General features: G+C 49.9%; 51 protein-coding genes and 1 tRNA gene (2 of these 52 cut by a window edge). 29 read left to right on the forward strand and 23 right to left on the reverse strand.

Annotated features, from left to right (window positions below):
* On the forward strand, positions 1–2,362 hold the 3' portion of the coding sequence (locus ACXIT9_RS05455) for a VPS10 domain-containing protein (protein WP_458055214.1). It extends 791 nt beyond the left edge of the window; 2,362 of the gene's 3,153 nt are visible here — the last part of the coding sequence; the start codon falls outside the window, past its left edge; it ends in the stop codon at positions 2,360–2,362.
* A gap of 139 nt (positions 2,363–2,501) precedes the next feature.
* Here the strand turns inward: ACXIT9_RS05455 and hflX are convergent, their stop codons facing one another.
* The gene (hflX, locus tag ACXIT9_RS05460; protein WP_458055215.1) at positions 2,502–3,767 is read right to left on the reverse strand and encodes a GTPase HflX; all 1,266 of its coding nucleotides are present in this window, start codon (positions 3,765–3,767) and stop codon (positions 2,502–2,504) included.
* Positions 3,768–4,002: 235 nt separating this feature from the next.
* Between hflX and rfbC the strand changes: the two genes are divergently transcribed.
* The 12 genes from rfbC (at position 4,003) to ACXIT9_RS05520 (ending at position 16,047) form a co-directional block, all read left to right on the forward strand.
* Positions 4,003–4,560 (forward strand): dTDP-4-dehydrorhamnose 3,5-epimerase, encoded by a 558-nt coding sequence (rfbC, locus tag ACXIT9_RS05465; RefSeq protein ID WP_458055216.1) that lies wholly within the window; start codon positions 4,003–4,005, stop codon positions 4,558–4,560.
* Entirely contained in the window at positions 4,557–5,315 is a 759-nt protein-coding gene (locus tag ACXIT9_RS05470; protein ID WP_458055217.1) for a tyrosine-protein phosphatase, read from the forward strand. Before rfbC ends, ACXIT9_RS05470 begins: the two co-directional genes overlap by 4 nt.
* Positions 5,312–6,289, forward strand: a complete 978-nt coding sequence (locus ACXIT9_RS05475; protein WP_458055218.1) for an NAD-dependent epimerase/dehydratase family protein — start codon at positions 5,312–5,314, stop codon at positions 6,287–6,289. The genes ACXIT9_RS05470 and ACXIT9_RS05475 overlap by 4 nt, the downstream gene beginning before the upstream one ends.
* Before the next feature lie 88 nt (positions 6,290–6,377).
* The gene (locus ACXIT9_RS05480; protein ID WP_458055219.1) at positions 6,378–7,784 is read left to right on the forward strand and encodes a tetratricopeptide repeat protein; all 1,407 of its coding nucleotides are present in this window, start codon (positions 6,378–6,380) and stop codon (positions 7,782–7,784) included.
* Positions 7,785–7,815: 31 nt separating this feature from the next.
* Positions 7,816–8,580, forward strand: a complete 765-nt coding sequence (locus ACXIT9_RS05485) for a phosphosulfolactate synthase (RefSeq protein WP_458055220.1) — start codon at positions 7,816–7,818, stop codon at positions 8,578–8,580.
* A gap of 55 nt (positions 8,581–8,635) precedes the next feature.
* Positions 8,636–9,574, forward strand: coding sequence for a DUF368 domain-containing protein (locus tag ACXIT9_RS05490; RefSeq protein WP_458055221.1), 939 nt, complete (start codon positions 8,636–8,638; stop codon positions 9,572–9,574).
* On the forward strand, positions 9,571–10,329 hold the full coding sequence (locus tag ACXIT9_RS05495) for a shikimate dehydrogenase family protein (protein WP_458055222.1): 759 nt from the start codon (positions 9,571–9,573) through the stop codon (positions 10,327–10,329). Before ACXIT9_RS05490 ends, ACXIT9_RS05495 begins: the two co-directional genes overlap by 4 nt.
* A 150-nt stretch (positions 10,330–10,479) precedes the next feature.
* Entirely contained in the window at positions 10,480–11,736 is a 1,257-nt protein-coding gene (locus ACXIT9_RS05500) for a pyridoxal-dependent decarboxylase (protein WP_458055223.1), read from the forward strand.
* A gap of 269 nt (positions 11,737–12,005) precedes the next feature.
* On the forward strand, positions 12,006–13,349 hold the full coding sequence (locus tag ACXIT9_RS05505; RefSeq protein ID WP_458055224.1) for a PhoH family protein: 1,344 nt from the start codon (positions 12,006–12,008) through the stop codon (positions 13,347–13,349).
* Positions 13,350–13,558: 209 nt separating this feature from the next.
* The gene (gene kdsB / locus ACXIT9_RS05510; RefSeq protein ID WP_458055225.1) at positions 13,559–14,287 is read left to right on the forward strand and encodes a 3-deoxy-manno-octulosonate cytidylyltransferase; all 729 of its coding nucleotides are present in this window, start codon (positions 13,559–13,561) and stop codon (positions 14,285–14,287) included.
* Positions 14,284–15,069: a 3-deoxy-8-phosphooctulonate synthase gene (kdsA, locus tag ACXIT9_RS05515; RefSeq protein WP_458055226.1), complete on the forward strand. Its 786-nt coding sequence runs from the start codon at positions 14,284–14,286 to the stop codon at positions 15,067–15,069. The genes kdsB and kdsA overlap by 4 nt, the downstream gene beginning before the upstream one ends.
* A gap of 21 nt (positions 15,070–15,090) precedes the next feature.
* Positions 15,091–16,047 carry a KpsF/GutQ family sugar-phosphate isomerase gene (locus tag ACXIT9_RS05520; RefSeq protein WP_458055227.1) on the forward strand — a complete coding sequence of 319 codons (957 nt, stop codon included), beginning with the start codon at positions 15,091–15,093 and terminating at the stop codon, positions 16,045–16,047.
* Positions 16,048–16,065: 18 nt separating this feature from the next.
* On the opposite strand, the gene ACXIT9_RS05525 is transcribed toward ACXIT9_RS05520, so the two are convergent.
* The 6 genes from ACXIT9_RS05525 to ACXIT9_RS05550 all read right to left on the reverse strand — a co-directional run bounded on the left by ACXIT9_RS05525 (position 16,066) and on the right by ACXIT9_RS05550 (position 23,382).
* A complete protein-coding gene (locus ACXIT9_RS05525; RefSeq protein ID WP_458055228.1) occupies positions 16,066–16,815 on the reverse strand; it encodes a LytR/AlgR family response regulator transcription factor in 750 nt (249 codons plus the stop codon).
* 66 nt (positions 16,816–16,881) lie between these two features.
* Positions 16,882–17,619, reverse strand: coding sequence for a LytR/AlgR family response regulator transcription factor (locus tag ACXIT9_RS05530; protein WP_458055229.1), 738 nt, complete (start codon positions 17,617–17,619; stop codon positions 16,882–16,884).
* Positions 17,620–17,639: 20 nt separating this feature from the next.
* Entirely contained in the window at positions 17,640–18,689 is a 1,050-nt protein-coding gene (locus ACXIT9_RS05535) for a sensor histidine kinase (RefSeq protein WP_458055230.1), read from the reverse strand.
* A gap of 79 nt (positions 18,690–18,768) precedes the next feature.
* Positions 18,769–21,594, reverse strand: a complete 2,826-nt coding sequence (gene uvrA / locus ACXIT9_RS05540) for an excinuclease ABC subunit UvrA (protein ID WP_458055231.1) — start codon at positions 21,592–21,594, stop codon at positions 18,769–18,771.
* A gap of 90 nt (positions 21,595–21,684) precedes the next feature.
* Positions 21,685–22,644 (reverse strand): lytic transglycosylase domain-containing protein, encoded by a 960-nt coding sequence (locus ACXIT9_RS05545; protein WP_458055232.1) that lies wholly within the window; start codon positions 22,642–22,644, stop codon positions 21,685–21,687.
* A gap of 3 nt (positions 22,645–22,647) precedes the next feature.
* Positions 22,648–23,382: an LOG family protein gene (locus tag ACXIT9_RS05550; RefSeq protein ID WP_458055233.1), complete on the reverse strand. Its 735-nt coding sequence runs from the start codon at positions 23,380–23,382 to the stop codon at positions 22,648–22,650.
* 207 nt (positions 23,383–23,589) lie between these two features.
* Here ACXIT9_RS05550 and ACXIT9_RS05555 point away from each other — a divergent pair, with 207 nt between their 5' ends.
* The 4 genes from ACXIT9_RS05555 to ACXIT9_RS05570 all read left to right on the forward strand — a co-directional run bounded on the left by ACXIT9_RS05555 (position 23,590) and on the right by ACXIT9_RS05570 (position 25,922).
* Entirely contained in the window at positions 23,590–24,204 is a 615-nt protein-coding gene (locus ACXIT9_RS05555; RefSeq protein ID WP_458055234.1) for a YkgJ family cysteine cluster protein, read from the forward strand.
* 59 nt (positions 24,205–24,263) lie between these two features.
* The gene (locus ACXIT9_RS05560; RefSeq protein ID WP_458055235.1) at positions 24,264–24,614 is read left to right on the forward strand and encodes a phage holin family protein; all 351 of its coding nucleotides are present in this window, start codon (positions 24,264–24,266) and stop codon (positions 24,612–24,614) included.
* Positions 24,611–24,961, forward strand: a complete 351-nt coding sequence (locus ACXIT9_RS05565) for a hypothetical protein (protein WP_458055236.1) — start codon at positions 24,611–24,613, stop codon at positions 24,959–24,961. The genes ACXIT9_RS05560 and ACXIT9_RS05565 overlap by 4 nt, the downstream gene beginning before the upstream one ends.
* A 73-nt stretch (positions 24,962–25,034) precedes the next feature.
* The gene (locus ACXIT9_RS05570; RefSeq protein WP_458055237.1) at positions 25,035–25,922 is read left to right on the forward strand and encodes a dienelactone hydrolase family protein; all 888 of its coding nucleotides are present in this window, start codon (positions 25,035–25,037) and stop codon (positions 25,920–25,922) included.
* 145 nt (positions 25,923–26,067) lie between these two features.
* Here ACXIT9_RS05570 and ACXIT9_RS05575 read toward each other — a convergent pair whose 3' ends face one another.
* Entirely contained in the window at positions 26,068–27,318 is a 1,251-nt protein-coding gene (locus ACXIT9_RS05575) for a cystathionine gamma-synthase family protein (RefSeq protein ID WP_458055238.1), read from the reverse strand.
* Positions 27,319–27,609: 291 nt separating this feature from the next.
* Between ACXIT9_RS05575 and ACXIT9_RS05580 the strand changes: the two genes are divergently transcribed.
* From ACXIT9_RS05580 to ACXIT9_RS05590, 3 genes are all read left to right on the forward strand, one after another.
* On the forward strand, positions 27,610–28,269 hold the full coding sequence (locus ACXIT9_RS05580; protein WP_458055239.1) for a Tll0287-like domain-containing protein: 660 nt from the start codon (positions 27,610–27,612) through the stop codon (positions 28,267–28,269).
* The gene (locus ACXIT9_RS05585; protein WP_458055240.1) at positions 28,266–28,925 is read left to right on the forward strand and encodes an NAD(P)H-dependent oxidoreductase; all 660 of its coding nucleotides are present in this window, start codon (positions 28,266–28,268) and stop codon (positions 28,923–28,925) included. The genes ACXIT9_RS05580 and ACXIT9_RS05585 overlap by 4 nt, the downstream gene beginning before the upstream one ends.
* Before the next feature lie 152 nt (positions 28,926–29,077).
* Positions 29,078–29,815 carry a 1-(5-phosphoribosyl)-5-[(5-phosphoribosylamino)methylideneamino]imidazole-4-carboxamide isomerase gene (locus tag ACXIT9_RS05590; protein WP_458055241.1) on the forward strand — a complete coding sequence of 246 codons (738 nt, stop codon included), beginning with the start codon at positions 29,078–29,080 and terminating at the stop codon, positions 29,813–29,815.
* A 73-nt stretch (positions 29,816–29,888) separates the two neighbouring features.
* Here the strand turns inward: ACXIT9_RS05590 and ACXIT9_RS05595 are convergent, their stop codons facing one another.
* The 6 genes from ACXIT9_RS05595 to thrA form a co-directional block, all read right to left on the reverse strand.
* Complete coding sequence (locus ACXIT9_RS05595) at positions 29,889–31,163, reverse strand: serine hydrolase (RefSeq protein ID WP_458055242.1); 1,275 nt, start codon at positions 31,161–31,163, stop codon at positions 29,889–29,891.
* Between the two features lie 61 nt (positions 31,164–31,224).
* Positions 31,225–32,316 carry an aminotransferase class I/II-fold pyridoxal phosphate-dependent enzyme gene (locus ACXIT9_RS05600; RefSeq protein ID WP_458055243.1) on the reverse strand — a complete coding sequence of 364 codons (1,092 nt, stop codon included), beginning with the start codon at positions 32,314–32,316 and terminating at the stop codon, positions 31,225–31,227.
* 12 nt (positions 32,317–32,328) lie between these two features.
* Entirely contained in the window at positions 32,329–33,567 is a 1,239-nt protein-coding gene (locus tag ACXIT9_RS05605) for a serpin family protein (protein WP_458055244.1), read from the reverse strand.
* A 71-nt stretch (positions 33,568–33,638) separates the two neighbouring features.
* The gene (thrC, locus tag ACXIT9_RS05610) at positions 33,639–34,955 is read right to left on the reverse strand and encodes a threonine synthase (RefSeq protein ID WP_458055245.1); all 1,317 of its coding nucleotides are present in this window, start codon (positions 34,953–34,955) and stop codon (positions 33,639–33,641) included.
* Between the two features lie 53 nt (positions 34,956–35,008).
* Positions 35,009–35,953 (reverse strand): homoserine kinase, encoded by a 945-nt coding sequence (locus ACXIT9_RS05615; protein ID WP_458055246.1) that lies wholly within the window; start codon positions 35,951–35,953, stop codon positions 35,009–35,011.
* Positions 35,950–38,406 (reverse strand): bifunctional aspartate kinase/homoserine dehydrogenase I, encoded by a 2,457-nt coding sequence (gene thrA, locus ACXIT9_RS05620; protein WP_458055247.1) that lies wholly within the window; start codon positions 38,404–38,406, stop codon positions 35,950–35,952. The genes ACXIT9_RS05615 and thrA overlap by 4 nt, the downstream gene beginning before the upstream one ends.
* Before the next feature lie 591 nt (positions 38,407–38,997).
* Between thrA and ACXIT9_RS05625 the strand changes: the two genes are divergently transcribed.
* Positions 38,998–40,053, forward strand: coding sequence for a cytochrome-c peroxidase (locus ACXIT9_RS05625; RefSeq protein ID WP_458055248.1), 1,056 nt, complete (start codon positions 38,998–39,000; stop codon positions 40,051–40,053).
* Positions 40,054–40,188: 135 nt separating this feature from the next.
* Here the strand turns inward: ACXIT9_RS05625 and ACXIT9_RS05630 are convergent.
* The 3 genes from ACXIT9_RS05630 to ACXIT9_RS05640 form a co-directional block, all read right to left on the reverse strand.
* Positions 40,189–40,262: transfer RNA gene (locus ACXIT9_RS05630), tRNA-Ala, on the reverse strand.
* Positions 40,263–40,312: 50 nt separating this feature from the next.
* Positions 40,313–40,927, reverse strand: coding sequence for a recombination mediator RecR (gene recR, locus ACXIT9_RS05635; RefSeq protein WP_458055249.1), 615 nt, complete (start codon positions 40,925–40,927; stop codon positions 40,313–40,315).
* Between the two features lie 9 nt (positions 40,928–40,936).
* Entirely contained in the window at positions 40,937–41,230 is a 294-nt protein-coding gene (locus ACXIT9_RS05640) for an ATP-dependent Clp protease adaptor ClpS (RefSeq protein WP_458055250.1), read from the reverse strand.
* A 59-nt stretch (positions 41,231–41,289) separates the two neighbouring features.
* On the opposite strand from ACXIT9_RS05640, the gene ACXIT9_RS05645 reads away from it, so the two are divergent.
* Positions 41,290–42,771, forward strand: a complete 1,482-nt coding sequence (locus ACXIT9_RS05645) for a sodium:solute symporter (RefSeq protein WP_458055251.1) — start codon at positions 41,290–41,292, stop codon at positions 42,769–42,771.
* On the opposite strand, the gene ACXIT9_RS05650 is transcribed toward ACXIT9_RS05645, so the two are convergent.
* Complete coding sequence (locus tag ACXIT9_RS05650; protein WP_458055252.1) at positions 42,766–43,101, reverse strand: MGMT family protein; 336 nt, start codon at positions 43,099–43,101, stop codon at positions 42,766–42,768. The two genes, ACXIT9_RS05645 and ACXIT9_RS05650, sit on opposite strands and share 6 nt — an antisense overlap.
* Before the next feature lie 253 nt (positions 43,102–43,354).
* Between ACXIT9_RS05650 and ACXIT9_RS05655 the strand changes: the two genes are divergently transcribed.
* The 3 genes from ACXIT9_RS05655 to ACXIT9_RS05665 are packed head-to-tail and all read left to right on the forward strand — an operon-like array spanning position 43,355 to position 45,270.
* Positions 43,355–44,032, forward strand: a complete 678-nt coding sequence (locus ACXIT9_RS05655) for an SDR family NAD(P)-dependent oxidoreductase (protein WP_458055253.1) — start codon at positions 43,355–43,357, stop codon at positions 44,030–44,032.
* Positions 44,033–44,081: 49 nt separating this feature from the next.
* On the forward strand, positions 44,082–44,771 hold the full coding sequence (locus tag ACXIT9_RS05660; RefSeq protein WP_458055254.1) for a head GIN domain-containing protein: 690 nt from the start codon (positions 44,082–44,084) through the stop codon (positions 44,769–44,771).
* Positions 44,764–45,270 (forward strand): YybH family protein, encoded by a 507-nt coding sequence (locus ACXIT9_RS05665; protein WP_458055255.1) that lies wholly within the window; start codon positions 44,764–44,766, stop codon positions 45,268–45,270. Before ACXIT9_RS05660 ends, ACXIT9_RS05665 begins: the two co-directional genes overlap by 8 nt.
* Positions 45,271–45,296: 26 nt before the next feature.
* Here ACXIT9_RS05665 and ACXIT9_RS05670 read toward each other — a convergent pair whose 3' ends face one another.
* From ACXIT9_RS05670 to ACXIT9_RS05685, 4 genes are all read right to left on the reverse strand, one after another.
* Complete coding sequence (locus tag ACXIT9_RS05670; protein ID WP_458055256.1) at positions 45,297–45,896, reverse strand: pyridoxamine 5'-phosphate oxidase family protein; 600 nt, start codon at positions 45,894–45,896, stop codon at positions 45,297–45,299.
* On the reverse strand, positions 45,871–46,056 hold the full coding sequence (locus ACXIT9_RS05675; RefSeq protein ID WP_458055257.1) for a CPXCG motif-containing cysteine-rich protein: 186 nt from the start codon (positions 46,054–46,056) through the stop codon (positions 45,871–45,873). Before ACXIT9_RS05675 ends, ACXIT9_RS05670 begins: the two co-directional genes overlap by 26 nt.
* Positions 46,057–46,162: 106 nt before the next feature.
* Positions 46,163–48,781: an ATP-dependent chaperone ClpB gene (gene clpB / locus ACXIT9_RS05680; protein WP_458055258.1), complete on the reverse strand. Its 2,619-nt coding sequence runs from the start codon at positions 48,779–48,781 to the stop codon at positions 46,163–46,165.
* Positions 48,782–49,036: 255 nt separating this feature from the next.
* A complete protein-coding gene (locus tag ACXIT9_RS05685; RefSeq protein WP_458055259.1) occupies positions 49,037–49,465 on the reverse strand; it encodes a hypothetical protein in 429 nt (142 codons plus the stop codon).
* Between the two features lie 191 nt (positions 49,466–49,656).
* Here ACXIT9_RS05685 and ACXIT9_RS05690 point away from each other — a divergent pair, with 191 nt between their 5' ends.
* Entirely contained in the window at positions 49,657–52,431 is a 2,775-nt protein-coding gene (locus tag ACXIT9_RS05690) for a histidine kinase N-terminal 7TM domain-containing protein (RefSeq protein WP_458055260.1), read from the forward strand.
* A 52-nt stretch (positions 52,432–52,483) separates the two neighbouring features.
* Here ACXIT9_RS05690 and ACXIT9_RS05695 read toward each other — a convergent pair whose 3' ends face one another.
* On the reverse strand, positions 52,484–53,734 hold the full coding sequence (locus tag ACXIT9_RS05695; protein ID WP_458055261.1) for a dipeptidase: 1,251 nt from the start codon (positions 53,732–53,734) through the stop codon (positions 52,484–52,486).
* A 249-nt stretch (positions 53,735–53,983) separates the two neighbouring features.
* Here ACXIT9_RS05695 and ACXIT9_RS05700 point away from each other — a divergent pair, with 249 nt between their 5' ends.
* From ACXIT9_RS05700 to ACXIT9_RS05710, 3 genes are all read left to right on the forward strand, one after another.
* On the forward strand, positions 53,984–55,720 hold the full coding sequence (locus tag ACXIT9_RS05700) for an alpha/beta hydrolase-fold protein (protein WP_458055262.1): 1,737 nt from the start codon (positions 53,984–53,986) through the stop codon (positions 55,718–55,720).
* Between the two features lie 172 nt (positions 55,721–55,892).
* A complete protein-coding gene (locus ACXIT9_RS05705) occupies positions 55,893–56,909 on the forward strand; it encodes an acyl-ACP desaturase (protein WP_458055263.1) in 1,017 nt (338 codons plus the stop codon).
* Between the two features lie 275 nt (positions 56,910–57,184).
* Positions 57,185–57,671, forward strand: partial view of a DcaP family trimeric outer membrane transporter gene (locus ACXIT9_RS05710; RefSeq protein WP_458055264.1) — the beginning only. 764 nt of this gene lie beyond the right edge of the window; only the first 487 of its 1,251 coding nucleotides appear in the window; it begins with the start codon at positions 57,185–57,187; its stop codon lies beyond the right edge, outside the window.

The following is a 57,671-nucleotide window of genomic DNA, read 5'->3' on the forward strand; positions in this document are numbered from 1 at the left end:
GAAATCTGCCGTGGCCGTTTCTCGCGCTAATGGTCGCCGCGTATATGCTGTCATCGAAGCTGCGGAAGGAAAGGGCGGCGTCTACCGCTCGGATAATAGCGGAGAATCTTGGACACAAGTGAATAAAGAGCGCCTAAACATCGCACGCTCCTGGTATTACATGAAGATTTTTGCAGACCCCCAGCAGGAAGATCGCGTCTATGTGCTGAATGCTCCCATGACGAAATCCATAGATGGTGGCAAGACCTGGACGACCGTTTCCACCCCGCATGGCGACAACCACCATCTCTGGATCAACCCCCAAAACCCCGCTGTCATGCTAAATACCAATGACGGCGGCGCAAATATCAGCATGAACGGTGGCGCTTCTTGGACCCAGCAAGAGCAGCAACCCACCGCACAATTCTACCGCGTGATCGCAGATAATCGTGTTCCTTATAATGTCTATACAGGACAGCAGGACAACTCTTCCATCCGCATTGCCAGCCGCACCGCTGGTCGTGGCATCACCTGGAAAGACTGGGTGGCCGTGGCAGGATGTGAAAGTGCCTACCTGGCTTTCGACCCCGATAATCCCGTAGAAGTGTACGGAGGCTGCTACCAGGGCATCATCGATCGCTGGCATGAAGTAACCGGCCAGGGCCAATCTATAAAGGCTTATCCCGAACTCTCCCTCGGTAATGTGCCACGGGATTTTGCCTATCGCTTTAATTGGAATGCCCCCATACTTACGAGCCGCTTTGACCGGCAGGTCATCTTTCACGCAGGCAATAAAGTGCTGAAATCGAGCGACAAGGGCATCACCTGGAAGGAAATTAGCCCTGATCTAACGCGTAATGACGCCGAAACACAAGGCCCCGGCGGGTATCCGATCACAAATGAAGCCGCCGGAGGAGAAAATTACCATACCCTCATGTATCTTGCCGAATCTCCACATCGTGAAGGAGAACTGTGGGCAGGTTCAGACGATGGCCTAGTTCATAAAACCACAGACGGCGGGAAGACTTGGCAAAATGTCACACCACGTGGCCTTCCAGAGGGTATTATCAATGCCATCGAGCTCTCCCCCCATGACCCGAATACAGCTTACATCGCCGTGATGCGGTATAAATTCGACGATAATGCCCCCTATGCCTTTAAAACCACTAATGGCGGCAGCAGCTGGACGCCGATCCACGAAGGAATCCCGACAGAAGCCTTCGTCCGGGTAGTGCGGGAGGACCCTGTGCGGCCAGACTTACTGTATGCCGGCACCGAGCGTGGTCTCTACCTTTCCACGAACGGTGGAGCCCAGTGGACACGCTTTCAGAGTAACTTGCCACTGGTAGCCATCACAGACCTGCTCATCCATGAAAATGACCTCATCGCCTCCACATCTGGACGCGCACTTTGGATTTTAGACGACCTGAGCGCACTTCAGCAGTCGGGTGGAAAGCTTCCGGAAGGCCTAGCCCTGTATCAGCCCAAGCCCGTCTACCGCCTATTTCATGGGAGCAGCAGCCAGTTTGTGCCCGGCCTAGGCCAAAACCCGGAACAGGGAACTACGCTGATCTACCACTTGCCTGAAAAGGCCGCCGCCGGAGAGCTCAGCCTTCAGATTTTCGATGCCAAGGGACAGCTTGTCCGCACGCTTCATAATGGAGATGCCGCTCACAAAACATGGGCGGGAGGACCCGCAAAGCCCGCTAGCCTAAAAGCTGAAAAAGGCTTGAATCGCTTCAACTGGGATTTCCGCCGCGACGAACTGCCGGCCGTGGAGCCGATCTTCGTGTATGGTAATTACAGCGGTGCCGCGGTACCTCCAGGAACTTATACAGCTCGGCTCAACTACAAAGGCCAAAGCCAAGAAACCGAAATTCAAATTTTGGCGGATCCCAGGATAGAGGCTAGCCCTGCCGACTATATGGCACAGTATGCGCTCATGCTCCAAGTGGAAGAACAGATCAGCTCGCTCCACCGGAATCTAAACGAAATGCGTGCCCTAAAAGACCAGTTACGGCAGCGGCTCACAGCCATGCGAGCGGCAGGCACAGAAGCCTCCTTGATCGAAAAACAAGAAGCCATGATTACCGCGATCGAAACTTGGGAAAGTAAATTGATCCAACCCAAGCAAGAAACCTTTCAGGATGTAATCAATTTTCATAATCAGCTAAATAGCGAGTGGATGGCGTTAAAGGCCTACTTAGATGGCCCCTACCCGGTCGTAACAGCAGGTGCGAAAAAGCGCTATCAGGACCTGGTCAATCGGATGAAGTCAGCCCTTTCTGATGAACTTAGCCAGCTAAAGAACCAGCTCGCCACCTTAGAAAAGGAGCAGCAGCAGGCAGGGCTCTCCCTTTTCTTAACGCCCGAAAGCAAGTAAGGAGCGGGAACTTTGGCCCAGAGGGCCCAAAAAAAGGCTGGCAAAACATCCGTTCTGCCAGCCTTTTACTAGCTGTAAAACCTGATCCACCGCAAGCGAGGCTCTCCGCAGGCCAAACCATGTAAACAGGCCATGCAACCTATTCCGTATCCTCCCACTCGCTAAAGTCGATCGTCTCATCCTCCAGATAATGAGGGTACATTCGCTTATGGAGCTTGCGCACCTCCTCGAGTAGCCGCTCCCGAAACTGATCCACGTGGGTAGCATGCTCGGCGGCCATAAAAACAGGCTGAATCCCCGTTTTCTTCTCGTAAAGCTCTTCTAGCCCCTTTAAATCCAAAAACTGATGTTCCTCCAGTTCCACAGGGCTCATTTCTTGCATTTCCTCCTCTGTAGGCACAGGGGAAATCAGGTCGATCTTATTAAAAACCAACAAAATGGGCTTATCGCCCGCACCGATTTCACGCAGCGTCTGCTCCACCACAGCGATATGATCTTCGAAGCCCGGATGCGCGATGTCCACTACATGTACAAGTAGGTCGGCCTCGCGAATCTCATCTAAGGTCGATTTAAAGGACTCGATCAGGTGCGTAGGGAGTTTCCGTATAAAGCCCACCGTATCGGAGAGCAAAAAGGGAATTTGCTCCAGCACCACCTTGCGCACAGTGGCATCCACAGTAGCAAAAAGCTTATTTTCGGCCAAGATATCGGTTTTGGTGATCAGATTCATCAGCGTACTTTTGCCCACATTCGTGTAGCCCACCAGCGACACGCGGACGATACCCTTCCTGCCTTTGCGCTGCGTGACTCCCTGCTTTTCGATTTCTTTCAGCTTAGCTTTCAGCAAAGAGATTTTACTGCGAATATCCCGCTTATCGGTCTCGATTTCCTTCTCCCCAGACCCCCCTCGTGTGGTGGTGCCCCCACGCTGGCGCTCCAAGTGTGTCCACATCCGTGTCAAACGCGGTAATATATACTGAAAACGCGCCAGCTCCACCTGAGTTTTCGCCTGGGCTGTCTGCGCACGATTCAGAAATATGTCTAAAATCAATAGCGAACGGTCGTACACCTTCACCTTTAACTCATTTTCTAAGTTACGCAACTGTGAAGGGGTCAAATCATCATCGAAGATCACCATATCCACCTGAAAGTGCTCAATGTAGGCCTGAATCTCCTCCAGCTTACCCGAACCTACAAAAGTCCGCACATCAGGATTTTCCATCCGCTGCGTGAACTGATAGACAGTCTTCGCCCCCAGGGTCTCGGTCAGGAAGGCCAGCTCATCCAGGTACTCCTGCACCTGCCGCTCGCTCTGCTGCTGCCGAATTATCGCCACTAAAACAGCCGTCTCCTGTCGCGGTGCCGTATCGTATAGTTTTTTTAACTTTCTGGTGTATTTACTCATATAAGCTATTTATCCACAAATTACGTGCCTTATCCCCACATCGGGTGGGAACTGACTTTTACGCTCGCCTGGCGGCAAAGGGAACGAGCCCTCAGCTGCCAGAATTTCCGAAAGTTCGGAATTATTGGTAACTTGCGGCATTCGGTCTGTAAAATTTAGATCCTTTTTCTAAATTTCTCTGAAAGGCACCCCGAAAGTATCACCCCAACATGCACAAACTTAGCAACCGGCAGCTATGGAAATCAAAAAAACCCCTTTAGAAGGTGTACTAGAACTTTATCCTCGCGTTTTTGAAGATGCGAGAGGCTATTTCTTCGAATCCTTCCGAAAGGAACACCTGCTGCACCATGGTATCACGGTAGACTGGGTGCAGGAAAATGAATCTTTTTCCCAAAAAGGCACGCTTCGTGGCCTGCACTTTCAGCAGCATCCCTATGCACAGGCCAAGCTGGTCCGCGTCGTAACGGGAAAAGTGCTCGATGTGATCGTGGACCTAAGAAAAAACTCTGCAACTTACGGGCAGCATCATGCCGTCATCCTAGATGCGGCCATGCATAACCTCATGTACATCCCTGCAGGCTTCGCACATGGTTTTTCTGTCTTAGAAGACGCGATTTTCATGTACAAGTGCTCTAATTATTATACGCCAAAAGCCGAGGGGGGCATCCTCTGGAATGACCCAGAACTGAAAATCGACTGGCAAGTGCAAACACCCATACTGTCCGAGCGTGATAAACTTTGGCCTGATTTACGTACATTTACAGCGAATAGTGAAGGAGGATTATACGTATGACCTTATTAGATTACTTAAGAAGAGTTGGGAAGAAGAAGAAGGAAGTGATTTACCCATTTACGCTTGACTGGATGCATGCCGATATGCACTCCCACCTGATCCCCGGCATCGATGATGGTGCTAAAACCATGGAGGAGAGCATCACCCTCATCAAACGCCTACATGGACACGGCTTGAAAAAAATCATCACCACGCCGCATATCATGTCCGAATACTATAAAAACACTCCCGAAATCATTCGTTCAGGCCTAGAACGCGTACGGGAAGCCTTAAAAGAGGAAGGAATAGCTATCGACATACATGCCGCAGCCGAATATTACATGGATGAAATCTTCCTCGAAAAAGTGAATAACGGAGAGGAGCTACTTTGCATCCATGATAACCTCGTCCTGGTGGAGACCGGCTTTATAAACAAGCCCCAGATGCTGCTGGAGACCTTTTTCGCCATGGAGCTTAAAGGCTATCGTCCGGTTTTCGCACATCCGGAACGCTACCACTACCTCATCCAGGACAAAACACTCCAAAACGAGCTGATGGACAGACAAATTCTCTTTCAGATCAACTTACTCTCGCTCACTGGATTTTACTCCAAGCAGGTCAAGCAGTTTGCAGAGTTTTTAATCGACCAAGAGAAAGTGGCTTTTTGGGGAACAGACTGCCATAACGAGCGTTATTTAGACATGCTGGAAACCTTAAACCGCTCCAGCTACTACGAAAAAATCATGAACGCTCCAGTGCGCAACCGCCTCCTATGAACCTATTAGTGATCGGTGCCACGGGCCTGGTCGGCAGACATCTCCTGCAGACACTTCAGGGCACCTGCACCTTATTTGCCTTAAAAAGGCCCCAAACTCCGATACCCGCAGGCTTCGAAAAGCTTGCCACCTGGGTAGAAGGTGACCTCCTGGACAGCTTTAGCATCGAAGAGGCGCTGGAAGATATGGACTTGGTGCTGAATGCCTCCGGCAAAGTCAGCTTCTCTGCACAAGACGCCCCTCGCCTAGAACAGGTAAACATCCGCGGTGTAGAAATTCTGGTTAACAGCCTGCTCGCCATGGAAAAGCCCGCTAAGCTCATACATATCAGCTCGGTGGCGGCATTGGGCGTCAGCCCGGGGCAGGAGTTTATAGATGAAACACAAAAATGGGACCATACCCAGCCGCATACTGCTTACGCGGACAGCAAATACCGCGGCGAGGTGGAAGTATGGAGAGGTGCGCAGGAAGGCCTAGAGGTGCTTGTCCTAAATCCTTCCCTGATTCTGGCCCCTTTCGGGGAGCCTGGCCCCAGTCAGGAGATTTACGAGCTGCCCCTTAAAAGCCCACGCTACTACCCAACAGGCAGCGTAAATGTGATCGACATCCGCGATCTCTGTGCCATAATCGCCCATTTTATAGCCGAACCCCAGTGGGGCGAGCGCTTTATTTTAAACGGAGGCCACTATGCTTATAAAGATTTTTTGGGAGCGCTCGCGCGCAAAAGGCAAGTCCCCGCACCGAAAAAGCCACTAGAAGGACTGCCCCTGCAGGCCGCTTTGGCCATGGCCAAACTCCTACGCCTTTTCCCCTTTATCCGCCTCTCCTGGGATGAAAACACCCTGCTGGGCGCCAAGAGAAAGGTGTGGATGAAAAATGATAAGCTGAAAAAAGCCTACCCACAGCCGCTACGAACACTCGAGGAAACCCTAGACTGGGCTTTCACAAACGATTCTGTAGGAAAAAACGTTTAGCGCATACGGACAAGGTAAATTCTCCGTTAATTCGCTACAAAAAAATGTTTTTGTATCAGGAAATATAGTAATTTAAGAAAAAAAACGCATGACAGGAGATTTTGATAACGATTGGGAAAATGATAAGGCCCTGGTTGCGCGTTTTGAAAGCTCGCTGAAAGCCAATTTGGACTTGTACTTCGAAGAAGAAGAGTTCGAGGATATCATTCGCTTTTATATCGACGAGCAAGTCTTTAAAAAAGCCTTAAAAGCTGCTAAACTGGGTTTAGACCGCTTTCCTTATAGCTTAGAGCTAAAAATTTTATATGCGCAGTGTCTTATTTTCACAGAAGACCTGGAAGAGGGGCTAGACCTCCTCGAGCAGCTAAATAACATATCGCCCTATAATGAGGACATCATCCTCTCTTTATCGAATGCACTGCTGCTAAGTGGGCAGATAAAGGAAGCGATCACCCTCTTGGAGGAATTTCTGCCCCTGGCAGAAGACCAGGCAGAAGTGCATTATCTTCTGGGTAATTTTTACCGGGCAAATGGCGAAAATGAAAAGGCCTTAGAGGCTTATAAAAACTGTGTAAAGTTGCGCATCAGCCATGAGGATGCGCTCTTTCAGCTGGCGATGCTGACCGAAGAGGAAGGCAACTTCGAGGAAATTCTGGACTTCTACCGAGAGTTTATCGATCAAGACCCCTACAGCTCGGGCGCTTGGTATAACTTAGGCGTCGTCTATAACCGCCTCGGGCGCTTCGAAGAGGCGATAGAGGCCTATGAATATGCCCTTCTCATCGATGATAGCTTCGCCTCAGCCTACTTTAACCTCGGAAATGCGTACATGAACCTCGAAAAGTTCGAGTTGGCACGCGAAGCTTACCAAAACACCATCAACTGTGAAGGTGCGAATGCAGAAAATTCCTGCTACCTGGGGGCTGCCTACGAAAAGTTAGGCGACATCGATATGGCCTTTAAATATTTTAAAAAGTCCGCCAAGCTAGACCCTGAGTATGAAGATGCCTTCTTCGGGCTGGGCATGTGTATGCTGCGAAGGGATAAATATTTCGAAGCCGTCCATTATTTTAAAAAGGCCATCAAACTGGCCGATGACAATGCGAATTTCTACGTGGGCCTCGCAGATGCAGAATATAAACTGGGCAACCTTGCCGCCAGCTCAGAAGCGTACGAAGAGGCGATAAACTTGGAGCCCGGTATCTTAGAAACCTATGTGAACCTATCCATTATTTATCTGGACCAAAATCGCTTCGAAGAGGCCATCGATGTTATAAATGAAGGAATAGAAGAGCTTCCTGAGACGGCCGAACTTTATTACCGGCTTGTCGTTTACCTCATTCGATTAGGGAAATACAAGGAAGCTTTCACAGTCTTGGAAAATGCGTTAACTTTGGATTTTGAAAAGCATAGCCTTTTATACGAGTACATGCCGGAGCTGGAGCATCAAAAAGCCATTTACAAGCTTATCAACCAGTTCAAGGAAGGCAAATAATCATTCATTTTAAGCCCGTTAAAAAATTTAAATGAATTACGTATTGAAAAATATACCCATACGTACCGAAAAACCGCGTACGAAAGGGTATACCATGGTCATGGATAAAGGCCTCAGCATCCGTGAAGTTGAGGATTTTGTGGACGCGAATGCGGATTTTGTGGACATCGTAAAACTAGGCTGGGCAACCTCCTACGTGACGAAAAACTTAGAAGAAAAAATAAAAGTCTACCGAGATGCCGGGATACCGGTCTACTTCGGAGGGACACTATTCGAGGCCTTCGTCGTCAGAGAGCAGTTCGAAGATTATATCCGAGTACTAGACAAGTACAAGCTGGAGCATGCAGAGGTTTCTGACGGCTCGATCAGCATGCCTCATGATGAAAAATGCGCCTACATCGAACGTCTCAGCAAACGCGTCACCGTACTTTCGGAAGTAGGAAGTAAAGATGCCGCTAAAATCATCCCTCCCTATCGCTGGATCGAACAGATGAGCGCTGAGCTTCAGGCCGGATCCTGGAAAGTAATCGGAGAAGCCCGTGAAGGTGGAACCGTGGGTCTTTTTCGTGACTCTGGAGAGGTGCGCCAAGGACTCGTAGAAGAAATCTTGACGAAAATTCCAGAAGATAAAATCATCTGGGAAGCGCCACAGAAAATGCAGCAAGTATGGTTCGTAAAGCTCCTCGGTGCGAACGTGAATCTGGGAAACATCGCTCCTCAAGAGCTTATACCCTTGGAAACCATCCGTCTTGGCCTTCGCGGCGACACTTTTGATCATTTTCTCGGAGTAAAATAAGTACTTGCCGCTGTGCCGCTACGCGAGCACAGCGGCCAATCGATTTCTAAATCGTATGCAAAATTCCATTCGCCCCGGTTTACTTCACTTTTTAAAAGGTGCCGCTATGGGCGCCGCAGACGTCGTTCCCGGTGTCTCAGGTGGTTCCATCGCACTTATAACGGGCATATACGAGCGCCTTCTTGGCGCCATCACCTCGCTAAACAAAGAGAGTCTCCGGTTTTTCTTCACAGGTGCCTTCGGGGCCTTTTGGAAAACCATCGACGGTACTTTTCTGCTTACTGTGCTGGCAGGAATAGGGCTAAGCATCATCAGCTTATCCCAGATTATCCCCACCTTACTGGCTGAGTATCCCATCGTCGTCTGGTCGTTTTTCAGTGGCCTGATCCTGATTTCAGGCATCATCATCCTACGCGACATCAAAAGCTGGAAAGTCGGCACCTTTCTGACCCTACTTACCGGAATCAGTATCGCCCTCCTGATCAGCGCCATCCCTCCCGGAGAAGGGAGTGAAAACCTCTTTTTCCTCTTTGGCGCAGGCGCCATCGCCATCTGTGCCATGATCCTGCCTGGCGTGAGTGGCAGCTTTCTGCTTATCGTCATGGGACAGTACGAATATGTGCTGCAGGCCGTAAATAACCGCGACCTACTGCGCATCGCCGTTTTCGGTGCTGGTTGCCTAATCGGCATTCTCAGCTTTAGCCGGCTTATCAAGTGGCTACTGGAAACGTATTTCAACCTTACCCTCGCACTGCTGTCTGGCTTCATGCTGGGCTCACTCTGGAAAATCTGGCCTTGGAAAAAGATCTTGAGCTACCGCCTCAGCTCCTCCGGCGAACAAAAACCCTTCCTCACCGAAAACATTTGGCCTACCGCCTACTTTGAAAGCACCGGAATGGAGCCTTTAGTTGTTCAGGCTTTGATCGCATTCGCTTTTGGGATAATTTTGGTGCTCGGCATCGAACGCAGTGCCTACTACTTAAAACGAGCATGAAACAGTACGGACTCATCGGCAAAACCCTCTCCCACTCCTTTTCCAAACGGTACTTCACCGAAAAATTTGCAAAAGAAGGCTTGAGCGCGCATGCCTATGCCCTGTACGAGCTAAAAACCATAGAAGAAGTCCGAGACCTCCTTCAGCAGCCCCTCGCGGGCTTAAATGTCACCATCCCCTATAAAGAGGTCATCATCCCTTACCTGGATCGACTGGATCCGGCCTGCGCCAGCATCGGAGCGGTAAATTGTATCGCCTTCGAAAAGGGTGAAACGGTAGGCTACAACACAGATTACCTGGGCTTCAAGCAGTCCCTGCAGCAGTGGCTAGAGGAAAATAGGGAGCCTGCAGTCACCGCTGCACCCCTGAAGGCACTGGTGCTAGGTAGCGGCGGAGCCGCAAAGGCCGTTTTAAAAGCCCTAGAAGACCTGCACATCCCGGCTCTCACCGTCAGCCGCAAGGCTAAAGGCCCCACACAAATTAGCTACGACACCCTCAAGCAGGAGCCCAATCTCTACCAAACGCATACCCTGCTCATCAATACCACCCCACTCGGCATGTATCCGCACACCGAAAGCATGCCTCCCATAGACCCCTCCTTTATCAGTACACGCCATAAAGTGTACGACCTGGTCTACAATCCCGAAAAAACATTTCTCATGCGTTCCCTGGAAGCGCGCGGCGCTGTCGTCAAAAATGGCTTGGAAATGCTCCATCTCCAGGCTGAAGCCGCATGGAGTATCTGGAACCCTTAAATCCACCCCCTCGAAACTTCGGGCATGCCCTGCACATCCTCCCTACACCCATCAGTAGAGTGGGTGTACGTACCTGCATGCACCAGAGAGGGAATTTGGGGCTACCGCCCCAAAGAGAACCATTTCGCCAAATCATAAAAACTAGACAGCATGTACTGGAAAAAAAAGACCCACGAACAGATTAAGCAACATATTTTTAGCGCCCTAGAAGCCAATTTAGACTACCGCGGAGATCGCCCCATTCTGGGCATTCCCGGCACCTACCTGGATACCACCGAGTTTTATCCCGATGCGCCTTTCCTAAAGGATGCACCCTACATGTCAGCCATGGTCCGTAACCCGAACCACATCGGAGTACACACGCTGAGTGAGACCTCCGTGTTACCCGTTTTTGCAGGAACCCAAGACGTAGAAAAAGACCTCATCCGCCTCTGTGCAGAAGAAATCTTTCAAGCCGAACCCGGCACGGTAGATGGCTACGTGGCCACAGGGGGCACTGAGGCAAACTTGGAAGCGATGTGGGTGTATCGCAATTATTTTATGCGAGAAAAAGAGGCTAAGCTAGAAGAAATCGGTCTGGTCTACTCCTCAGACTCCCATTATTCCATGCCGAAGGGCGCTAATATCCTACAGCTCCAAAATATCATCGTGCCGGTAACCGAAGATACGCGAGAAGTCACAGAAGAAGCCCTCGAACAGGCCATCGAGGCCGCCCATAGCCTAGGAGTCCGCTACTTTATCGTCATCGCGAACCTTTCCACGACGATGTTTGGCTCAGTAGACGACATCGACCGATACGGAGACTTCTTTAGCAGCCGTGAGCTCCCTTTTATGCTACATGTGGATGCTGCCTATGGAGGCTTTATCTACCCCTTCACCCACGCAGAAAGCCGCTTCAACTTCCAAAACAAGTACATGAATTCCATTACTGCGGACGGCCATAAAATGCTCCAAACGCCCTATGGAACAGGCTTGTTCCTCATTCGGAAGGGATTCTTCGACTATGTAAAAACAGATGAGGCGCAGTATATCCCAGGAAAAGATTACACCATAAGCGGCAGCCGCTCTGGCGCTAATGCCATTTCGATGTGGATGATTTTACAGATTCATGGTTCAGAAGGCTGGCGGTATAAGATGGAAATGCTCTGCGACCGCACCGAACGGATCTGCAAGAAACTGAAGGATGCGGGCATCCCCTTCTTCCGAAACCCTTACCTGAACATCATTGCCATCCGCGCAGCCTACGTTCCTGCTGCTCTGGCCGAAAAGTACCAGCTAGTGGCCGATAGCTACGAGCACCAGCCGAAATGGTATAAGATCGTGGTGATGCCCCATGTGCGCCCCGGCGTCCTCGACCAGTTTGTGCTGGAGCTAGTCTCTCCGAAGCAGCAGCAGCCTGCTGGGTAAATCTACCGGAGGATTTTGGCCTTCGGCCAAAAAATACCATCCGGGGTAAGGAAGCTACTCTAGCCGACTCTTAACTACATGAAAAACAGGTCATAAGCCCGCAACTATGGCCTGTTTTTTCTATTTGTACCGACTTTAAGTTGAATTTTTTAGCTATTTATGAGAAGTTTTTGGAGAAATCATGAAGTGAAAACGCGCTTTTTCTTTAAATTAAGGCAAGAAATTTTCGGTTACACCACTTTAGTCTCCTAAAACCATTCCATCCGCCTATGCCAAAGTCCACCACCAAAACCCAGAAAATTTTTGTCTTGGACACCTCTGTCATCCTATATGCACATAATGCCATCATGAATTTTGCGGAGCATGACGTCGTCATCCCGATCACAGTATTAGAAGAGCTCGATCAGTTTAAAAAAGGGAATGACACGAAAAACTACGAAGCGCGCGAGTTTATTCGTCTACTGGACAAGCTCTCCGAGGAGCACATGATCCACGAGTGGACCCCGCTAAACGGAAAAAATAAAGGCCATTTTAAAGTCCTCATGAACCCGGATAATCGCTTGAATGCAAATGAAATTTTCGGGGAGGAGAAAAATGACCATAAGATTTTAAATGCAGCCCTACATCTGAAACAGAAGGAGAAGGAGCGCAAAGTGATTTTGGTTAGCAAAGACATCAACCTCCGCCTGAAAGCAAAATCTCTGGACATTCATGCGGAAGATTACGAAACGGGCAAGATTAAAAACATTAGCGAGCTAGAAAATACCGGAAAGTACCTGCTGGAAGGCTTGGAATCAGAAAAAATCAACCTTCTTTACGATACGCCAGAAGTGGAAGCCAAGCATATTTTAGGCACCCGTAAACGGAAGGCAAATGCTTTTTACATCCTGAAAAGCAATAAAAACTCTGTTTTGGCGCATTATAATGCAGAAAACAATAGCATGGAGCGCGTGGATAAGGCGACCGCCTATCAGATTAAACCGCGCAATGCAGAGCAGGCCTTTGCGCTTCATGCCATCCTAAACCCACGCATCAAGTTAGTGACCATACAGGGCGTGGCAGGAACAGGAAAAACCCTTTTGGCGCTAGCCGGCGCACTGGAGCAGCGGCAGGATTACAAGCAGATTTTTCTCGCCCGGCCCATCGTGCCGCTTTCGAATAAAGATATCGGCTACCTGCCGGGTGACATCAAGTCCAAACTGAATCCGTACATGGAGCCGCTTTGGGATAATCTGAAATTTATCCAGCATCAGTTTAAGGAAAGTGATAAGGAATTTCAGCGGATAAATGACATGGTGACACAGGAAAAGCTCCTCATCCAGCCGCTAGCTTACATCCGAGGACGCTCCTTATCGAACATCTTTTTCATCATCGACGAAGCCCAGAACTTGACCCCTCACGAGATCAAGACCATCATTAGCCGTGCGGGAGAAAACACGAAAATCGTCTTCACGGGAGATGTCCATCAGATCGATACCCCTTACCTCGATTCACAGAGTAATGGCCTTTCTTACCTAATCGATCGTGTGAAAGACCACCCCCTTTATGCCCATATCAAGCTGGAAAAAGGCGAACGTTCAGAGCTGGCGAACCTTGCGAACGAGCTACTTTAGGAAAGCCGCATAGTCTAAAGGATCCTAGCTCAGCAGGCTGCTGCATCAGTAGCCTGCTTAGAAAGCATGTCCTATCAGGACTGCGCATGCGAATGAGTGGGAATTGACCTCAAAAGGAAAGCAGAAAGCGGATATAATTCCTTATTTTTGCGCTGCTTAAGGAAGCGTCGCCTACCACACAGGAGCTATCCGAGCAAAAGAAAAAAGCGATGAAAACTGCAATTATAATTCCTGCGCGCCTCCATTCCAGCCGGCTACCAGAAAAAGTACTAGCTGACCTAGGAGGAAAGCCCCTGATCCAGCGGGTATACGAAGCTTGTCTACGTGCTACTGAGGTGGATGAGGTATGGATTGCTTGTGACCATGAGCGTATAGAAGCAGCCTGCCGGGTATTTACCCAGAACGTTATACGTACAGGAGACCAGCATGAAAGTGGCACCGACCGCATCGCAGAAGCTGCCCGCAGTCTTGGTGTCGACTATGTTATTAATGTGCAGGGCGATGAGCCCTTTATCGACGCATCCACCATAGATGCTGTCGCTATAGCACTTCGTGAGGGAAGAGAAGATATGGTGAGTGTGTATGCCCTCGGGGAAGACCCAGCTGGCCTAGAAGACCCGAACACGGTAAAGGTCGTCTGCGATACCGCAGGCTATGCGCTCTATTTTTCTCGCGCCCCGATACCTTTTCCACGTGATGGAAAGCCAGCAGAAGGCCCCCTCTTTCAAAAGCACATCGGCCTATATGGTTATGCGAGCACCTTTTTACAGACCTTTGCAGGCCTGCCTGCCACTTATCTCGAACAAACCGAAAAACTCGAACAGCTGCGTGCACTAGCTCACGGCTATAAAATAAAAATGCTGGAGGTGTCCCATCCGGAAAAAGGCATCGACACCCCCGAAGACCTGGAACAGGCTCGAAAAAAATTCAACGTATGACGCTCTACGACTCCTTAAAAACTGGCCCCTTCTTCCTTTTGGGCCCCTGTGTTATCGAAAGCCAAAGTCTTCTCGAGGAAGTGGCCGAAAAACTCGTGCTGTTACGCGAAAAGCTGAAGCGCCCCATCGTCTTCAAGGCCTCCTTCGATAAGGCGAACAGAACGTCTGCAGGCGCCTACCGCGGGCAGGGAATGGAACGAGGCTTAGAGCTCCTTGACCTAATCAAGACCCGCTACGCCCTGCCGATTATCACAGATATCCATGAAAGCTACCAGGCGCAGCCCGTAGCGGAAGTGGCAGATATCCTACAAATCCCCGCTTTTCTATGTCGACAGACAGACCTACTGGTCGCAGCGGCTGAGACGGGTAAAATTGTTAACATCAAAAAGGCACAATTTTTATCCGGCGAAGACATGGCCTACCCCGTGCGGAAGGTAGAGGAGGCGGGCAATACCCAAATTCTGCTGACTGAGCGCGGAAATATGTATGGCTATAATAACCTGGTCGTCGATTTCCGTAATATCCCCGACATGAAACGGTACGGATACCCGATCGTCATGGACTGCACCCACGCTGTGCAGCGGCCAGGGGGAGCTGGCGGGAAGACAGGCGGAAACCGAGAGTTTGTTCCTGCTATGGCCTTGGCGGCCAAAGCCTTTGGCGCTGATGGTTACTTTTTAGAGACCCACCCAAATCCCGATGAAGCGCTTAGCGATGGGCCGAATATGCTTTTCCTTCATGATTTAGAAGGGCTACTCGAGCGCTTGACTCTTACTACATGAACATCTAGCCTCTACTAAACTATGTCTGCTACTTCCTCTATCATACAAACGGCCAAAGAGACCCTCCAAAACGAGGCACATGCGCTTCTAGAGCAAATCGACCTGCTATCCGATGGCTTTGAACAAGCGGTAAAGGCGATTCTTGCCACCTCGGGAAAGGTAGTGGTCTCTGGCATGGGAAAATCGGGAATCATCGGAAAAAAAATTGCCGCTACGCTGGCTAGCACAGGCACTCCCAGCTTTTTTTTACATCCTGCAGAAGCATTTCATGGTGATTTAGGCATGGTGGCACCACAAGACCTGGTATTGCTGCTAAGTAATTCAGGAGAAACTGACGAGGTATTAAAAATTCTCCCTTTCTTTAAAGAAAATGGAAATGTCATCCTGGCCATGAGTGCTAGGACCGAGTCTACCTTAGCGCTAAATGCACATCACCACATTTGGGTAAAAATCCATGAGGAAGCCTGCCCTTTAAAATTAGCCCCCACCACATCCACGACCGTGATGCTCGCCATGGGCGATGCTATGGCTGTGGCGCTGATGCGAGAAAAAGGATTCATGGAAGAAAACTATGCGCGTTTTCATCCCGGAGGAAGTCTCGGAAGGAAGTTATTAGCGAAAGTGGAACATAAAATGCGTACGGAAAACCTACCGCTTATTCAGCCTGAAAGTACACTCATCGAAGTCATTCAGGTCATTAGCGAGGGCCGTCTGGGTCTGGCACTGGTAAATGAAGGCAGACACACGCTGGGGATTATTACCGATGGTGACCTGAGGAGACTTCTGGAGCGGGAAGGTCCTGCAGCCTGGAACTTACATGCACGGCAGTTTATGACCCCAAATCCGAAGACCGTCACCCCCACACTTTCGCTACATGAAGCAGAGGAAGCACTCCGACAGAAAAAAATCACCTCACTTATCGTCGTGGATGCAGGAGGTGATACTTTAGGGATTATTCAAATTTATGATCTGCACTAAGCTGCCGCGGTGCATGGGCTAACTGTCGATAATAATATTCAGTTTCGAGAGTAGCACACTATAATACTGCCTGCCGATCAGCACGGACACACCGTTATCCATAAATATTTCCTTCGTGGTAAAGGATTCCACGCGCCGAAGGGATACCATAAAAGATTTCTGTACACGTAAAAATCCATGCGGACTCAGAATCTCTTCCATTTCGCGCAGTGACTTACGCACCATAAATTCCTTCTTTTCAGTGTGTACCGTCACGATATTTCCACTAGCGTGTACATAGATGATTTCATCATAGCCCACGCGTATATAGCGAATGCCAGAACGGATAAAAATCGCATCGGGAAGCGTTTCTACGGCCTGTGGCTGCACCACAGGTGATTCTACTTTCGGCTGATTACGCGAATTAAACATCGCTATCTCCGTAATCGCATGAATCTCATTCGTCGTGAACGGCTTCACGATAAAACCGACAGGGTGGACACGCTTGGCACGCTCGATAATCGTCGGATCACTGTAAGAAGTGACGTAGACCAAGGGAGCATCTACCATGTTTTTAACCATTTCCCCTAATTCGATTCCATCTTTATCGCCTTTTAACTTAATATCCATAAATATTAAGTCAGGCTTACTCCTCTTGATTAGCTTGACGGCTTGATTCGCTGAGTTCGCAATATCGATGTACTGATAGTCTAAAAGCCCTAAGATCTCCTGTATATTTTCAGCGATATCCGGCTCATCTTCTACGATTAAAATACGGTCCTCTTTCATGCCATTCCTTTGTAGCGGCAGTGCAACGCATATCCAGCTCTGAATAGCGTGCAAGCTGTCCTAAACTTATAAACTCATCATCTCTTTAAATCGAGATGCCTGTCGCCTGCTCACTTCGATACGGTCACCTCCTTTAAGTGTAACGACCAGACCTCCATTAAACCAAGGCTCTATGCCCTCTACCCAGCTGAGGTTAATGATATGCTTTCTACTCGCGCGGAAGAAACTTTTTTCATCCAAACGCTCATCCAAAGCATTTAAAGACTTGTGAATCATAGGCTTATTTGTGTCGAAATAAACCTTGATGTAATTGCCATCCGACTCAAAAAGACGCACATTCGAAAGCTTCACGAACCAGCAGCGGTCTCCATCTTTTACGAAAACTTGATCGTCTAGGCCTAACTTTTTCTCCGACTCTCGTGAAGCTGCCACAGCCAGCTCCTGCTTGCTAGATGCTATGGTCTGTGAAAGCTTGTTGATCGCCTCCTGCAAGCGAGCGGGCTCTATTGGCTTAAGGAGATAATCCAAAGCATTTACCTGAAAGGCTTTAATCGCATACTCATCATAGGCTGTAGTGAAAATGACATGCGGAACGGCTTCTAACTCTTCCAGAAGATCGAAACCCGTCTTCTCCGGCATTTGGATGTCTAAAAAAACCACATCGGGAGCTAATGCCTCGATTTTCTCCTTAGCATCATCGACATTATTGGCCTCAGCCAAAACCTCCACATGGTCAAATTGGGCTAACAAATTAATCAATTCCTTACGGGCTAAACGCTCGTCGTCAATTACAATCGCTCGCATAATCAGTCTTCTATCTTCTATTAAACTTTGATTCCATTCTTGGGGATGTTGATCTGGGTGACTACATCCTGAATCCCTGCATTATATATTTTAAAGGAAGCTTTATTTCCGTATATCAACTTTAGCCGCTGAATCGTATTGTTAATCCCATGACCTTCACCGGATTTACGTTTGGTCGCAGGCTTAGCCGTCAGCTGACCCGTATTCTTCACCATGATAATCAGCTCAGCATCCAGCCCCTCGTAACAGCTAATTTTAATCGTTCCGCCCTCTAATTTCGAACTGATGCCGTGCTTGATCGCATTTTCTACGATGGTCTGCAGCATCATGGGAGGCACTCGGTACTCGTAGGCGACAGGGTCGATATCATATTCTACACGAAGGCGCTCTTCGTATCTTACACTTTCTAAATTTAGATAATCTTTTACAGTATTCAGTTCTTTTTCGAAATCAATTGTCCTTTTTTTATCCATCATCAGCGAAAATCGCAAAATATTCGACAGCTGCGTAATCGCTACCTTGGCTTTGCCAGGGTCTTCATCTACCAATGCACGCACGCTGTTCAGCGCATTAAAAATAAAATGCGGATTTAACTGAGACTTCAGGTGATTAAGCTGTATCTCATTAATCTTGGCCTCATAGCGCAGCGTCTGATTGTAATTATCTAAAAAATGAAAAATCACATACACCATCGTCCATAAGGCATAGAAAATAAAACTCACGAATACATTGCCCAGCAGCACCACCTGACGAAAATCAAAACCGACATCCAGTAAGCCGAAAATCCAATTTATCACGATCTGCCCGATGGTATTCAGAACCGCCAGCAGCAAAAGCGATAAAATCGCCCGCACGATCAGCGCACTAATTTTCAGTTGCAACCACTGTCGCGACTTGATCACCAGACGAAATCCATGTGTGGTAAGCATATAAAGCAGCGAAAGGCTGAAAAATGCACCTACCTGTGTCCAGCTAATGGTCCGCTCCAGCGAGACCAAAAATAAATTGATCAGGCCAAAAAGTGTCCAGCCCAGAACCTGCAAGAGCCAATATAAATTTTTTCTATCCATAGTATAAAACCCAAATATAAAAAAGCCTTGCATCACAAGGCTCTATATTTTGATTAATGGGAAAATGAAGGTTTTGAGTTTAACGCAACTCTTTTTTAAGAAACTTAGCGGTATGGCTTTCCTTTACTTTTACCAGCTGCTCGGGCGTACCGGTAGCCACCACCTTACCCCCTCCGCGCCCACCTTCCGGGCCGATATCGATCAGATAATCACACACTTTTATAATGTCTAAGTCATGCTCGATGATAAGTACCGTATTCCCTTTGTCCACTAATTTATTCAGCACGGCCAGTAGATGTTCGATATCCTTAAAATGAAGTCCCGTGGTGGGCTCATCCAAAATATAAAAGGTCTGGCCCGTATCCTTTTTCGATAGCTCTGTGGCCAGCTTCACCCGCTGCGCCTCACCCCCCGAAAGGGTCGTCGCATGCTGCCCTAGGGTAATATACCCCAAACCAACCTCCAGCAAGGTTTGAATTTTACGCAAAATCTTCGGCTGGTTTTCGAAAAACTCCACCGCCTGCTCCACGGTCATATCCAGTACATCAGCGATGGATTTTCCCTTAAAGCGTACCTCCAGCGTCTCCCTATTATACCGTTTGCCTTTACAGGTCTCACAGGGGATATGTACGTCCGGAAGAAAATCCATTTCCACCAACTTCATACCTGCCCCTTCACATTCCTCACAGCGCCCCCCTTTTACATTAAAACTAAAACGACCCGGCTTGTAGCCCCTAATTTTTGCCTCCGGCAAATCCGTAAACAGGGCACGAATATCTGTAAAAACACCCGTGTACGTTGCAGGATTCGAGCGCGGCGTTCGCCCTATAGGAGACTGATCCACCTCGATTACCTTATCTAAATGCTCCAACCCACTTACTGACTGATAGGGCAGTGGACTCTTCTTGCTCTTATAAAAATGCTGGTTTAAAAGCGGGTAAAGTGTCTCATGGATCAGCGTACTCTTACCACTTCCCGACACGCCTGTCACACAGATCATCGTCCCCAGCGGAAATTCTACATGTACCTTTTGGAGGTTATGCCCACTAGCTCCTTTTATCCGCACAAACTCGCCAGAGCCTTTTCGCCGCTTCTCGGGAACAGGAATACTTCGCTTACCGCTAAGAAAAGAGGCCGTGACACTTCCCTGAGCTAAGACCTCCTGCGGCGTGCCGATCGCCACGATTTGCCCCCCGTGGCGCCCAGCTCCAGGCCCTATGTCCACCAGAAAATCAGAAGAAAGCATCATATCCTTATCATGCTCCACCACCAAGACCGAATTACCTAAATCCCGTAAATCCTGCAGGGCACGGATCAGCTTCGCATTATCCCGCTGATGTAGTCCGATGCTGGGCTCATCTAAAATATAGAGCACGCCGACGAGCTGCGTGCCAATCTGAGTTGCCAATCGTATCCGCTGCGCCTCTCCTCCAGAAAGCGTTCGTAAGGGACGATTTAGGGATAAATAATCCAGGCCGATGGCCAAAAGAAAGCCGATACGCTTCCGAATCTCCTTGAGGACCTCTTTCGCGATGGCGTTTTGGCGCTCATCCAAACGCTCCTCCAGGTCTGCAAACCACTCTCCTAAGCTACTGATATCCAGCATAGCCAGCTGCCCGATATGCTTGTCCGCGATCCGAAAATGCAGCGACTCCTTCTTCAGACGGTAGCCCTCGCAATCCGGACATACACGCGTGGTGGTAAACTCACTCACCCACTTCTGAATTTTATCAGAACCCCCTTCCTGTTGCTTTTGTAAAAATGGAATGATGCCCTCGAAGCTGGTCGTCCACTTGGTACCCGGATACTTGACGGAGTCCACCGCGACCTCCTCTCCATCACCATACAGTAAGACCTGCACGACATCCTCGCTAAGCTTGCCGACGGGCGTAGACATGCTTGCCTTAAAGCGCTTTAAAATGGCTTCGATCTTCTTAAATATCCAAATATCTCTGTATTCACCTAACGGTGCGATGCCCCCCATGGTGATCGATAGATTCGGATCCGGAAAAAGTGATTCCCGGGTAATCTCTTCGATAACGCCCAGCCCGTTACAGGTCGAACAGGCACCGTAGGGGCTGTTAAAAGAAAAATTATTCGGTGCAGGCTCATCATACGCCAAGCCTGTGGTCGGATCCATCAGAAACTTGGAAAAATGGTGAATTTCGCCTTGCGCATCACGCAGCATCAGCACGCCCTTTCCATGCTGCAAGGCTGTTTTTAGGGACTGCGTTATCCTATAGCGATCTTCTTCCTCTGCCACTACACGGTCCACCACGATTTCGATATCGTGAATTTTATACCGGTCCACTTGCATCTTCGGCTGCACCTCCAGCACCACGCCATCCACACGCACCTTCGCAAAACCCATTTTGCGGATCTGCTCGAAAAGTTCCCGATAATGCCCCTTACGCCCTTTAACCACGGGAGCTAAAATATACAATTTCTGCCCCTTAAAGTGGGTAAACAGTTGCTCGATGATCTGATCTTCGGTCTGGCGTATCATCGGCTGACCGCTGAGATAAGAGTAGGCTTTGCCCGCACGGGCAAAAAGCAGACGCATAAAATCGTAAATCTCCGTTACCGTACCCACCGTGGAACGCGGATTTTTAGACGTGGTCTTCTGCTCGATGGCGATGACCGGCGATAGACCATTTATTTTATCTACCTCCGGACGCTCCATGCCCCCTAAAAAGGAACGTGCATAGGCCGAAAAGGACTCCATGTAACGGCGCTGCCCTTCTGCATAAATCGTGTCGAAAGCCAGCGAGCTCTTTCCGCTCCCACTAAGCCCCGTGATCACTACCAGTTTATTCCTGGGAATCCGTAAATCGACGTTTTTTAAATTATGCTCACGGGCACCAAATATCTCTAAATGCTCTTCCGGCTCTTGTATCGTTTCCATAAATCCATTCTTGGTAAACATGCCCAACATTCTCACTGGGGAAAATGCCAACACATAGCATCACCCTAACCCATGAAAGGCGGGCAGGGTTTAGGCACTCCCCGCAGGGAGTTTGATTTCATAGGTTTTGCCCCGGGAAGGGGCGAGTTTTCTGCTGCGCAACCAGGGGTTAAGCCACTTTAAATCCCGATAGGTGCTCCCCTGCGCTTGGGCCCAAACGGCTAAATCCGGGATCGCTGTGTCCACATAAAGAAGCCGTGTCTCCGGATAGCGGTAGCGCTCCCCCTCGGGCACAAAGTATCCATACGTCTCGGGCTGCTCGAAAAGCAACTTAAACGCCAGCACGCGAAACAGATAGCGACTCGTCTCATCGTTTAGGTAGAGATCGAAATAAGTGTTTACACGCTGCTCCTGCATCCGATTAGCCAGCCCAGCCTGCCCCATATTATAACTGGCGGCTACTGCTGCCCAGGTGCCAAAGCGGGCATACGCTTTCTTCAAATACCGAGCCGCGGCCAGCGTGGATTTTTCCAGATGATAGCGCTCGTCGACATCACTACTCACCTCCAGTCCATATTCCTTCGCAGTCTTCGGCATAAATTGCCAAAAGCCACGTGCCCCCGCTGGAGAGGTAACATGGAGCAGGGCCGACTCTGCTATGGCGACATACTTAAAATCATCAGGCACGCCTGAATCGGCAAGTAGACGCTCGATCTCAGGAAGATACTTGGCCGAACGCTTTTTCAGCAGGATCAAGTTCGACTCCCAATACGCATTTACATAGAGCTCCCGCTCCATACGCTCGCGCACGTGCAAATCCTCCAGCGGCACGCGCTCCCCTGCGAAATCTAACTCCTCCGGAAGCGGCAGCAGCGCAAAAGGCGCACGCAAACCACCCGAATCCGCCAACTCAGCCCCAGCACGATCAGCATAGGGACCATCGGGCTGCTGTAAGGTGGCTTCCTCAGACCAAGGCGCGGGCCAAAACTGAAGCAGCAGCAGCCCGCCCACGGCTAAGTAGAGGAAGATAAGATGAAAATTAAACCGCATTCATTAATAGTTGGGCGACAGCAGATACTTGCTGTAAAATTCATCGATTACTTTTACTGCATCTGCAGGTTCATCTACGATGGAAAACAAGTCTAAATCTCCTTCGCTGACATAGCCGTGCTGCTCTAGCATCGTGCTTTTTAACCAGCCAAGGAGCCCTTCCCAATAGGCCTTACCCACTAGGACGATCGGAAAACGACCGATTTTTTTCGTCTGAATTAAGGTAAGCGCCTCGAACAGCTCATCTAAAGTCCCAAAACCTCCTGGAAGCACCACGAAACCCTGTGCGTACTTGGTAAACATCACCTTGCGGACGAAAAAGTAGTCGAAGTTGATGATCTTATCCGGGTCGATGTAGATGTTGTTAAACTGCTCGAAAGGCAGCTCGATATTTAGACCTACAGACTTGCCGTTTTGGGAATGTGCCCCTTTATTTCCTGCCTCCATGATGCCTGGCCCACCGCCAGTGATGACGCCATAGCCATGACGCACCAGCTTGGCTGCGATCTCCTCGGCACACTTATAATGGGGGTGATCCTGTGGAGTTCTGGCCGAGCCAAAAATAGAAACACAGGGGCCTATCTTCGCTAATTTCTCGAAGCCCTGCACAAATTCAGACATCACCTTAAAAATTACCCAGCTGTCCGCACTTTTAATCTCACTCCAATCGCGCTCCTTAAACGCTTTGCGGATCTTTTCTTCCTGTTTTTGGTCTAAATGGTTGGTTTTCTCTTCCATAATCAAATTCGTTTCGGCTATAAGGACGGCTTCCCGCCCGGTTTGGTGCTTGCCTGCGGCAAACTAACAAAAATAGTCAGCTTCTACGAATTAACCTAACTGCAGGTGGGAAGATGCGGAGGCCCAACTTTTTATTCTCCCATTCCATTTTCTTATTGTACCATTGGAAAACTCTTTCTACCTTCGCAAACTTTTATTTGACAAGTTATGAATCTAAAGGAGAAGTCCCTTGCAGTCAGTGAATTATATAAGGAGCTGGATGCAGAAATGCAGGCTTTCATCGGGCAAAGCGGGTTAAACTGCTTGCCAGGCTGTGGGTTTTGCTGTAGCAAGCCCACCGTTCAGGCTTCCATCCTTGAATTTTTACCTTTTGCTTTCCATATCGTCGATCAGGGAAAGGGGGAAGATGCCCTCCTGCTTTTAGTAGAGGCAGGCACTACGAAGCCCTGCATCTTGTATAAGAGCTTCAGCGAAGATGGAGAATCGGGCTTTTGCTCTGCCTATGCGCAGCGGGGGCTGATCTGCAGGGTCTTTGGCGCGAGCGCCAGAAAAAACAAGCTGGGACAACGTGAAATCATCACCTGTAAGAAAATCAAAAGCGAAAAGTCCAGCGCCTTTCACGCTGCCCAGGAGGCCATTCAGACCGGTAGCTTAGCCGTGAGCAGCAGCAGCGGCGCCTACTCCAGCCTCTATGGCATCGATTTTGAACTCGCCTCGAAAACATACCCCATAAACGAAGCCCTGCGCCTGGCCATCGAGCATGTCCTTACCTATCGCTACTACAGTGGAAGTGAAGAAGCAGCGCCCGAAAGCAGTTTTTAATTTCGGATAGAAGCGCGTATATTGGGAGTTTACATCCTCGAAAACTGAAAATCTGCGCTATGTTTAACATCGCTGAAATCGTACAGACCGTCAAGCAGCTGATCGAAGTTCGCCTCCAACTTCTTAAAAACGAAGTAGAAGATCAGGTCAGCAGCCTGATTGCACGCATATTTATCTTAATTACCATGGGGCTGGCGGGCCTTATGGTGCTTCTGTTTATGAGCCTCTGGCTGGCTTTTTACATCGGAGAGAAGTTATACTCACCCTCCATGGGTTTTCTTTACGTGGGCCTGATTTACGCCCTGCTTTTTATCTTACTTTATATTATCCGCGACTCAGAAGGCTTTATCCAGTCGTTTAAAGACTTCTTTAGAAGATTTTTGTTCCTCTTTCAAAAGAAAAAGCCATGAATGAAGAGCTGAAAAAACAAGCCGAGGCCCTCGAGCAGACCCTGCGGATGCAGCTTTCCGTAGCGAAAAACGAACAAGGAGACATCCTTAAACTCGGTGCCGCCGTCCTAGGTGGAGGCATTTTAGCCTTTTCTCTGGTGCGCCTCTTTAAGGGCAAAAAAAGAAAAAAGATCCAGCGTGTCCTAGACACCCTCGAACGGGAAGGACTCCTAGATGACGATATCCGTAAACGTCTACGCAGCTCCCAGTCGCCGGGGCTGCTCCAGCGAGCCGGCATGCTGCTGCTTCCTATCCTCATAAAAAAAGGTCGCGAACGCTTTTTAGAAGAAAACGAAGTCAGCGAATAGGCGCTCCGCAGGCATTCAGAGGGACTAAACACTTAAGCTCCTCCGCTGTTTTCTTCCTAAACCACACCGCCTTATGGAAAAAACACCAAAACCCTTACTCCCCCAAGAGGTCTATAACCTGTACGACTACTACGTCCATGGTCAGCTGAATCGCCGGCAGTTTATGGATAAACTCTCGCGCTACACGGTCGGCGGGCTTAGCATCGCCGCGCTAAGCAGCTACCTAATGCCGGACTACGCGGGTACGCAGCGCTTTCAGGAGGACGATCCTCGCATCGAAAGCCAGCGCATCACCTACAGCTCTCCCGATGGAGAAGGAGAAATCCAGGCCCTACTGGTGCTGCCAAAGGAACGTAGTGGCCCACTTCCTACCCTGCTGGTCGTGCACGAAAACCGAGGCCTAAATCCCTATATCGAGGACACCGCGAAGCAGGCAGCCCTCGATGGGTTTATCGCCCTGGCTCCCGACATGCTCAGCCCTTTCGGGGGCTATCCCGGTAATGATGATGAGGGGCGGCGCCTGCAGGCGCAAAGAAATCGTGAGGAAATGCTGACGGACTTTATCGCCGGCTATCAGCTCCTGGCCGAGCATGAAGCCGGAAATGGAAAAGTCGGCGTCATCGGCTTCTGCTTCGGTGCCTGGATCGCAAATAACATGGCCGTACAGCTACCGGAACTATCCGCAGCCGTGCCCTTTTACGGCGGACAGCCGGAAGAGGAAGATGTTACCGCCATACAAGCACCCCTGCAGCTGCACTATGCCGAGCTGGATACACGTGTAAATGCTGGTTGGCCCGCCTATGAAGCAGCTCTCAAGCGGGAAAATAAAAAGTTCGAGGTGTATTTTTACCCAGCGGCTAACCATGGCTTTCATAATCACTCCACGCCTCGCTATGACGAACCATCAGCCAAATTAGCCTGGCAGCGCAGCGTGGAGTTTTTGAAACAACACGTAAAATAGGCAGAAAAAGGAGGCCTACGACAGCGAAACAGCCCGCAAGCACATACCAAGTAGGCATGGACTTGCGGGCTTCTTCTTTTTTTGGCGCTAGCGCCAAAGCCTAAGTAGGCAGAAAACAAGCTCGTCGGCAGCTGAACAGCTCCTTTTAGACCTTTTCCAAGGCCTGCTGAATATCCCAAATGATATCTTTCGCATGCTCTACGCCCACAGAAATACGCACCAGAGAAGGGGATATTCCCAAGCGCTCACGATCTTCCAAGCTTACATCGCTATGCGTCATCGTGGCAGGATGCTCAGCTAGGGACTCTGTGCTACCCAGTGAAACAGCCAGCTTCATGAGCTTCAGGGCATTTAAAAATCGGAAAGCCTCGGCTTCACCTCCCACAATGTCAAAAGAAAGCATGGCACCGGCAGTCGTACACTGTCTGTTGAAAATTTCCTTTTGGGCGGAGCCCTCCGGCAAGTGGCCTAAATAGTAGGTTTTCTCCACTTTCGGGTGTGCCAAAAGAAAATCTGCTACCATTCGGGCGTTTAAAGCCTGCTGATCCATACGCACTTTCAGGGTTTCCAAGCTCCGCATGAGGAGCCAGCCCGTCCAGGGGCCTGCCATATTTCCTAAAAAGGTACGTAAAGCCCGGATACGCCCCATATAAACTTGACTGCCCAGCACAGCACCAGCGATAAGATCCGAATGTCCTCCGATGTACTTCGTAGCAGAATACACGACCAAGTCCGCGCCATGCGCGATGGGGCTTTGCCAAAGTGGGCCCATGTAGGTGTTATCCACACAGAAAACGGCACGCTCAGCTCCTCCGCACTGCTCGGCCACCGCCCGACAGAGTGCCAGGTCAAAGAGGGCATTCGTCGGATTCGCAGGTGTCTCCACATACACCAGTTTGACACGCTCCCGGCTGCCCATGGCAGCTATACGCGCTAAGATTTCCTCTTGTGTATCCTGTTCAGTAAATCCGATGCCCTGGATACCATACTGCGGGAGCACCTTATTGATAAAATGATCCGTACCCCCATAGACCGGTTTACTGTAAAGTAAATAATCCCCGGGACGTAAAAACTCCAGCATCACCGTGGAAATCGCCGACATGCCGCTCTCAAAGACAGCACAAGCATCGGCCTTATCCCACAGACAGAGACGCTCCTCTAAAATCTGTAAATCTGGATTGTTTAAACGGCTGTAAATGAGCCCAAGCTCCTCGTTCGGGTCCTGCTCCCGCTGACCGTAGGCCACCTGAAAAAAGGCCTTGCCCTCCTCTGCAGACTTAAATACAAAAGTCGAGGTTTGGAAAATGGGACACTTAATCGCCCCTTCCGAAAGTTCTGGTTTATAGCCGTGGCTCATCATTAAGCTCTCCGGCCGCATAAAGGTGTGCATATCCATGCTGTTTGGGTTTATAATCGAACTCAAAATTGAGTAAAATCTTTCCCATTTAAAAGCATGGATTCCGAATAATATTTTACTGAAACCAGCAACTAAAAATAAGCTTTTATAGATGCGCAATTAAATTTTGCTATAAGCTTTTTAACCTTTTTCTATTTTGTGTCTGCTATTTTTTATCTCCTTCGGAGCAATTTTCATTTGCGGTCGCCAATACAGGGACAGGAAAGAACAGGAGACAGTCGAAAAGCGTTTTAAAAAGAGTATATTTACCATTTAAAGACCCCCTAAGACATGAGACGTATTCTTCTAGTAGGCTACACCCTACTTTTCGGCTGGACCTGGAGCGCCTGTAGCACGAATGAACGTGTAGACCGCGAAGTTTTCGAGCAAGTAAATCGCAGCATGGAGGCCAAAAAGCTTTCCGAAGCCACCATCTTAAAGGGTGCCCTCGAGTGGGGCGAAGAGCTGGCAGATGAGGCCCAAGCGCAGCTGATCAATGCCCTCCGCGAAGCTATCGAGCGCGAGGGGGTGGTCGGCGCCATTGACTTTTGTCAGGTGAATGCCATCAGCCTAATCGAAGAGGTGGGGCCGAAAGGCATCGAAATTCGACGTGTTTCTCATGACTACCGGAACCCGGCTGACGCCCCACGCGAAGAAGAGGAGCCTTTTCTGGACATGTATGCTTACAATGTGGAAAACGGCCTGAAGTCCGAGCCGAATGTACAAAAAATAGAAGGAGGTGAGGTACTCTTATTTACCCGCGCCATCACCATTCCGGGGGAGTTTTGTCTGGCCTGTCACGGAAAAGAAGGGAGCGAAATCGCCGCCGAAACGTTAGCTAAACTCACAGAACTCTATCCGGAAGACAAAGCACGTAACCATGCAGTAGGAGATCTGCGCGGCATGTGGAGCATCCGCCTACCGAAAAGGGAAGTGGTGAAAAAACTATGAGCAAGCACTGGATACTCTTCCGCTTGGGTGTGCTGACGGCGTGCCTCTGCCTTTACGGACAGCGGCTACTGGCTCAGGAGGTACTCATTCTCTCCGGCCACCCGAGCGCACAGAGCCTAAACGCACACTTGGAAAGCATTTTAATCGATGCTTTAGAAGAAAAAGGCCTAACCGTACAGCTACGCGCCCTCCGCGAGATCGAAAGTATCGGATATTTAGATGCATCGCGCTGGTCAGATCGAGCAGGAGTCGCCGAGGAAGCACAGATCGCTGAAGAACAGACCTACTGGAGCCGAGCCGAGCATATCATCCTGCTCCATCCGGTCTGGTGGTGGAGTATGCCAGCGCCCATGAAGGCCTACCTTGATGTGGTCCTAAGCCCAGGATTCGCCTATCCAGTGGGAGATGCTGAAGGTCCCTTTGCCCTAAAGGGCAAAAACTTAAGCCTCATCCAAACCGCTGGGGCACCGGATGCCTACATCGAAGCGGAAGGCTTAAAAGAGGCCTACGAACGACTTATCCGTGTGGGAATCTGCGATTTCACCCAAATGGAGTTTCACAGCTACCTGCTTTTCGGCGGGGTAATGGAAAAAAGCCCTGCTGAAATAGCTTTGATAGAAAAAGAGATTCGCAACTGGGTATTGCGGCATTTTTAAGGCAATAGAGCGGGACCTAACGCGAAGAGAAGAAGAATTTTTTCAGAGGTTTTTCAATTTTACGTAAAAAAGTCAACCATTTTTTTTATATTTAGTACAATTAGGACCCGTCCGCCTAAAATAAGTTTTACACCTTTTAAATCAGAATCACCATGTTTGAGATCATCCCTTCCATTTGGCTTATAGAGGGCAAATGCGTCCGTTTAAAAAGGGGCGACTTTGCGAATCAAGAAATCATTTCTCATAATCCGCTAGAAATCGCCCAAGCTTTCGAGGATCACGGTATAAAACGCCTACACCTTGTCGATCTAGACGGTGCCCGTAAAGGGGAGCCTCAGAATTTTCATATTCTGGAAACCATCGCAGGCTACACCAATTTAAAAGTAGACTTCACTGGTGGTATTACCACAGACGGAGATGTGATGAAATGCTTTGAATACGGGGCCAAAACCATTACTGCGGCTTCTGTTACAGTGGCCTTCCCAGAACGCTTTGCGAATATGGTCATGTCTTATGGACGTGAAAAAATCAATTTGGCCATCGACGTGAACCCAGAAGATTTACTAATCAAGGTCAGAGGTCGCCTGAAAAAGACGGCGACGAACTTATACGATCACCTGGAGTTCTTTTATGATCGTGGACTGAAATACGTGAAAGTTTCGGATATCACCCGGGATGGGGTGATGGAAGGACCGAACTATGCACTTTACCAAGACATCATCACGCGCTTTCCGAACTTGGCCCTAGCGGCTTCAGGTGGTATTCGAGATATCGATGATTTCAGAAAACTTCGCGACATGGGACTGAATGCAGTGGTTTTCGGCAGAGCGTATTACGAAGGAAAATTAAGCTTAAAAGACATCGATCAGCTACTAAGCGAAACGGTCTAAGCTGATAGAGGACAAACAGCCTTAGTGATTTTGAGTATAAAAGGCGTCAACGATAAGGTTGACGCCTTTTTCTTTACTTTTGCGCCTGCTCCCAGGCCGATTCCCCTAGCCGCTTATAGGAAGTGAAGCGGCCTGCTTCCTGACGCTTCAGGAAATGCTGATAGACATACTCTCCTAGCTCCGCATAAAAAGGAAAGCCGATCTCATCGTATTCATAGGTATTATCGTTTAGCGTCTCATTTTCATTCACATAAATGACTGCTGCGATGAAATACGAGATTCCTTTTACATCATCCACGAAATATCCCCCATCTAAAAGATGCCCATAGGCCATGCCTGTCTTGTTATACAGACGAAATTGTTCAGGTATCGGCTCCTTAGAAGTGCCAAATTTAAAAAACTTACTGTAGCTGGGGTAAAACTCCTCCGGATCGTAGGCAGGAAACTGACTTTCATGCGGAAGCATACCCATGTAGGTGAGAAGAAAATTTCGATCCTCCTCTTGTAAAACAAACTGCTGCTCGGAAGAAAATGCCTCCGGAAACACCAGTCGCTCCAAGGTAGACATAAAATCACCTAAGGCATATTTATTCTTCGTCGTGAAATCCATCGGAGCGAAGACCAAACTGTCCCCGATATAATATTGCCTGGCTAGACTCGGAGCATCTTGGTTGATATACACTCCTTCCGCCTCCCGAGCAGGCAGCTCAAACAAGCTACTGCCATCGGCACGTAAAAAACGTATCGGATTCACATGACGGTTTTCTTCTGCGGGCAGAGGAATACTCAGTCGATGATTGATCACGGTATGGCGTAAGCCTTTTTCACCTAGTTTAGTATTGATATAATCTTGGCCTAAAAGCTCATATAGACGATTATACGCGTCATTATCGCTGACTAAGAGAATCTTCTTTGCATAGTGTGCGATACTCGGCAGTAAGGTAGCACTCGTACTATCAAAGCGGGCCTCGGTCTGACGCTCTCGGGCAGCCAAGGTGAGCATAGGCGTCTCCCGATTTAAACCAGGCAAGTTCTGTTCTGCCAGCCACTCATGCGCTAGAATCGCGATGGGAAGCTTGACTGTACTGGCAGGATAGTAATAGCGCGTATCGTCTAAACCGAAGCTACTGCGAGCAAATCCCTTCACCTGCCCCTCTTCATCCTGCTCGATTTCTGAAACGATAATTTGAACTTGATACTTTTCCGGATCTGCTAAAACCCGTTGCAAGACCGGGTACTCGTCGGGGATGTTTTCGAAAAGTGCATCGGAGCCAGGATCCGACTGACATGCAAAAAAGCTACCCGCCAGTAAGGTGAGGGCACCCAAAGAAAAACGAAAATGCTTCATGCTGCTGAGGATTTAGAATAGTCTAAGATAGGACATTCTCCTTAAAGAAAAAACTCCATGTCTATGCATCCTCTGGAAGCACCCTCCCTAAGGCCTCCACGAGACGATCGACATCTTCCTTTCGGTGCCAAGCAGACAGCACGATACGGTTTAAGGCCGGGGAATCTGCAGCAGGGTAAGGAAAGGAAGAGATCAAAATCCTCTCCTCTTCAAGTAGGTGGCTCGCGATGGGGCCGGTCGGCAGCCGCCAAACGGGCAGCTGAGGATGATGCTGCATCCGTTGGGCCAAACCAGCCTGCAGACAGCGAAGCTGCATGTAATGCAGGAGCTCCTGCAGCCGACCTTGCGCCTCTTCATACACCTGCCGCGCCTCTAAAAACGCTGCTGCATAGGCTGGCGGCATGGGCGAGGCACCTCGGAATGCAGGCGTAGCTTGCAGCTCTTTTAAAAGGGACTGCTCCCCTAAAATAATTCCCCCTGGAAGGCCAAGACCTTTCGCAAGAGAGCCACTTACCAGCACCTGACAAGTCCCCACGGGCAAGCTCGAATAGGTTCCGAAAAGCCCTGCCCCCAACAGCCCGAAGGCGTGGCTGTCATCCACCAAAAGATAGACACGATACCGGTCGACGAGTTCCTCCAACCAGTGAAAGTCATGCACCTTTAAACCTAATGGATCGCAAGCATTCGCCGCTACCAGAAGGGAGCTGCCTTTCGGCAAAGAGGCTCCACTGGTCAGCACTTCCTCCTGCCAGGCTTGAAAACTTGCTGTAAGACTCGGCTGTGCCGTGGACGGCAAAACGGCGGGATGGATATCTGGAGCATAAAAGGCACGCTGCACCTTCGGAAGCAAAAGTTCCAGGGCAAGCCGACCGGCTAAAAAACCACTGCTGCACAGTAGCGCCTTTTCCGCAGCGCCACCTTTGGCGAAAGCCTCCTCAAAAGCGGTGTAGACAGCCAGCTGCACATTATTGGCTCTGCTCAGGCCATGCACCAGTCCAAACTGCGCCAAACCTTCCCCTACGAGGCGGGAGAAATCCGTGTTGGCACTCATCCCCAAATAAGAAGTACCGCTAAAAAAAAGAACCGGCCCCACACTGCTGTGAATGAGCCGATCCAGTTTAGAATGAAGTTGTATAGTAGTGCTGCTGCTCATGTCAGCAGCAAGTTACGGGTTTACGAGATGACCCACAAATAAGATTGCGCCACTATGCGCTTCTGAGATCACGAACATAAAAGGCTTGTCGATCCGCAGCTCTGGGGGCGCGGCGGGCAGGGAGGTCATCACCACACCCACGGCCGTAGCTGCAGCTGCCTCAGTACCTTTTTCATCTACCTGAATAAAGGCTTCGTGGATGATATCGCTAATAGCAGTCGGGCCTGTAGGTCCCTCAAACATGCGACTAAAATTATCTGGGTGGGAGGAAAAAGCAGCCCCTAAACCCATCTTAGCCATATAGCTTACTAAATCATCCTCTCGAAAGCGCATCTCAAATTTCGGGAAAAATAGACGAAACCCTGTGGGATTAGCACGCGTTGCGGCGGCTTGTAAGGTTTCCAAATGTAAAAACTCATCTGCACGGGCGGGATCCTCCACCATGAGTACCTCTAGCTGAAACTGACCGCTACTGTAGGGTAATGCTACATAGGCATAATCTTCCGTCGCTGAAAACGGAAAATCTGCGGCTTCGGCTAACGCCATCATGGGAACCTCCCGAACACCCTTTATCCCCTGAAAAGGAGCGGGACGCGTAAGCGCCGCATCGAAGCGCGCCTTCCAGTCCGCCTTAAAATACACCGCATTCACCAGCATCATGAGGGTAGCTGGATCGATATCTTCCAAAAGCTCGGGTATCAGGCCATTCGTTTCCGCCTTCACCCAACCATTAATATCGCGTACTATCGCTGGATTTCCAAAATCAGCAGCTTCCAGTCTAGCTTGAAAATGCCGCTTCATAGCCTCCTGAAAAGGCGTATAGAGCTTGCCCCCTTCACGATACCAGATGCCATTTGCGGTCGTAAACGTCACCCTACTGTCTAGCTTTTTCAGAAAGCTAACCAATGTCTCCGCAGCCTCATTCGCGGCATCGATTTGCAGGGCATCATACCGTAAGACACGCAGAAAATCTTCGCGCAGCTCGTCTCCAGCGGCATTCATCACCATAGATAGCGCCAGCTGCACACTCAGAGGACTATAGAACTGATTGACACTAATATCCCGAAGGGTGGCGCTGAAGTCCTCAGCAAAGGCCCTATTGGAAAGTGCCAGCAGCTCCTCCGACTCACTTAACGGGCGCAAATTCGGAATCACCTCCCCATCTACATCTGGGCCGGGATTTTCCTGACAGGAAAAGGCAAGAAGTGCTACACTTCCTACGATACATGCGACGTTTTTCCACTTTTTCATAACAAGCTATTTCTTCCTCTACGACTATAAGCCTGCAAATGCGACAAGAAAGCCAAATAAAAATAGGGGGATCAGGACTCCTGTACGGTGTCCTGCTGCAGATAGGCCTTAAAAGAGGCGAAATCTTTGCCGAGAGGCGTCACCTTTTTTTCCCCAGAAAGGAAGGCCGCTAAACGTTCAGGTAGCTCCAGCTGCAAGCCAAGCGTTTCCTCCACGACATCGCGGAATTTACCCGGATGTGCCGTTTCTAAAAAGATTCCCCGGCAGGGATCCGAGAGGGTTTTGATAAAGTTTTTCACCCCCATGTAGCCGACCGCACCATGCGGATCCAGCATGTAGCCCCGCTCGCGATACACCTGCTGCATGGAACGGCGTGTCTCAGGGTCATCGAAATAGAAGCCTTTCACCTGTGCTCGCAGCGCCTTTTCATCCCCACCGTAGAGCGCCAGCAGACGGGAGAAATTACTGGGATTACCCACATCCATGCTGTTCGAGATCGTCTGAACAGAAGGGGACTGCCGAAAATCCGCTCCATTTAGGAAGTCGGGAACCACCTTATTCACATTGGTAGCTGCTACAAAATACCGAATAGGAAGCCCCATCCGCGCCGCTAAGATGCCAGCAGCTAGATTGCCAAAGTTACCGCTCGGCACGGAGAAAGCGATAGCGCCGGCGGGCTGTGGGAGCTGCGCAAAAGCCCTAAAATAATACAAGGCCTGTGGGATCCACCGCGCCACATTAATGGAATTTGCCGATGTCAGCAGCATTTGCTCGCGAAGTTCTGGATCTAAAAAAGCCTCCTTTACCAGGCGCTGACAGTCGTCGAACACACCGTCGACCTCCAGGGCTACGATATTTTCCCCTAAGGTAGTAAACTGCTTTTCCTGCAGCACGGAGACCTTGCCCTTCGGATACAGCACGACGACCTCCACCCCCGGAGTTCGGTAGAAGCCATTCGCCACGGCACTGCCCGTATCGCCTGAAGTAGCCACTAGCACCCGTACCTTCCGAGACTCTCCTGCCAGAAGCAGGGCCATCAACTTAGAACAAAAGCGCGCTCCGAAATCCTTAAACGCTAAAGTCGGCCCGTGAAAGAGCTCCAAGCTATAGACTCCTGGCTCCACCTCTACCAGTGGAGCATCAAACTGTAAAGTATGCGCTACCAGCGATGCGATCTCCGCATCGCTCAAGCTATCGCCAAATAGCGCTCCAATCACCTCGTGCCCGATTTCTGCAAAAGAAAGGCCTGGCAAGCGTTGGAAAAACTCTTCCGGCAAGGTCGGAATCTCCACCGGCATGTACAGCCCCTGATCAGGAGCAAGCCCTCGGATCACGGCTTCCTTCAGCCCCACCCGATGTGCTGGATTTTGTGTACTGTAAAACTGCATGCTATATAATGGTTAAAGTTACTAGAAAAGGCCGCAGCCCCGAAGGCATCGGCTCAAGCTGTTTCCAGCACATGTGCCCCTTGCCTATTGATGGCTGAATAATAGACATCTAAGCCCAGCCCAAGCTCCTGGTACAGTTTCTCCGCCACAGCACCCACTTGCTTGGCCTGCACCTCACTGGGGCTCATCACGAAAATCGTAGGCCCCGAGCCAGAGATCCCCGAGCCCAGCGCCCCCTCCTGCATGACCGCCGTCCGCAGCGCATAAAAGCCAGGAATCAAAAGCGCGCGGGAAGGCTCTGCGATCACATCTTTCAGGGAGCGGGAAACCAGCGATAAGTCGTTTTGGTAAAGCCCCGCCACCAACCCCGCGATGTTTCCGGACTGCACCGTGGCATCTTTTAACGAAACCTGTTGCTTCAGCACACTCCGCGCATCCTCCGTCCGCAGCTCTAAATGCGGATGTAGCAGCGTGCAGTACAGCCCCTCAGGCACCGGAAGCGGTATCAAGTCCAGCGGATGATAATCGCGTATCAACACGAAACCCCCCAGGATAGCGGGCGCCACATTATCGGCATGCGCAGCGCCACAGGCGACACGTTCCGCCTCCATGGCGAAAGGTACCAGCTGCGCCTTCGTAAAGGGCTCTCCGAGCAAAACATTCGCCGCCACAAGCGCTGCCGCCGCACTGGCAGCAGAAGATCCCATCCCTGAACCTAAGGGCAAGCCTTTTTCCAGCACGATGTCCATCCCTTGGCGCGAGCCGAGATGCAGGAGCATGGCATGGATGGCCACCGCGCAGGTGTTTTTCTCCGCCTCCAGCGGCAGCTTTCCACCATCCCCTTCGATGCGCAGCACGCGCAGACGGGCCTCATCATTAAAAGATACCGTCACCCGATCGCCCAGCGACTCGATGGCAAAGCCTAAAATATCAAAACCACAGGACACATTAGCCACCGTGGCCGGCGCGAATGCCTTTACCTTTTTTAAGGCTCTCATAAGCGGGTATAATTTCCGATGCGAATCACATCAGCGAAAACCCCTGCTGCCGTAACATCCGCTCCCGCTCCCGGGCCGCGCACGATCATCGGAAAGTCATGATAACGCTCGGTGGTAAATAAAATCATGTTATCACTCCCCTTCAAGCTATAAAAAGGATGGGTAGCCGGCAGTGCCTGAAGCCCCACACGTGCTTTTCCATGTTCCAGCGTTGCCATGAAGCGAAGCTTTTTGCCCTCCGCCTCTGCCGCCTCTAGGCGCTCACGGAAACTCGCATCGTGCTGCTCCAGCTGGCGTAAGAAAGCCTCCACATCGGCGATAGCTACACAGTCTTCCGGCACCATACTCTCGATGCTTACATCCGAAAACTCCAGATCCTGTTCTGCCTCACGGCCTAAAATCAAAATCTTCCGGCCCACATCCATACCACTCAAGTCATCCCGCGGATCAGGCTCCGTGTAGCCCAGCGCCTTCGCCTGGCGCACCACCTCAGAAAAAGGTGCCCCACGCTCCAGCTCACTGAAAATATAATTCATAGAACCGCTCAGCACCGCCTCGATTTTAAGCACGCGATCCCCACTGAGCATGAGATCCTGCAGCGTATTGATCACAGGAAGCCCCGCCGCTACGTTCGTTTCATATAAAAACTTCACCCCACGCTTTTTGGCCAGCCGCTTTAGCTCCCGATAGGCCGCTAAAGAAGCTGAATTCGCCTTTTTATTTGGTGTGACGATACCCACTTTGGCCTCCAGCACGCGTGTGTATACATCGGCCACCTCTTGAGACGCCGTGCAGTCCACAAACACCGCATTCGAAAAGTTCATCTCCTCCATCTGCCGAATAAAAGCCTCTAAATCCATAGGCAGCGCCCTCTCCGCCTCTTCCGGTAGCGGACAATGATGCAGATCGAAGCCATCCTCATGAAAAGCCATGTACCGACTATTCGCGATCCCGTGTATCTGAATGTCTAAGGCATGGTCACGGCCCAACTTCTCCCGCTGCGCAGCGATCATCTTCACCAGTGCTTTGCCGATCAGGCCCATCCCCACTAAAAACACGTGTAAGACCTTCTGATCCGAAAGGAAAAACGCCTCATGGAGCGCATTCAGCGCCTTCTGTAAGTCCGACTTGGCCACCACAGCGGAGATATTCAGCTCCGAACTCCCCTGCGCGATCGCATAAATATTGACATTGTTGCGCCCTAGCGCCTGAAACATCCTGCCCGCCGCACCGGGATTTTGTTTCATATTCTCGCCTACCGCCGCCAGCACAGACATATCCGACAGGATCTGCACTGGATCCATCTCGCCAGTTTGAATCTCATAGAGGAATTCTTGCTCGATCACCTGCTTGGCCATCATTACTTCCGGCTCCCGCACCGCGATGCAGATGCTATGCTCCGAAGAGGCCTGGGAAATGAGAATAATATTAATTTTGGCGTCCGCCAATGCCCCAAAGACCCGCCGACTTACTCCCACCACATGGATGAGGCCCGATCCCTGCACATTCAGCAGCGATACATTCGAGATAGAGGAAATCCCTTTTAGGATTTTGCCGTTTACCGGCTCCCCTCCGATCAGAGTGCCTGGGTGCGCTGGCGCAAAGGTATTTTTAATGTATATCGGAATCCCCTTTTTCATGGCCGGCTGCATGGTGCTTGGAAATATCACCTTGGCACCGAAATGGGACAGCTCCATCGCCTCTAAATAGGTCAGCTGAGGAATCGTAAAAGCGGAATAGACCAACTTCGGATCCGCCGTCAGCACACCGGAGACATCTGTCCAGATCTGCAGCTCCTCCGCCTGAAGGGCAGAAGCAAAAATAGCCGCGGTGTAATCCGAGCCTGACCGCCCGAGGGTACTCGTGGCACCCTGGGCAGTAGAAGCGATAAAGCCTGTGATGACTTTTAACCCCGGATGCTGGTCGAAGTAGGCAAGAATCAAGTCATTCGTCTGCGGAAAATCAACCTTGGCATTCCCGAAATTCGCATCGGTACGAATCAGCTCACGCGCATCCACATAGTGTGTGTCTAACCCACGAACACGCAGGGCTTCCGCTAAAATAAAGGCCGATAAGCGCTCGCCGAAGCTAAGAATGTAGTCAAGGGTCTTCGGGGAGCACTCGCGGATGAGGTAAACGCCATGGCAGAGATCCTCGAGCTCGTTAAAGCGTACCTTTACGTAGGTCAGCACGGCAGACTGCTGCTGGATCGGAATAAGCGCATGCACGAGTGCATAGTGACGCTCCTCTACGCCTTTTAAGTATTCGGCGTATGCCGCCTGACCATTCGTGGCCATGGTAGCACAAGAAAGTAATATTTCCGTGACACCCCCAAGGGCCGAAAATACCACGGTAATCTCGGCTTCTCGCTCTGCTTGTTGAATAATCGCGAAGACGTGCTCGATGTTTTCCAGATTCGCTACGGAGGAACCTCCAAACTTTAATACTTTCATACTGGCTGTAGGATTAAGTCATGCACGGGTACAGGGATTTCCTGTACTGCATGGGATTGGGATAATATGGTTTTCGTTAAAGGGCTTAGCCCGTAATGCGTGTATGCGTCAAACAAGTGCAGGTGCACATGAAAAAAGTAGACATCGATCCGGTGAACCGAAATGCCCAAGTAAAAAAACGACGATATGATGCTGCGTCTAAAAGCATGAATTTATTAATTCTCCAGCAATCTTACGGACTATTTTCTAAAAAAAGAAGTTATTTCTTTCTTAATATTCAAAAAAAAGGAAATCCGCTGTAATCCCCTCCTTCCCACACCGCGGGAGCGAGCCGGAGAAGAGCTAAAGAAACAGGTGCAGACCGGAGATAAAGCACGCTATAAAAGACCACCATACTTATCTAAAAAATCAATTCGCCATAGTTAAAAACTATCAGTTTAAAAAAAACCATCCCCAGAGCCTCTATTGGCCTTTATTTAGACATATATCCTCCCCCTAAAAGACCATTCTCACCAGCAAGGGTGACTTGCATCACCTCTTTTGCCAGCTGATCTGCTGATCTTTGTTTATGAAATCGTTCAGCACAGTACTATGAAAAACAACCTCCTTCTCGTCGGAAGCACCATGCTCATTGGATTTTTATTGTCCGGCATCGTGCGGGTAGAAACAGCCACTGAAAAAACAACTTCCAGCTTTGAGGCTGCAGATGCGCTTCTTTGGGCGGAAGCCCGAAAAACCTTACGCGGCATCCATGAATGGGATTATCCAGAGGTGGATGAAAACCAGGCGGAACTGGGTCAACTTTTATACTTTGATACCCGGCTGAGCATTAATGGGGAGCAAAGCTGCAACACCTGCCACGATCTGGGACGCTATGGGGTGGATAAACTACCGACATCTCCAGGAGCACTACCCGGCACTCTTGGAGATAGAAACTCCCCTACCGTATTAAATGCAGTACTCCACGAAACGCAGTTTTGGGATGGTAGGGCTGTCGATCTTACGGAACAGGCGAAAGGCCCCATCTTAAATCCTGTAGAAATGGCGATCCCACACGAGGGAATCTTGTTAGAACGCTTAAAAGAAGTACCTGCCTATGTGGAGCGCTTCCGACAGGCATTTCCGGACGCTGAGGAGCCGATCACCTACCAGCATGTAGCAGAAGCCATAGCGGCTTTTGAATCTCAGCTTCTCACGCCTTCTCGTTTCGATGCCTTTATGGAAAAAGACTTTGCAGCGCTGAACGCGCAAGAAAAAAAGGGACTGAAGCTATTCCTTGATGCAGGCTGTCAGTCCTGCCATGACGGTGTAGCTCTCGGGGGACAGCAGTTTAGACGTTTCGGCGAAATGCAGGACTTCCAAAGCGTGGACAGCAGAATAAACGAGGACCCGGGAATATATGCGCTCAGTGGAAACCCTGGCGACCTCTTTAAATTTAAAGTACCCTCCTTACGGAATATTGCAGAAACCTACCCTTACTTCCATGATGGAAGCGTACATGCCTTGGAAGAAAGTGTACAAATTATGGGTATCACTCAGCTAAAAAGAAGCTTTAACGAGAAGGAACTGGCCGATTTAAGTGCTTTCCTGAAAAGTTTAACAGGAGAACTACCCCCAGCTTTGGCCGCAGCGCCAGCCCTTCCCTAAACACATTAAAGCAGCAACAGAAATCGACTGCATAGCAACTAAAAAGCCTCAGGGGTAACCCTCTGAGGCTTTTCGTCTAGTGTCAAAACTTATGGCACAAAAAAAGCCGACCGAAGCCAGCTTTTCCTATTCAAGTGGAGGATAACGGATTCGAACCGATGACCTCTACACTGCCAGTGTAGCGCTCTAGCCAACTGAGCTAATCCCCCTTGATTTTTAGTGTTGCAAAGGTAAACATTTTTTTTAATCGCCAAAAAATTTATCCTCCGAAATCATATTTGACACGGGCTAAAATACTCCTCCCCAGCGTCACCTCATCGGTGTATTCAAGCTCTCCTCCGATCGGAATACCTCGGGCCACCGTACTGATAGTCACCCCGAAAGGCTTTAAAAGTTTCATGAGATAAAAGGCGGTCGTATCGCCATCCATCGTGGAAGGCAGTGCAAAAATAATTTCTATTTCCTCTCCCGCAGCTTTTACTCGCTCCAGCAAGCTAGCCACTTGCAGTTCCTCAGGACCTACCCCATGCATAGGCGAAAGAATACCCCCGAGCACGTGATACGTACCCCGATACTGTCCTGTATTTTCGATCGCTATTACATCCTGAACCTCTGCTACCACACAAATGACCCTCTCCTGGCGCGAAGGTGAGGTACATACCATGCAGAGCGGTCCGTCCGATAGGTTGTGGCAACGCTCGCAGTAGCGCGTCTCCTTTTTCAGGCGGCTTAAAGCCCCCGTAAGTCCCTCCACCGTCTGCTCATTCTGCTTTAAAAGATGCAGCGCCAGACGCAAGGCCGTCTTCTTCCCGATACCCGGTAACTTGCTGATCTCTAAAACGGCTTGTTCGATAAGCTTAGAAGGGTAGTTCACACAAAAAACTTAAAGAATCGCGGCCTCTATTCCTGCATCTAAAATCGCCTGACACATCGGCTTCAACTGTGTACGCGTCCCCTTTTTCACGGCGCACTTGCCCTTATAATGGATAATCAAGGTGCACTGTTCCGCCTGCTCACGCGTATGCCGACAAACTTTCACCAGCACATTAATCACATGATCAAACGTGTTCACGTCATCATTAAAAACGACGAGCTCACTCTCCTCCGTGTCGACCAGCTCCTCCACCAGCAGTTCTGCCTCTTCATACTCCGGAAATATTTGTGCTTCTATTTTCATTTTGCAAATTTAATTATTATCCTCAACTTCGCCATCGATATCCACCGGAAAATAACTCCATGAATACCACCCATGTTCTCCTTATCATAACGGCGTACTTCCTGCTCTTGTTCCTCATCTCCCGATTAACTTCTCGTGGAGCCTCTGCGGACACCTTTTTTACCGGAGACCGTCAAAGCCCCTGGTTTTTAGTGGCTTTCGGGATGATCGGGGCCTCTCTTTCCGGTGTCACCTTCATCTCCGTACCCGGAGAGGTGGGCAGCTCTAACTTCCACTACTTTCAAGTGGTGCTGGGCTACACCCTCGGCTACCTGGTCATCGCGCGCGTCCTGCTGCCCCTTTACTACCGGCTGAATCTGGTCTCCATCTATAGCTATTTGGAGACACGCTTCGGCTTCTGGTCCTATAAAACAGGGGCCTTTTTCTTTATCCTTAGCCGCACCCTGGGCTCCTCCATTCGGGTTTTTCTCGTGGCCGGCGTCCTGCAGCTCATCCTCTTCGAACCCCTCGGCATCCCTTTTTGGGTCGCCGTCCTGCTCACCGTGGCCCTTATCTGGATCTACACCCACCGCGGAGGCATTAAAACCGTGGTCTGGACAGACACCCTTCAGACCTTTTTCATGCTGGCAGCCGTGGTCTCTGCACTGGTTTTGCTGGCGCAAAGTCTGGGAATTCAAGGCCCCCTCGAGCTCATCGAACGCGTAAGCAGCGACAGTCGCTCCCAAATTTTCGACTGGAACTGGCAGTCGGCAAATAATTTCTGGAAGCAATTCGCCTCCGGCATGTTTATCACCATCGTGATGACGGGCCTGGACCAAGACATGATGCAGAAAAACCTGACCTGTAAGTCTTTGGGCGAAGCCCAAAAGAACATGTTCTGGTTTACCCTAATCCTGGTGTTCGTGAATTTACTCTTCCTCTCGCTGGGCATTTTACTGTATCAGTACAGCACTCAGGAGGGAATCGCACTGCCTACACGGACGGATGACCTCTACCCTTTTCTGGCCACCAAGCACATGACGGCCTTCGCAGGAATCATCTTTATCTTAGGTATTACCGCCGCCGCCTACTCCAGCGCAGACTCCACACTGACGGCGCTGACCACCTCGTTTTGCTATGACTTTCTGGAGATCGAAAGACGATACCCCTTAGAAAAGCGAAGCCAAATCCGCAAATGGGTCCATCTAGCCTTTACGCTACTGCTGTTTCTCTGCATCATGGCCTTCCGCTGGCTAAACGATCAGAGCGTCATCACGGCTGTATTTAAAATCGCCGGCTACACCTATGGGCCCTTGCTCGGGCTCTATGCCTTCGGCCTATTCACCGGCTGGCAGGTGCAAGATAAAAAAGTCCCTCTGGCAGGCCTTTTAGCACCGACCCTCACCTTTATCATCACCCAAAATTCGGAAAGCTGGCTGTGGGGCTATCAGTTTGGCTTCGAAGCGCTCATCTTAAATGGAGCCATCATGTTTTTTCTCCTCTTGCTCTGGCGCAGCAAAGGACAAAACCCTCCTCAGCAGATTGCCCCAGCAGACCTATAAAGACAGCTCCAGGCTTGGATCCCAAAAGTAGCGCTGGAAGTCCTGCACTTGGTCCTCCACCACAGGAATGCCCTCAGCCTGCAGCCTCCGCGCCATCTCCTCTGGAGCCCCGAAGTGATGCTTACCTGTCAACAATCCAAGCCGATTAACAACCCGATGCGCCGGCACATCGGGCTGACTATGGGCAGCATTCATCGCATAGCCCACCATACGTGCCCCGCTTTTCATCCCGAGGTACTGCGCGATCGCACCGTAGGAGCTGACCCTGCCGCGAGGGATTAAACGCACCACCGCATAGACCAGATCGAAATAATTTTCTTTTTTAGTCATCTTTTTATGGTAATTTACGAATACCCTGGAAGCTTATGCCCGTATACCTGAAGAGAACTGTTTTTTCTTTAACAGCCGCATACTCCGGGAAATGGGCTAAAGCCTTCATTTTCTCATGTGGAGCCAACCGAATTTTATCTTGGTTTTCGCCGAGCCTCATGATCCGTAAGAGTTAAATATGCCGAAATCATGGGATGTACTCAAATATAATTTTAAATTAGTGGTTTAAATCGACATCAGTGTAATCATTAATATGGAGCGTAATATTATCGTAACCGGCGCAGCCGGAAATTTAGGTCAAGCAGTTGTGGAACAGTTTAAACGGGAAGGCTACTATGTCATCGCCGTCACGCAGCCGGGTGAAGAGCAAGAAATCGAAGATGCAGACGATATCTATGAGCTGGATGTCACCGATGAGGAGGCCGTAAAGGGCTTCGCCCAAGAGTATAAACTGCAATACGGACGCGTAGATGCGATCGCCCTGCTCGTGGGAGGTTTCGCCATGGGAGCCATCGAAGATGTAAATGTAAAAGAAGTGGATCAGATGATGAAGCTCAACTTCTACTCGGCATTTAACCTAGTGAAACACTTTTTACCCAGCCTAAAAGAAGCCAATCATGGCCAGTTCCTCTTCATTGGCGCACGCCCAGCGGTAGAAAACGAAGCCGGAAAGGACGTTGTGGCATACGCTTTGAGTAAAAAGCTAGTCATGACCCTAGCGGACTACGTCGCAGAAGAGTGTAAAGATACTAATGTGCGTTCCCACATCTTCGTGCCGAGCATCATCGACACCCCTCAAAACCGAGAGGCGATGCCAGATGCAGATTTCAGCACCTGGGTGAGCCCTGGAGAAATCGCCGAGGCGATGCACTATGCTGTGAACAACAGTGCGCTTAGGAACATGACCTTTAAGCTTTACGGAAGAGCCTAAAAATAGCTTCCGCTGATAGCTTCTGTAAAATAATTAATGTATCTAACTTATGAAAAAGTACATTTTCACGACGCTAGTTGCCTGTCTGGCACTTTCCCACCTCCTATTGGCGCAGACGCGCACGGAAGACCGTCCCCTTCGTAACTTTTCTAAAATTAAAGTGGCGAACAGCATCGAAGTGGAGCTGCGCAAAGGAGATACCCCTTCCGCCTCCATCACCGCCAATGGCATCGAGCTGGATAATATCATCACAGAGGTATCGAAAGAAACGTTAGAGGTAAAATTAGGCAGAGGAAATTTTAGGTCCAGCACCGTTAAAATGACCATCACCTACACCGAGCTGGATGAAGTGGCCGCCGCCACCAGTGCCTCGGTAGTCGTTAAGGATCTTCTGGATGCACGCCAAATTGTGCTTGCCTCTACCACCAGCGGGTATATCGAGGCAGAAGTCGCTACGGAAACGCTCTTTTTAGATGCTACCAGTAGTGGAAAAATTTTCGTTGAAGGCAGCACCGACCGCTTAAACCTTAAAGTGTTCACGAGCGCTGACATCGATGCAGAAAACCTGAAAACAAACCGCGCAGAAGTACAGGGAAATACCGCCGGAAAAGCGATCTTCGAAGTGGCTAACGAAATCACCGGCTCAGCGGCTACTGGAGCACGCATCCGCTATATCGGAAATCCTTCACGAATCGAAGTACGCACCGGCACCGGTGGAACGGTAGAAAAGAATGAGTAGAGCACTCCGCTATAGCCTGTGGCTCCTACTGGGTTTAGGGGTCATGGCCCCGCTTTTCGCACAGCAAGCCGACAAGCGGCAGGAAGATGCGGATAGGGCGGCCATCGAAGCCTTGCTTCAGGAGCTTTTCGCTGGGATGAAAGCAAAAGATGCGAAGCGTGTCGCTCCCCTCTTTCATGCGGAAGCAAACATGCAGACGGTGGCCTTAGACGAAGTAGGCGCGCCTTATTTGGGGCCTGGCGATGTGGCAGCCTTCTTAAAAAGAATAGCCGAAACTCCTGAGGGAACCGTCCTGGACGAGCAGCTGACCGACATACACATTCGCTTAGATGGGCCCTTAGCACATGCTTGGACACCCTATCGCTTTTATGTGAGTGGAAATTTCAGCCACTGCGGTGTAAACAGCTTTCAGCTCATAAAAGAAGCCGACCGCTGGCAGATTGTCCATGTGCTCGACACGCGAAGAGCTGAAAACTGCGATGAAATTAGAAAAAGATAAACCGCCGGTTGAAATGGGTAGCTACCTTATGGGGCTACCCATTCTTTTTTCCAGGTATTAGAAGCTTGTTCATAGCGAAAGTACGCCCGAAGATGCTCCAGCCCCTGCAGTTGAAGCAGCTCCATGGACTTTGGCCGGAAGGCCAAAAGGGTAAACCAGTCATGCTCCTTCTCCCAAGCATACGCCTGCTCGGGCTGCTGAATAATACGGCCAGGGGCCAAAGTGGGACTGTAGGCCTTTAGCGCCTCTCCCTGCACTCGCTGCCGATGCTCTTCCCACAGGGAACCCTGCTGAAGGATCTCAAAATGGCCCAGCACACGTACCTGCGCACGCTGACCGGGGTGATAGAAGAGCAGGGCAGCCTGGGGGTTTTGCTCCAACTGCCGCACTTTCGGGGTGCGCCCATCGGTATAAAACAGAAAACGCAGCTCCTGCGTGACCTGGCGCAGCACGATGTAACGGGCGTCAGGCTGCCCCTCATCCACAGTAGCCAGCATCACCAAACGAAAAGGGTGCCGGCGGTCCAGCACGGCGCGGTGCAACTCATGTTTAAGGTCTTTAAAGACGGTTTCTAGGTCCGTTCCCGGAGAAATGAGCATATTACTGTTCGATATCGTTCGCTTCAAAATAGGTGAGTTCGCCTTCGTCAAAGGCCACACGCAGCTCGATCGGGTTACAGCAGACTTCGCAGTCTTCGATGTAGACCTGCTCTTCTACGGAAGGGTCAAGCAGCATGGAAATTTCCGCCCAGCAGTAGGGGCACTGAAAGTAATGTTCTTCCATCATAAAGAAATCCACCAATTAGAGGTGATTACTCAACTACCGATGTAAAGAAAAGTTCGTAAAAAAAGCGGCCCGAAGACCGCTTACTACACCACACACACACCCTTTTTTATACGGCAGGGACTTCATGTACCTGCTTGAAATACACCTGCTGCTCGGCATCTAAATCCGCCAGCACGGCACTATCCTCTCGGATATAGCCCGCTAGAAGCTGCTTGGAGAGCTCATTCAGCACCAGACGCTGGAAGGTACGCTTCAGGGGTCGTGCACCGAATTTCGGATCAAAGCCCACCTGCCCGATGAAGTTCAGCAGTTCCGGCGTAGCTTCGATTTCGATATGTCGTTCTGCCAGACGGCGCTGGATTTCCTTCCACTGAATATCCACGATTTTTCGGGTGATCTTTGCCGAAAGGGGCTCGAAAAGGACGAGCTCGTCTATTCGGTTTAAGAACTCTGGCCGGAGGCTTTGTTTCATCAATTCGAAAACGGCTTCTTTCGTACTTTCCAGTACCTCCTCGCGGTTCCACTCCTCCATACTACTGAAGCGCTCCTGAATCAGGCTTGCCCCCATATTCGTGGTCATGATGATGATGGTATTCTTAAAGTTGGCCAGGCGCCCCTTATTATCTGTCAGACGCCCATCATCTAAAACCTGAAGGAGAATGTTAAAGACATCGGGATGTGCTTTTTCGATTTCATCCAGTAAGATCACCGCATAGGGCTTGCGCCGAACCGCTTCTGTAAGCTGGCCACCCTCTTCGTAGCCCACATATCCCGGAGGTGCTCCCACGAGACGAGATACCGCGTGCCGCTCCTGATACTCTGACATATCGATGCGTACCATGGCCTGCTCATCGTTAAATAAGTATTCCGCGAGCGCTTTCGCCAGCTCCGTTTTTCCTACCCCTGTGCTGCCCATAAAGATAAAGGAGCCGATCGGGCGCTTAGGATCTTGGAGGCCGGCACGACTTCTGCGAACAGCATCGGATAGGGCTACTATCGCTTCCTGCTGGCCAGCTACACGTTTAGACAATTCTTTTTCCAGGTGGAGGAGTTTTTCACGTTCGCCCTGCAGCATTTTGGCAAGCGGAATACCGGTCCACTTGGCCACCACCGCGGCGATATCTTCTGCATCTACCTCCTCTTTCAGCAGTGCGCTGCTCTCCTGCATGCTGCGAAGCGTTTCCTTGTGGCGCTCCAGCTCTTTTTCTGCTTCCGCGATTTTTCCGTAGCGGATCTCGGCCACTTTACCGAAGTCTCCGGCTCGCTCGGCCTGCTCAGCTTCCTGTTTCAGTCGGTCGATGCGTTCTTTCTGCTCCCGAATGCCGGTAATCACACCTTTCTCGGACTCCCAGCGTGCCTTCACCTCCTGCCGTTTCTCCTCTAAGGTGGCGATATCTTTTGACAGCACCGCCTCCTTATCCTTATGCTGCTCACGGCGAATGGCTTCGCGCTCGATTTCCAGCTGCATGATGCGGCGATTCAGTTCATCGAGCTCCTGTGGCAAGGAGTCCATTTCCATGCGCAGCTTGGCGGCAGCCTCATCCATCAGGTCGATGGCTTTATCCGGCAAAAATCGATCGGAAATATAGCGCTGAGAAAGCTCCACTGCCGCGATCACCGCATCGTCTTTGACGCGCACACCATGATGCAGCTCATACTTATCTTTTATACCCCGCAAAATGGAGATCGCATCTGCTGCGTCCGGCTCATCGACCATAACAGCCTGAAAACGTCGCTCAAGCGCTTTATCCTTCTCGATATACTTTTGATACTCTTTCAGCGTGGTAGCACCGATAGCATGCAGCTCGCCGCGCGCCAGGGCTGGTTTAAGCAAGTTAGCCGCATCCATGGCTCCCTCACCACCGCCACCAGCACCGATCAGCGTATGGATTTCATCGATAAAGAGAATCAGCTCCCCATCTGAGTCGCTGACCTCTTTGATTACGGCCTTCAGGCGCTCCTCGAACTCCCCTTTGTACTTAGCGCCAGCCACAAGCAGCCCCATATCCAGCGATACCAGGGTTTTCGATTTCAAATTCTCCGGCACATCACCGCTTACAATGCGCTGTGCTAGTCCCTCGACGATCGCGGTTTTCCCTACGCCCGGCTCCCCGAGAAGGATGGGGTTGTTTTTCGTTCTTCGCGCTAAAATTTGGAGCACCCGACGAATCTCTTCATCTCTTCCGATGACTGGATCGATCTTGCCCTTTTTAGCCAGCTCATTCAGGTTTTTCGCATATTTTTCCAGCGACCTGTAATTTCCCTCTGCATGTTGATTCGTCACTTTATTTCCTTTTCTTAGTTGTTCTATTCCCTTTAAAAGCCCTTCGGTTTTAAGCCCGAGAGCGCGCAGCTTTTGGCCTACGGCCTCTTTTCCCTGAACCAAGCCTAAAAAGACATGTTCCAGCGCCAGATACGCATCACCCAGCTGCTGCTGAAAGCGCTTCGCCTCCTGCAAAACAGCTGACAGCGACTGCCCCATGTAGGGCTGATCTACGCCAGAAACCTTTGGATAACTGGCCATTAGCGCCTCCGCCTCTTTTTCCACTAAGCCTTTCTGGAGGCCTGCATGCTGGAGCAGAAAGCCCATCACCGCACTTTCATCCTGCAAAAGTGCGCGGAGCATATGCCCACTTTCGATCCCTTGGTGACCAGATTGCTGTGCGATTTCTGCCGCACGCTGTAAGGCCTCCTGTACACTTACGGTGAATTGTTTATAGTCCATGATTCCTCTGTTAAATGGTGTGATGTATTTTTCCTTTAGCAAAAGCTTTTCCAAATGCTTTCTACATCATAATCAAGCCATTATGTCCGAAAAACAACTGCTTTCATGTCGGAAATAGCCATTTTGACAGTAATGCGTTTGGCGAACATGCCATTGGCAGCGTAACACGTACGTGACGCTACAGCGCCTCTTTGGCCCACGGCCAAAAAAAAGACCCCGAAGGGTCCTCTTAAAAGCGTGAAAAAAGGGAGCAACTTAGTAGCGCAATTTTTCTACTGCTCTACGCTGCTCTACGATATCATTATTGAGATTGACTAGGTCAAGCTCCAGCTTTTTAAGATCCACTTCCATTTTCAGGAGCTGTGCTTCACTCGCCTTTCCTCGGCGTTTCGCTTTGTCGTATTTAGCCTGCTGGCGGGCACGTTTAGCATCTGTTTTAGAGGCCTTTTGCTCTAGTTTGGCCAGTTTCTTTTCGGCTTTTTCTAGGTTGCGCGCCTGCTTTTCCATTTTTTTCACGTCAGCAAGCTCTTTTTTAGCTGCTTTTTTTTCTGCTTTCGCCGCCTGCTTTTCAGCTTTTATCGCCTCTTGTTCCTTTTTGGCTTCCTCCTTTGTACTTTGGGCCCAAGTCAAATCGGCTTGCAAGAAAAAGATTCCTAGCGCAATGAAGTAAAATAACTTTTTCATGATTTTTGTATTTTCTACAAGAAATATAGTCAAATATAATGCCGCAGTCAAAAAATAGGCTTACAAAAGTTTAAAACACTACTTTTTAATAGCATACTTTACCCTATCAGATACGGAGGAACGGCAGCAGACCGTTTAGGAAAGGCAGAAATTATCATTTTTTTTTCTACATTAGTCGGTATATACCCTATATGAACCTCGAACTCAACATATTTTCTCTTATCATCTTTTTTCTGGCGGTGTTGAGTTTCGGCCTAGGGCTTAGTATCTGGCGGAAACCTGCTCAGGACAGCAAGCATTATCTCTTAGCTTTGATAGCGCTCTGCTTTTTTTATGCCTTGCTGTACGGCTTAGAGTTGATGGCCACCGGGCTAGAGGCTACGGTATTCTTTTTTAAATTGGAGTATATTCCTGGGGCCTTTTTGCCCATTTACCTCTTGGCATTTGCTTTGAGTTATACGGATAAACCGGTCCCTAAAAGTCTCTTTTACGGCTACCACCTCGCGGGGCTCTTATTTATTGGCGCATTATTCACAAATGAGCAGCATCAGTGGTTTTACTTGAGCTTTAGCCTAGATACACAGGGGGAAATCCCCCTCATCGGTTTCGAGCCTGGCCCTCTTTATTTTGTATACGCCATGTTCGGATTAGTACCTGTTCTGGTGGCGAACATTCTTTTCTTTCAGCATCTCCGAGAGGTACCGAATAGCTTCAAGCCCCAGCTGCGTATTTTGCTGGCCGGAAGTTTTGTGCCTTGGCTGGCACATCTGCTAGATCTCTTCGAGCTTGCACCCCATGGTATCGACGCTATTCCGTTTAGCTTACTTTTTAGTGTGCTTCTTTTTTACTGGGGCTTCAATCGCTTCCATGTCTTGGAGGTCATGCCGATCGCCTACAAAACGGTTTTCGAAGCCACGGAAGAAGGGCTCATGCTTCTAGACCAGAATAAGAAGCTCATCGCGGCTAACCCAGCGGTTCGAGGCCTCCTGGGAATAGAAAGCACAGATTTAAAATCTGCCGAAAATGCGCTCATCTCTTTGTACCCTGAGCTGCATAAACAATTAGAGACGCAGGAGAACCACTTCATTACCCTCGATCCTGTCCGTAGCCGTCATTTAAAGCTGACTATCGGTAACATCCTCCGCTTAGATGGTAAGATGGTCTATGTGGCCACCTTAAAGGATGTCACTAAGGAGCAGCTCTCCGAGGCACTGGTGGCGGCGAATGGGCGTATGCTTGAGGAGGCCAACCAAACCCTGCGTAAAAATGAAAATATGCTGCAAGCGATCGCTAAGGCCACCAAGCAGCTCCTTTCCAATGTGGATTTCAAGGAGGCCGTACGAGAGGCCATCGTGACCGTCGGCAAAGCCTCGACAGCAGACCGCGCCTACCTTTTCCAAAACGCTACCGCGCAAAATGGAGAAGTGCTTAGTTCGCAGCTTTTCGAATGGACACAGGCAGGCGTGGAGCCGGAATTAAACAATCCCGACCTACAAAATATCCCCATGTCGCTCTATGGAGAAGCGGTAGACTACTTGAACCGAAACGAGCCCTTTTACTGTGTGGTAGACGAACTGGAAAAAGGAGGAGCCCTGCAGGACCTTCTGCTCGCCCAAGACATCAAAAGCATCATCATCATCCCGATTTTTTTGGGACAAAAATTCTGGGGCTATGCTGGTTTCGACGACTGCACGCGTGCCCGTAAATGGTCCGAGGCAGAGAAGGCGCTGCTCATGAGTTTTGCAGACAGCATCGCTAATGCCCTCGCACGAAAAAACCTGGAAATTAGCCTTACCGAAAGTATGCTTCGCGCAAAAGAGGCCAGCCAGGCCAAATCTGAATTCCTCGCCAATATGAGTCATGAAATCCGTACCCCACTAAATGGAATCATCGGATTTTCGGACTTACTCCAACACACAAGCCTGGATAGCGAACAAAAAACCTATACAGAGGCCATCATCCAGTCTGGGGAACTCCTGCTGGGCATCATTAATGACGTCTTGGACTTCTCTAAAATCGAAGCAGGAAAGGTGGAGCTCGACCTAAAGGCCACTGCTCCAGAAGCCCTTCTAAGGGAAACGTTACAGGTCGTACAGCCGCTAGCACAAAAAAAAGGGCTACACATCAAAATCGACACCGATCATTCCGGCTGCGCACCTGAGGCAGAATACCTCCTAGACGAAACACGTATCCGACAGGTGCTCCTGAACCTGCTCAGTAACGCAATTAAATTCACAGAGCAGGGGAAGGTTACCTTGCAGCTGCGCTGCAAAAACAGCGGCAAAAAGACATTCCTGCAATTCGCTGTTATCGATACGGGTATCGGTATTCACGCTGACAATCAAAAACGTATCTTCGAAGCCTTTTCTCAGGAGGACAATACCACGACCCGGAAATTTGGAGGTACGGGACTAGGGCTAACCATTAGCAATAAATTGCTTTTCCTCATGGGGGGTAAATTGAAACTACACTCCATACCGGGTGAAGGCAGCACCTTTTATTTCGACTTAGAAGTCCAGCCTATTCAAACCAAAACGGAAAAGAAACTTCCATCGAATCAATTATTGACGCCGCATGTCATGCAAGAACCAGAAAAAACCCTTACTATTTTGCTCGCAGATGATAATCCGATGAATATTCTCCTGACGAAGACACTACTCCGAAAAGACTACCCACAGGCCCAAGTCATCGAGGTGGAAGACGGCATAGAGCTCGTGGAAAAATTTCCAGATGTTCATCCCGATCTGGTGTTTATCGATGTCCACATGCCACGTATGAGTGGGCTGGAAGCTGTAAAAATTCTGCGTAATTTTCCAGGCGGACAGGTGCCCATGATTGCACTTACCGCATCCGCGCTAGAAGGAGATCGGGAGGAGTGCCTAGAAGCCGGCATGGACGATTACCTCAGTAAGCCTTTTCGCATCGAAGAACTTCGCGCCATCATAAAAAAACACCTGAAGGTTTAAGCCCCTCAGGTGTCGAGCCTGTCCTACTAAGCATAGAAAAAGCCTTTTAAACTCAGCCTGCTGCTGCCGCGATCGCTTCCCAAACACGGAAGAAGTTGCCCGAGCATATTTTTTCGATATCCTCTTCGCTGTACCCTCGTTTCAGGAGCTCTGCTAAAATATTCGGATACATGGAAGCATCCTTTAAGCCCTCCGGCAGCGTATCGCCTACGCCATCGAAATCCGAGCCCAAACCCACATAATCGATGCCCACCAGGGCCACCACGTGATCGATATGATCGACGACCTTCGTCACCGAAACACTTGGCTTATTTTCTGCCATATACGACTGGATGTAGGCCTGCGCCGCTTCATCGCGCATGGAAAGGTTATTTTCCTTTAGCCAGTCTTGAATATGGGCACGGTTCGCACTGTTCTGCTTGGAATAATTTTCGTCTAAAAAGCTGCCGCCAAAGGTAATCATGACCATCCCCTCCTTTTCAGCTATTTTTTTTATGATCTCATCCGATACATTGCGCTCGAAGCCGGGCGTAAAATGCCGAGCGCTGCTGTGCGTCGCCACGATCGGTGCCCGGCTCAGCTCCGCCACATCGAAAAACGTCTTGTCCGTGATATGAGAAACATCGATAATCATCCCGAGACGGTTCATCTCGCGCACGACCTCTTTGCCGAAATCACTCAGACCACCGTGCGTCTCGCTATCGTCATAAGAAGAGTCGCCCACCAGATTATCCTTTCCGTGCGTGAGGGTCATGTAGCGCACCCCCTTATCGAAAAAGTATTCCACCAGCGACAGGTCATCCTCGATGGCCGCAGCATTTTCGATTCCCAAAGGTAAAGAGAGCAGGCCTTTTTCGTGATTTTTCCGTATATCCGCCACCGAAGTGGCCCGCGCCAACTTATCCGGCCAGGTATCCACCAGCCGGTCCATCATCATGATGAGCGTATCGGCCAGGTCCTTTGCCCCGCCCCGCTCCTGGTAGGCGGCAGGGATGTAAATGGCCATAAACGGAGCATCCAGCCCCCCTTCTCGTGCACGCACATAATCGATGTTTCCAGACTCCTGGCGTTCGATAAAGTTATACACCTCGCCCCGCATCGTGTTTCCTAAATTATACATGCGGAAAGGCAGGTCCATATGCCCATCCACGATAATGAGTCGCTGCGATAAAGCGCTGGCGGCCGCCAATAGCTCCGCTTCATCCAGGGTGCTGTAGTCGATGGCTTCCTCCTGCAAAGGGCCTCCACCGCAGGACCAAAGCATGCCGCTCAGCAGCAGCCCGACAAGTGTTTTTTTCATCATATAGCTGTGTTTTTTCTCCAAGATACGCGACGCAGGCCTAGCTCCACAGGAGCTATTGACAGGCGGCCAAATGCTTACATAAAATTTGGAAACTAGGGGTAGCCCCCCTCCAAGATTGCCGACGCCTTTCCTCACCTAAAATAAGCCCATAAAAATAGGCATAGCCCTGCATATGTAAAGCATTCACCGATTTAGGGCTTTATTTTTTATCTTAGATGACCAGCAAAAATCATCTTGAACCCCTAGCACATGAAGACACTCAGCACCTGGCTATTGGCCCTCGGCCTCCTCCTATTTTATAGCTGCCAAAAGAAGGCTGCGCAAGCCCCTCAGCTCGATATTCTCATCGCTCCAGAGCTCCAAGACCAAGTTCGGGACGGTCGCCTGCTCCTTTTACTCCATCACCAGGAGGGCGTGGAACCCCGCTTTGCCATCAGCGATGGCGTAGGCTCCGCTCAAGTGTTTGGCCAGGATTTTACCCAGCATAGTGGAGGCAGCATGGTCTTCGACCTAAGCGTCTTCGGCTACCCCATAGAAAACTGGCATGCCCTCCCCGACGGCACTTATTTTGCGCAAGCATTTATCGTCCAACACGAAACATATGCGCGTGCCGATGGCCATCAAGTCCTGCTGCCAGCAGATAAGGGGGAAGGACGGCAGTGGAACCGGACACCAGGCAATCTATACAGTAACGTGCAGCCCGTGCAAGTGCGGGATGGCCAGCTCTTGGGGGCCGATCTGCTGATAGCACATGCCATTCCCCCCATTGAAAAACCAGCAGACACCGAGTTTATCAAACATATCGAAATAACAAGTGACTTGCTCAGTGCCTTTTGGGGCCGCGAAGTGACGCTCGGTGCGCACGTGCTCCTCCCTCGAGATTTCGACGAAAACCCCGACGAGTATTATCCGCTGATGGTTTTTCATGGCCACTTTCCTGCTGACCTCAGCGGCTTTCGTACGGATCCGCCGGATAGCGATCTTCCCAATACCTATAACGCGCGTTTTGGCATTTACGGTTATGAGCGCATCGTGCAGGAAGAAGCCTACAACTTTTACCAGCAGTGGATCTCCGAGGATTTCCCGAAGTATATCGTCATCGAAATTCAGCATCCCAACCCGTTTTATGACGATAGCTACGCGGTCAACTCAGCGAATATCGGCCCCTACGGAGATGCGATCACCTACGAGCTCATCCCGCACATCGAAAAAACCTTCCGGGGCATCGGCGAGGGCTGGGCACGCTTCTTATATGGAGGCTCCACAGGGGGCTGGGAAGCGCTGGCCGCGCAAGTTTTTTATCCCGAGGAATACAATGGTTGCTTTGCTGCATGCCCCGACCCGATCGATTTCCGCGCCTACACGGTCGTAAATATTTACGAAGACGATAATGCTTACTACGAGGAAGGCCCCTTTCGCCGCACCAAGCGAGTCGGCAGGCGGAATTACCTCGGCCATGTCTCCTCCATGCTGGTGGACATGAACCATAAAGAGCTAGCACTAGGCGGTAATAAGAGCCGCTCCGGAGATCAGTGGGACATCTGGCAGGCCGTCTACTCCCCCGTAGGTGCGGATGGCTACCCGAAACCCATTTGGGACAAGTACAGCGGCGTTATCGATAAAGAGGTGGCCGCCTACTGGCAGGAAAATTACGACCTGCGCTACATCATGGAGCGGGACTGGAGTAAGATAGGGGACGCCCTAGCGGGCAAAATCCATATCTATTGTGGGGATATGGACAATTATTACCTAAATAACGCCGTTTATTTAACAGAGGAGTTCCTTGAAAGCACCGAAAACCCCTACTATGCAGGAGAGGTCGCTTACGGGGATCGCTTCGAGCACTGCTGGAATGGAGATCCAGATAATCCGAATTACCTGACCCGCTTACGGTATAATACCCTCTATCTTGACAAAATCGCAGCTCGTTTTCAAGCGACAGCACCGAAAAACTTCGATCAAAAACGCTGGATACTGAAACGCTAAAATTGATTTTAACTGCCATACAAGGCATTAAAAAGCCGCTTTTCAGTCAGAAAGAAACCGAAATCACAAATCGAGTTTTTACTCGGGATTTGCAAAAAATCCTGCTTACATTTGATATAGAATTAGGATGTTAGGGAGAATTCCATTTGTGTAACAACCAAGCATCCACAGTATGATACGAGTAGCTATGGCTGAGAAGACAAAAATCAATAATGAATTAGAAAAGAACCTAGAGGTAGTTAGTCAGTTAGACAGCTTCGTGGGTCACGCGGTAGATAATGTGTTGGAGAACCCGGATGAGTGCTGGCAACCCACAGATTTTCTTCCGGATATGAGTAAAGAAAATGCTTTGGACGAAGTCCGTCTCCTGCGCGAGCGTGCTTCGGGCATACCGGATACAGTGATTACCTCTTTAGTGGGGAATATGATTACCGAGGAGGCGCTTCCTTCCTACCAGACCTATTTTAATATGTTGGAAGGAATTAACGTGGAGGGCAGCCTGCTGAGTAATCGGGGCTGGGTGCGCTGGTCGAAGGCCTGGACGGCTGAGGAGAACCGCCATGGAGACTTGTTAAATAAATATTTATACCTGAGTGGTCGGGCAGACATGAAAAAGGTGGAGCAGACCATCCATCGCTTAATTTATAATGGTTTCGACCCAAAGTCGGAAAATGACCCTTACCAGGCCATGATTTACACTTCTTTCCAAGAGCGTGCCACTAAGATTTCCCACGTAAATACGGGTAAGCTGGCTGATGCGGCGGGTGATAATGTGCTTTCGCGCATTTGTAAGACGATCGCAGGAGATGAAGCGCGTCATGAGAAGGCCTATAAGTCTTTTATGGCGGAAATATTCAAATTAGACCCTGCCGGTGCTGTGCTCGCCTTCGAAAAGATGATGCGGAAGCAGATCGTGATGCCTGCAGTACTCATGGGTGAGGGCGGTAATAATCCCACCCTTTTCGATCAGTTTTCGGCCATCACGCAGAAGGTAGGCATTTACACCAGCTGGGACTATGCTCGGATTATCGATCACCTGGTCAAGCTGTGGAAAATCGAATCTATCGGCGGGCTAAATGATGTGGCAGCGAAAGCTCAGGATTACCTTTCTACACTTGCGTCCCGCTACATGCGCATCGCAGATCGCGCGAAAGTTCCGGATGAAGTTTCTTTGGTCTGGTTAAAATAAACCCTAAGCTTCAGTAGGCTTCTTTTTATGGTATTCGTGATGACTTCCTGTCCAGATTTGGGCAGGAAGTTTTTTTTTAATGCAAATTTGAATGAACCGGATCGCCAGCTGCTACAAGCGCTTCCCCTACGAAGCCTCATTATCGGCCCAAAAGTATAAAATGGGTCAAACTCCCTCAGAAGGATAATTAAACAACTTTTTTTAAACGAAGCGCAATAAAACAAGTTAGTACCCTACCTATTCAATAGAATTTAACCCTACTTAACTTAAATAACATGAAGTACTTTTTACTTTTGCTCGGCCTTGGCATGTGTCTTTGGCCGACGGCCTCAGTGCATGCACAAACAAATGGCCCTTTAGAAATCGAGTTCACCGGCATGTTCTGGGTGATTACCACCTATAACTTCCAGTCCTCAGATCCAAACTGGCCCGAGATGCTACGTACGACGCGTGTGCTGGACAATCAGGGGCGGCGCTTTGCCGATAATGGATCTACGAATATCAGCATTCGCCCTTCTCGGGTGGGGTTTAATACACGGCAGGCCACCAAGAAAGGGGACCTGGTTACCCGTTTCGAGCTGGATTTAGTAGGGGGAGGCAGTAATGTAGGGGAGACCTTTTTTCGGGTGTTTAATGCCTATGCAGAATGGAACCGCTGGACCTTCGGGAAGCGTAATTCCGTATTTATGGACGGTTCCGTAGTACCTGCCACTGTGGAATTCTTCGGCCCAAATGGAATGGTGCTACTGCGAAATATTCAGG

Source organism: Nitritalea sp. (assembly GCF_054166705.1).

Bases quoted from the DNA above. Each gene is read 5' to 3' on its own strand.
- ACXIT9_RS05525 (WP_458055228.1), bottom strand. From the start codon at position 16,815: ATGAAAGAGGACCGTATTTTAATCGTAGAAGATGAGCCGGATATCGCT.
- ACXIT9_RS05475 (WP_458055218.1), top strand. From the start codon at position 5,312: ATGAACCTATTAGTGATCGGTGCCACGGGCCTGGTCGGCAGACATCTC.
- thrA (WP_458055247.1), bottom strand. From the start codon at position 38,406: ATGAAAGTATTAAAGTTTGGAGGTTCCTCCGTAGCGAATCTGGAAAAC.
- ACXIT9_RS05495 (WP_458055222.1), top strand. From the start codon at position 9,571: ATGAAACAGTACGGACTCATCGGCAAAACCCTCTCCCACTCCTTTTCC.
- ACXIT9_RS05605 (WP_458055244.1), bottom strand. From the start codon at position 33,567: ATGAAAAAGTGGAAAAACGTCGCATGTATCGTAGGAAGTGTAGCACTT.
- ACXIT9_RS05560 (WP_458055235.1), top strand. From the start codon at position 24,264: ATGTTTAACATCGCTGAAATCGTACAGACCGTCAAGCAGCTGATCGAA.
- ACXIT9_RS05595 (WP_458055242.1), bottom strand. From the start codon at position 31,163: ATGAAGCATTTTCGTTTTTCTTTGGGTGCCCTCACCTTACTGGCGGGT.
- kdsA (WP_458055226.1), top strand. From the start codon at position 14,284: ATGACGCTCTACGACTCCTTAAAAACTGGCCCCTTCTTCCTTTTGGGC.
- ACXIT9_RS05500 (WP_458055223.1), top strand. From the start codon at position 10,480: ATGTACTGGAAAAAAAAGACCCACGAACAGATTAAGCAACATATTTTT.
- ACXIT9_RS05550 (WP_458055233.1), bottom strand. From the start codon at position 23,382: ATGGAAGAGAAAACCAACCATTTAGACCAAAAACAGGAAGAAAAGATC.
- ACXIT9_RS05565 (WP_458055236.1), top strand. From the start codon at position 24,611: ATGAATGAAGAGCTGAAAAAACAAGCCGAGGCCCTCGAGCAGACCCTG.
- thrC (WP_458055245.1), bottom strand. From the start codon at position 34,955: ATGCAGTTTTACAGTACACAAAATCCAGCACATCGGGTGGGGCTGAAG.
- ACXIT9_RS05615 (WP_458055246.1), bottom strand. From the start codon at position 35,953: ATGAGAGCCTTAAAAAAGGTAAAGGCATTCGCGCCGGCCACGGTGGCT.
- ACXIT9_RS05675 (WP_458055257.1), bottom strand. From the start codon at position 46,056: ATGATGGAAGAACATTACTTTCAGTGCCCCTACTGCTGGGCGGAAATT.
- ACXIT9_RS05545 (WP_458055232.1), bottom strand. From the start codon at position 22,644: ATGCGGTTTAATTTTCATCTTATCTTCCTCTACTTAGCCGTGGGCGGG.
- ACXIT9_RS05665 (WP_458055255.1), top strand. From the start codon at position 44,764: ATGAGTAGAGCACTCCGCTATAGCCTGTGGCTCCTACTGGGTTTAGGG.
- ACXIT9_RS05520 (WP_458055227.1), top strand. From the start codon at position 15,091: ATGTCTGCTACTTCCTCTATCATACAAACGGCCAAAGAGACCCTCCAA.
- ACXIT9_RS05600 (WP_458055243.1), bottom strand. From the start codon at position 32,316: ATGAGCAGCAGCACTACTATACAACTTCATTCTAAACTGGATCGGCTC.
- ACXIT9_RS05535 (WP_458055230.1), bottom strand. From the start codon at position 18,689: ATGGATAGAAAAAATTTATATTGGCTCTTGCAGGTTCTGGGCTGGACA.
- ACXIT9_RS05700 (WP_458055262.1), top strand. From the start codon at position 53,984: ATGAAGACACTCAGCACCTGGCTATTGGCCCTCGGCCTCCTCCTATTT.
- hflX (WP_458055215.1), bottom strand. From the start codon at position 3,767: ATGAGTAAATACACCAGAAAGTTAAAAAAACTATACGATACGGCACCG.
- kdsB (WP_458055225.1), top strand. From the start codon at position 13,559: ATGAAAACTGCAATTATAATTCCTGCGCGCCTCCATTCCAGCCGGCTA.
- ACXIT9_RS05705 (WP_458055263.1), top strand. From the start codon at position 55,893: ATGATACGAGTAGCTATGGCTGAGAAGACAAAAATCAATAATGAATTA.
- ACXIT9_RS05695 (WP_458055261.1), bottom strand. From the start codon at position 53,734: ATGATGAAAAAAACACTTGTCGGGCTGCTGCTGAGCGGCATGCTTTGG.
- uvrA (WP_458055231.1), bottom strand. From the start codon at position 21,594: ATGGAAACGATACAAGAGCCGGAAGAGCATTTAGAGATATTTGGTGCC.
- ACXIT9_RS05585 (WP_458055240.1), top strand. From the start codon at position 28,266: ATGAGCAAGCACTGGATACTCTTCCGCTTGGGTGTGCTGACGGCGTGC.
- ACXIT9_RS05555 (WP_458055234.1), top strand. From the start codon at position 23,590: ATGAATCTAAAGGAGAAGTCCCTTGCAGTCAGTGAATTATATAAGGAG.
- ACXIT9_RS05505 (WP_458055224.1), top strand. From the start codon at position 12,006: ATGCCAAAGTCCACCACCAAAACCCAGAAAATTTTTGTCTTGGACACC.
- ACXIT9_RS05625 (WP_458055248.1), top strand. From the start codon at position 38,998: ATGAAAAACAACCTCCTTCTCGTCGGAAGCACCATGCTCATTGGATTT.
- ACXIT9_RS05490 (WP_458055221.1), top strand. From the start codon at position 8,636: ATGCAAAATTCCATTCGCCCCGGTTTACTTCACTTTTTAAAAGGTGCC.
- ACXIT9_RS05575 (WP_458055238.1), bottom strand. From the start codon at position 27,318: ATGGATATGCACACCTTTATGCGGCCGGAGAGCTTAATGATGAGCCAC.
- ACXIT9_RS05530 (WP_458055229.1), bottom strand. From the start codon at position 17,619: ATGCGAGCGATTGTAATTGACGACGAGCGTTTAGCCCGTAAGGAATTG.
- ACXIT9_RS05570 (WP_458055237.1), top strand. From the start codon at position 25,035: ATGGAAAAAACACCAAAACCCTTACTCCCCCAAGAGGTCTATAACCTG.
- ACXIT9_RS05655 (WP_458055253.1), top strand. From the start codon at position 43,355: ATGGAGCGTAATATTATCGTAACCGGCGCAGCCGGAAATTTAGGTCAA.
- ACXIT9_RS05650 (WP_458055252.1), bottom strand. From the start codon at position 43,101: ATGACTAAAAAAGAAAATTATTTCGATCTGGTCTATGCGGTGGTGCGT.
- ACXIT9_RS05645 (WP_458055251.1), top strand. From the start codon at position 41,290: ATGAATACCACCCATGTTCTCCTTATCATAACGGCGTACTTCCTGCTC.
- ACXIT9_RS05580 (WP_458055239.1), top strand. From the start codon at position 27,610: ATGAGACGTATTCTTCTAGTAGGCTACACCCTACTTTTCGGCTGGACC.
- ACXIT9_RS05640 (WP_458055250.1), bottom strand. From the start codon at position 41,230: ATGAAAATAGAAGCACAAATATTTCCGGAGTATGAAGAGGCAGAACTG.
- ACXIT9_RS05690 (WP_458055260.1), top strand. From the start codon at position 49,657: ATGAACCTCGAACTCAACATATTTTCTCTTATCATCTTTTTTCTGGCG.
- ACXIT9_RS05660 (WP_458055254.1), top strand. From the start codon at position 44,082: ATGAAAAAGTACATTTTCACGACGCTAGTTGCCTGTCTGGCACTTTCC.
- ACXIT9_RS05485 (WP_458055220.1), top strand. From the start codon at position 7,816: ATGAATTACGTATTGAAAAATATACCCATACGTACCGAAAAACCGCGT.
- rfbC (WP_458055216.1), top strand. From the start codon at position 4,003: ATGGAAATCAAAAAAACCCCTTTAGAAGGTGTACTAGAACTTTATCCT.
- clpB (WP_458055258.1), bottom strand. From the start codon at position 48,781: ATGGACTATAAACAATTCACCGTAAGTGTACAGGAGGCCTTACAGCGT.
- ACXIT9_RS05590 (WP_458055241.1), top strand. From the start codon at position 29,078: ATGTTTGAGATCATCCCTTCCATTTGGCTTATAGAGGGCAAATGCGTC.
- ACXIT9_RS05470 (WP_458055217.1), top strand. From the start codon at position 4,557: ATGACCTTATTAGATTACTTAAGAAGAGTTGGGAAGAAGAAGAAGGAA.
- ACXIT9_RS05685 (WP_458055259.1), bottom strand. From the start codon at position 49,465: ATGAAAAAGTTATTTTACTTCATTGCGCTAGGAATCTTTTTCTTGCAA.
- ACXIT9_RS05480 (WP_458055219.1), top strand. From the start codon at position 6,378: ATGACAGGAGATTTTGATAACGATTGGGAAAATGATAAGGCCCTGGTT.